Annotated in this window: 50 protein-coding genes (2 of these 50 cut by a window edge); 22 read left to right on the top strand and 28 right to left on the bottom strand. The window is 64.0% G+C overall.

The window, feature by feature from the left end; translation table 11 throughout:
• From LAN61_04290 to cofH, 6 genes are all read right to left on the bottom strand, one after another.
• A protein-coding gene (locus tag LAN61_04290; protein ID MBZ5539724.1) for a thiolase family protein crosses the window boundary here: on the bottom strand, positions 1 to 980 show its 5' portion. Its footprint begins 187 nt before the window's first position; only the first 980 of its 1167 coding nucleotides appear in the window; the start codon lies at positions 978 to 980; the stop codon falls past the left edge of the window.
• A 2-nt stretch (positions 981 to 982) separates the two neighbouring features.
• On the bottom strand, positions 983 to 1774 hold the full coding sequence (locus LAN61_04285) for an enoyl-CoA hydratase/isomerase family protein (GenBank protein ID MBZ5539723.1): 792 nt from the start codon (positions 1772 to 1774) through the stop codon (positions 983 to 985).
• 128 nt (positions 1775 to 1902) lie between these two features.
• The gene (locus LAN61_04280) at positions 1903 to 2757 is read right to left on the bottom strand and encodes an amidohydrolase family protein (GenBank protein MBZ5539722.1); all 855 of its coding nucleotides are present in this window, start codon (positions 2755 to 2757) and stop codon (positions 1903 to 1905) included.
• A gap of 36 nt (positions 2758 to 2793) precedes the next feature.
• Positions 2794 to 3210 (bottom strand): VOC family protein, encoded by a 417-nt coding sequence (locus LAN61_04275; protein MBZ5539721.1) that lies wholly within the window; start codon positions 3208 to 3210, stop codon positions 2794 to 2796.
• Between the two features lie 100 nt (positions 3211 to 3310).
• Positions 3311 to 3988, bottom strand: a complete 678-nt coding sequence (cofC, locus tag LAN61_04270; protein MBZ5539720.1) for a 2-phospho-L-lactate guanylyltransferase — start codon at positions 3986 to 3988, stop codon at positions 3311 to 3313.
• A gap of 45 nt (positions 3989 to 4033) precedes the next feature.
• Positions 4034 to 5302, bottom strand: a complete 1269-nt coding sequence (gene cofH, locus LAN61_04265) for a 5-amino-6-(D-ribitylamino)uracil--L-tyrosine 4-hydroxyphenyl transferase CofH (protein ID MBZ5539719.1) — start codon at positions 5300 to 5302, stop codon at positions 4034 to 4036.
• A 282-nt stretch (positions 5303 to 5584) separates the two neighbouring features.
• Between cofH and LAN61_04260 the strand changes: the two genes are divergently transcribed.
• The 12 genes from LAN61_04260 (at position 5585) to LAN61_04205 (ending at position 21152) form a co-directional block, all read left to right on the top strand.
• Positions 5585 to 6388, top strand: a complete 804-nt coding sequence (locus tag LAN61_04260) for an electron transfer flavoprotein subunit beta/FixA family protein (GenBank protein MBZ5539718.1) — start codon at positions 5585 to 5587, stop codon at positions 6386 to 6388.
• A gap of 31 nt (positions 6389 to 6419) precedes the next feature.
• A complete protein-coding gene (locus LAN61_04255) occupies positions 6420 to 7418 on the top strand; it encodes an electron transfer flavoprotein subunit alpha/FixB family protein (protein ID MBZ5539717.1) in 999 nt (332 codons plus the stop codon).
• Positions 7415 to 9430, top strand: a complete 2016-nt coding sequence (locus LAN61_04250; GenBank protein MBZ5539716.1) for a 4Fe-4S dicluster domain-containing protein — start codon at positions 7415 to 7417, stop codon at positions 9428 to 9430. The genes LAN61_04255 and LAN61_04250 overlap by 4 nt, the downstream gene beginning before the upstream one ends.
• 86 nt (positions 9431 to 9516) lie before the next feature.
• The gene (locus LAN61_04245) at positions 9517 to 10500 is read left to right on the top strand and encodes a hypothetical protein (GenBank protein MBZ5539715.1); all 984 of its coding nucleotides are present in this window, start codon (positions 9517 to 9519) and stop codon (positions 10498 to 10500) included.
• A 4-nt stretch (positions 10501 to 10504) separates the two neighbouring features.
• Positions 10505 to 11662 carry a hypothetical protein gene (locus LAN61_04240; protein MBZ5539714.1) on the top strand — a complete coding sequence of 386 codons (1158 nt, stop codon included), beginning with the start codon at positions 10505 to 10507 and terminating at the stop codon, positions 11660 to 11662.
• A gap of 3 nt (positions 11663 to 11665) precedes the next feature.
• A complete protein-coding gene (locus tag LAN61_04235) occupies positions 11666 to 12874 on the top strand; it encodes a hypothetical protein (GenBank protein ID MBZ5539713.1) in 1209 nt (402 codons plus the stop codon).
• A gap of 7 nt (positions 12875 to 12881) precedes the next feature.
• Complete coding sequence (locus LAN61_04230) at positions 12882 to 15053, top strand: hydantoinase/oxoprolinase family protein (GenBank protein ID MBZ5539712.1); 2172 nt, start codon at positions 12882 to 12884, stop codon at positions 15051 to 15053.
• Between the two features lie 18 nt (positions 15054 to 15071).
• Positions 15072 to 17366: a hydantoinase B/oxoprolinase family protein gene (locus LAN61_04225; GenBank protein MBZ5539711.1), complete on the top strand. Its 2295-nt coding sequence runs from the start codon at positions 15072 to 15074 to the stop codon at positions 17364 to 17366.
• The gene (locus LAN61_04220) at positions 17363 to 18937 is read left to right on the top strand and encodes a long-chain-fatty-acid--CoA ligase (GenBank protein ID MBZ5539710.1); all 1575 of its coding nucleotides are present in this window, start codon (positions 17363 to 17365) and stop codon (positions 18935 to 18937) included. Before LAN61_04225 ends, LAN61_04220 begins: the two co-directional genes overlap by 4 nt.
• A gap of 2 nt (positions 18938 to 18939) precedes the next feature.
• Positions 18940 to 19278, top strand: coding sequence for a hypothetical protein (locus tag LAN61_04215; GenBank protein MBZ5539709.1), 339 nt, complete (start codon positions 18940 to 18942; stop codon positions 19276 to 19278).
• A 13-nt stretch (positions 19279 to 19291) separates the two neighbouring features.
• Entirely contained in the window at positions 19292 to 20200 is a 909-nt protein-coding gene (locus tag LAN61_04210) for a hypothetical protein (GenBank protein ID MBZ5539708.1), read from the top strand.
• A 22-nt stretch (positions 20201 to 20222) separates the two neighbouring features.
• Entirely contained in the window at positions 20223 to 21152 is a 930-nt protein-coding gene (locus tag LAN61_04205) for a hypothetical protein (GenBank protein ID MBZ5539707.1), read from the top strand.
• 31 nt (positions 21153 to 21183) lie between these two features.
• On the opposite strand, the gene LAN61_04200 is transcribed toward LAN61_04205, so the two are convergent.
• The 16 genes from LAN61_04200 to LAN61_04125 form a co-directional block, all read right to left on the bottom strand.
• Positions 21184 to 22890: an AMP-binding protein gene (locus LAN61_04200; GenBank protein ID MBZ5539706.1), complete on the bottom strand. Its 1707-nt coding sequence runs from the start codon at positions 22888 to 22890 to the stop codon at positions 21184 to 21186.
• Positions 22891 to 22902: 12 nt separating this feature from the next.
• A complete protein-coding gene (locus LAN61_04195) occupies positions 22903 to 23295 on the bottom strand; it encodes a nuclear transport factor 2 family protein (GenBank protein ID MBZ5539705.1) in 393 nt (130 codons plus the stop codon).
• Positions 23296 to 23364: 69 nt separating this feature from the next.
• The gene (locus tag LAN61_04190) at positions 23365 to 24141 is read right to left on the bottom strand and encodes a glucose 1-dehydrogenase (GenBank protein MBZ5539704.1); all 777 of its coding nucleotides are present in this window, start codon (positions 24139 to 24141) and stop codon (positions 23365 to 23367) included.
• 42 nt (positions 24142 to 24183) lie between these two features.
• Positions 24184 to 25317, bottom strand: a complete 1134-nt coding sequence (locus LAN61_04185; protein ID MBZ5539703.1) for an LLM class flavin-dependent oxidoreductase — start codon at positions 25315 to 25317, stop codon at positions 24184 to 24186.
• A 134-nt stretch (positions 25318 to 25451) separates the two neighbouring features.
• Entirely contained in the window at positions 25452 to 26261 is an 810-nt protein-coding gene (locus LAN61_04180) for a 3-oxoacid CoA-transferase (protein ID MBZ5539702.1), read from the bottom strand.
• A 3-nt stretch (positions 26262 to 26264) separates the two neighbouring features.
• Positions 26265 to 27161 carry a CoA transferase subunit A gene (locus tag LAN61_04175; GenBank protein ID MBZ5539701.1) on the bottom strand — a complete coding sequence of 299 codons (897 nt, stop codon included), beginning with the start codon at positions 27159 to 27161 and terminating at the stop codon, positions 26265 to 26267.
• A gap of 10 nt (positions 27162 to 27171) precedes the next feature.
• Positions 27172 to 27720, bottom strand: coding sequence for a DUF2889 domain-containing protein (locus LAN61_04170; GenBank protein ID MBZ5539700.1), 549 nt, complete (start codon positions 27718 to 27720; stop codon positions 27172 to 27174).
• Positions 27721 to 27731: 11 nt separating this feature from the next.
• The gene (locus LAN61_04165; GenBank protein ID MBZ5539699.1) at positions 27732 to 28490 is read right to left on the bottom strand and encodes a glucose 1-dehydrogenase; all 759 of its coding nucleotides are present in this window, start codon (positions 28488 to 28490) and stop codon (positions 27732 to 27734) included.
• A gap of 14 nt (positions 28491 to 28504) precedes the next feature.
• Positions 28505 to 28747 (bottom strand): hypothetical protein, encoded by a 243-nt coding sequence (locus LAN61_04160; GenBank protein MBZ5539698.1) that lies wholly within the window; start codon positions 28745 to 28747, stop codon positions 28505 to 28507.
• Positions 28748 to 28798: 51 nt separating this feature from the next.
• A complete protein-coding gene (locus tag LAN61_04155; protein MBZ5539697.1) occupies positions 28799 to 29035 on the bottom strand; it encodes a hypothetical protein in 237 nt (78 codons plus the stop codon).
• A 54-nt stretch (positions 29036 to 29089) separates the two neighbouring features.
• Complete coding sequence (locus tag LAN61_04150; GenBank protein MBZ5539696.1) at positions 29090 to 30139, bottom strand: LLM class flavin-dependent oxidoreductase; 1050 nt, start codon at positions 30137 to 30139, stop codon at positions 29090 to 29092.
• A gap of 23 nt (positions 30140 to 30162) precedes the next feature.
• Positions 30163 to 31200, bottom strand: coding sequence for an LLM class flavin-dependent oxidoreductase (locus LAN61_04145; GenBank protein MBZ5539695.1), 1038 nt, complete (start codon positions 31198 to 31200; stop codon positions 30163 to 30165).
• 114 nt (positions 31201 to 31314) lie between these two features.
• Positions 31315 to 34683, bottom strand: a complete 3369-nt coding sequence (locus LAN61_04140; protein MBZ5539694.1) for a carboxypeptidase regulatory-like domain-containing protein — start codon at positions 34681 to 34683, stop codon at positions 31315 to 31317.
• A 520-nt stretch (positions 34684 to 35203) separates the two neighbouring features.
• A complete protein-coding gene (locus LAN61_04135; GenBank protein ID MBZ5539693.1) occupies positions 35204 to 35827 on the bottom strand; it encodes a hypothetical protein in 624 nt (207 codons plus the stop codon).
• Positions 35828 to 35887: 60 nt separating this feature from the next.
• On the bottom strand, positions 35888 to 36811 hold the full coding sequence (locus LAN61_04130; GenBank protein ID MBZ5539692.1) for a hypothetical protein: 924 nt from the start codon (positions 36809 to 36811) through the stop codon (positions 35888 to 35890).
• Between the two features lie 548 nt (positions 36812 to 37359).
• Positions 37360 to 38793, bottom strand: a complete 1434-nt coding sequence (locus LAN61_04125) for a nitronate monooxygenase (protein ID MBZ5539691.1) — start codon at positions 38791 to 38793, stop codon at positions 37360 to 37362.
• Between the two features lie 459 nt (positions 38794 to 39252).
• Between LAN61_04125 and LAN61_04120 the strand changes: the two genes are divergently transcribed.
• From LAN61_04120 to LAN61_04085, 8 genes are all read left to right on the top strand, one after another.
• The gene (locus LAN61_04120; protein MBZ5539690.1) at positions 39253 to 39741 is read left to right on the top strand and encodes an outer membrane beta-barrel protein; all 489 of its coding nucleotides are present in this window, start codon (positions 39253 to 39255) and stop codon (positions 39739 to 39741) included.
• A 107-nt stretch (positions 39742 to 39848) separates the two neighbouring features.
• On the top strand, positions 39849 to 40523 hold the full coding sequence (locus LAN61_04115; GenBank protein MBZ5539689.1) for a SagB/ThcOx family dehydrogenase: 675 nt from the start codon (positions 39849 to 39851) through the stop codon (positions 40521 to 40523).
• Positions 40524 to 40644: 121 nt separating this feature from the next.
• Positions 40645 to 41094 (top strand): metalloregulator ArsR/SmtB family transcription factor, encoded by a 450-nt coding sequence (locus LAN61_04110; GenBank protein ID MBZ5539688.1) that lies wholly within the window; start codon positions 40645 to 40647, stop codon positions 41092 to 41094.
• A 117-nt stretch (positions 41095 to 41211) separates the two neighbouring features.
• A complete protein-coding gene (gene arsB, locus LAN61_04105) occupies positions 41212 to 42300 on the top strand; it encodes an ACR3 family arsenite efflux transporter (protein ID MBZ5539687.1) in 1089 nt (362 codons plus the stop codon).
• Between the two features lie 154 nt (positions 42301 to 42454).
• Entirely contained in the window at positions 42455 to 43552 is a 1098-nt protein-coding gene (locus LAN61_04100; protein ID MBZ5539686.1) for an LTA synthase family protein, read from the top strand.
• A gap of 832 nt (positions 43553 to 44384) precedes the next feature.
• Positions 44385 to 47174, top strand: coding sequence for an ATP-dependent helicase (locus LAN61_04095; GenBank protein ID MBZ5539685.1), 2790 nt, complete (start codon positions 44385 to 44387; stop codon positions 47172 to 47174).
• Between the two features lie 584 nt (positions 47175 to 47758).
• Positions 47759 to 48361 carry a c-type cytochrome gene (locus LAN61_04090; protein MBZ5539684.1) on the top strand — a complete coding sequence of 201 codons (603 nt, stop codon included), beginning with the start codon at positions 47759 to 47761 and terminating at the stop codon, positions 48359 to 48361.
• A 64-nt stretch (positions 48362 to 48425) separates the two neighbouring features.
• A complete protein-coding gene (locus tag LAN61_04085; GenBank protein ID MBZ5539683.1) occupies positions 48426 to 48749 on the top strand; it encodes a DUF5666 domain-containing protein in 324 nt (107 codons plus the stop codon).
• Positions 48750 to 48780: 31 nt separating this feature from the next.
• Here the strand turns inward: LAN61_04085 and modC are convergent, their stop codons facing one another.
• The 5 genes from modC to LAN61_04060 form a co-directional block, all read right to left on the bottom strand.
• Complete coding sequence (gene modC, locus LAN61_04080; GenBank protein MBZ5539682.1) at positions 48781 to 49887, bottom strand: molybdenum ABC transporter ATP-binding protein; 1107 nt, start codon at positions 49885 to 49887, stop codon at positions 48781 to 48783.
• Complete coding sequence (gene modB, locus LAN61_04075) at positions 49884 to 50558, bottom strand: molybdate ABC transporter permease subunit (GenBank protein ID MBZ5539681.1); 675 nt, start codon at positions 50556 to 50558, stop codon at positions 49884 to 49886. Before modB ends, modC begins: the two co-directional genes overlap by 4 nt.
• Positions 50555 to 51436, bottom strand: a complete 882-nt coding sequence (modA, locus tag LAN61_04070; GenBank protein ID MBZ5539680.1) for a molybdate ABC transporter substrate-binding protein — start codon at positions 51434 to 51436, stop codon at positions 50555 to 50557. Before modA ends, modB begins: the two co-directional genes overlap by 4 nt.
• Before the next feature lie 40 nt (positions 51437 to 51476).
• A complete protein-coding gene (locus LAN61_04065) occupies positions 51477 to 51881 on the bottom strand; it encodes a helix-turn-helix transcriptional regulator (protein ID MBZ5539679.1) in 405 nt (134 codons plus the stop codon).
• A 330-nt stretch (positions 51882 to 52211) separates the two neighbouring features.
• On the bottom strand, positions 52212 to 54635 hold the full coding sequence (locus LAN61_04060) for an enoyl-CoA hydratase/isomerase family protein (GenBank protein ID MBZ5539678.1): 2424 nt from the start codon (positions 54633 to 54635) through the stop codon (positions 52212 to 52214).
• A gap of 109 nt (positions 54636 to 54744) precedes the next feature.
• On the opposite strand from LAN61_04060, the gene LAN61_04055 reads away from it, so the two are divergent.
• Positions 54745 to 55626, top strand: a complete 882-nt coding sequence (locus LAN61_04055; GenBank protein ID MBZ5539677.1) for a patatin-like phospholipase family protein — start codon at positions 54745 to 54747, stop codon at positions 55624 to 55626.
• Positions 55627 to 55781: 155 nt separating this feature from the next.
• Here the strand turns inward: LAN61_04055 and LAN61_04050 are convergent, their stop codons facing one another.
• On the bottom strand, positions 55782 to 56051 hold the full coding sequence (locus LAN61_04050) for a hypothetical protein (GenBank protein ID MBZ5539676.1): 270 nt from the start codon (positions 56049 to 56051) through the stop codon (positions 55782 to 55784).
• Between the two features lie 230 nt (positions 56052 to 56281).
• On the opposite strand from LAN61_04050, the gene LAN61_04045 reads away from it, so the two are divergent.
• A protein-coding gene (locus tag LAN61_04045) for a phosphoenolpyruvate carboxykinase (GTP) (protein ID MBZ5539675.1) crosses the window boundary here: on the top strand, positions 56282 to 57671 show its 5' portion. It continues 383 nt past the right edge of the window; only the first 1390 of its 1773 coding nucleotides appear in the window; its start codon is at positions 56282 to 56284; its stop codon lies off the right edge, out of view.

The following is a 57671-nucleotide window of genomic DNA, read 5'->3' as shown; positions in this document are numbered from 1 at the left end:
GTCAGCGCGCCACCCGACGGATTCACGGGGAGCTTGCCGCCGAGATCGAAATCGCCGGCGGCGAGACGCGCGTGGGCACGCTGGCCGCTGGCGAAGTGCAGCGCGTCCAGATAGAGCAACTCTTCGTGGGCATAGCGCGCGGAGAGTTCCGCGACGTGCAGCTCCTGTTGCGGGTTGCGGAGGCCGGCGGCGGCGAAGGCGCGCTGCGCGGCGCATTGCAGCGCGGCGGATTCGGCTAGCTCGCGGTCGGTCCAGTAGGCGTCGGTGGAGGTGCCCATGCCGGCGATCCAGCTCACCGGGCGCTTGGATTTTCTGGCGCGCGCGGGATTGCCGAGGAGGATGGCGCAGGCGCCGTCAGTGATGGGGCCGGCGAGAAGATCACGGAGCGGCGAAACGACCACGGGTGATTTCAGAATTTGCCCGGCGGAAAATTCGCCGCTGCGGCGGGCCAGCGGATTTTTCATGGCGTTGCGGTGGTTCTTGCGGGAAACCTGCGCCAAGTCGTTTTCACTGGCGCCGGAAACGGCCAGGAAGCGCTGCGCCTGCAGCGCGGCGGCAATGTGCTCGTCGAGGCCCAGCGGGCGCTCCACGTAAGGATCAAACATGCTGCTGGTGATCTGGTGGAACTGGCCTTCGGATTCCTTGCAGTGGGCGACGACGAGAGTGAGGTCGTAGGCGCCGGCGAGGATGCGCGCCGCGCCGTAGAGCAGCGCCTGGATGCCGTCGCCGGCGACCTTGCTTTCGGAATGGAGATAGCCGCCGACGACTTCGTTGATGGCCATGCCGGAGATGGTCCTGCCGTCGAAAAGGTCCTGGGAGGCGCTGACGATGCTTTCCATCTCCTGGAGAGCCACGCCGGTCTCGGTGAGGAGCTGGTCCACGACTTCGTGCACCAGCTCGTTGTAGGTCTGGTGCGTCTTGCGCGCCTCGTAGCGGGTCTGCACCGCGCCGAGGATGGCCACTTGTTCGGGGGCGCTCAAGGTCACTTCCCCGTCCATTTCGGCTTGCGCTTTTCGACGAAAGCGCCGATGCCTTCGCGGGCGTCGGCGCTGAGGACGGCCCGGAGGCAATGCTCGCGCTCGACGCGCAGACCTTCTTCGCGGCCCATGCCCAGGGATTTGCGCAGGGCCTGCTTGATAAGCGCGCAGGCCACGGGGGCCTGGCCGGCGAGCTGGCGGGCGAACTCCAGGGCTTCGGCGAGAGTTTTCTCCGGGTCGCAGGCGCGGGTGATCAGGCCGATGCGCTCGGCTTCGTCGGCGTCGAGGTGGCGGCCGGTCATCATCAGCTCGACGGCGCGTCCGTAGCCAACCACGCGCGGAAGACGTTGCGTGCCGCCGCCGCCGGGGATGATGCCGATATTCACCTCGGGGAGGCCGATGCGGGGCTTGCCGCGGGACATGAAGCGGAAGTCCATGGCGAGGGCGAATTCGCAGCCGCCGCCGAGGGCGTAGCCCTGAATGACGGCGAGGGTGGGCTTGGTGATGTCTTCGAGGCGGTTGAAGATGCCGTGGACGCGGGAGATCTTGCGGTCCACCCAGTCGTGCTCGAAGCGGTAGGTCTGCATGTCCTTGATGTCCGCGCCGGCGATGAAGATCTTGGGATTCCTGGTGGCGAAGACGACGGCGCGGGTCTGCGGGTCGTTGTCCAGCTCGTCGCAGAGCTTTTCGAACTCGACGTAGAGGGGCTCTTCGAGGGAGTTGACCGGAGGTTTTTCGAGAAAGACGGTGGTGACGCCGCCCGAGCGTTCGATCTGAAAGAATTTGTAGTCGGCCATAACGCGTGTCTTTCTGGCCGGCGCTCCTTCCGCGGAGGCGCCGCCGGATCCGCTCGACCCTGTCCTGCTTCGCGGCAATTGCGCGAAGAGTGCGAAACATTGCCGGCTGCAGATACCGCCGCAGGCCGCTAGAATTTGAAAATCTTGGCTGCGGTGTCGTGCAACAGCGCCTGTTTGGCATGCGGCTTCAGGTTGAGCGCGTCAATCTGCGTGAGGCTCTCCTCATGCAGAATAAGCGGGTAATCCGTGCCCCAGACGCACTTGCCGATACCGCGGCTGTTCAGGAAGTGCAGGACGGACTTGTCCCAGTATTTCGGAGCGTGGCCGCTCATGCAGATGTAGACGTTGGGATGCTTCCAGGCCATGGCGATCATCTCTTCGCACCAGGGCCAGCCGGTGTGCCCGCCGATGAGCTGCAGCTCGGGGAAATAAAGGGCGATGTCGTCGAGCAGGATGGGCTTGCCGCAGGCGCTGGGCATGAACTCGGCGGAATGGCCGACCTGGAAGACCACCGGAACGCCGAGTTCCGCGCACTTAGCGTAGAACGGGAACCATTCCGGGCCGTTGATGGGAATGCCGAAGCCGAAGGGGTGGACGTGCGCGCCCTTGAAACCGTACTCCTTCACGGCTTTCTCCAGGCGCTTGACGCCTTCCATGCGCTCGAAGGGGTTGATGCCGGCGAAGCCCACGATGCGGTCGGGAAATTTTTCGATGAGGCGGGCGATGTCCTCGTACTTGAAGTCCGCGCCCATCTTGTTCTTGCGGTAGAAAGCCTGCTTGAGCGCCGGGACGCAGACCTTCTCGATGCCCAGGCGGTCCATGTTGGCGACGAACTGTTCGGCGCTGTAGCCCTTCATGTTGGCGGTGCGGCCCCACTGCTTGCCCATCATGAAGTGGACTTCTTCGTTGTCGATGAAGAGATGCTGGATGCCTTCCGGGGTGAAGGGATTGCACCAGACGTCAATAGCTCCGGGTTTGCTCATGCGCTTCGTCCTTGTCTTCCTGGAATCGGAAATCGCTCAGCTCTTCTGTTTCGAGTCTTCTTCCACCATTTCGATGAGCACGCCGCTGGTTTCCCGCGGATCGACGAAGGCGATCTGGCGGCCGTGCATGCCCACACGCGGCGTTTCGTCGAGCAGCTTGACGCCGGCGGCCTGCAACTGGCCGAGCTGCGCCACCAGCCCGGCAACCTCGAACGAGAGGTGATGCAAGCCCTCGCCCTTCTCGCGCAGAATACGGCCGACCTTGGAGTCCGGCTCGCGCGAGCTGAGCAGCTCGAGGTGCACGCCGCCGAGTTCGACGACGGCCACGTCGGTGCGCGTCTCCGGCAGGAAGCCGCGTTCCAGGAGGCGCGCGCCGAAGAGCTGCTGGAAACGGCGGAGGGCGGCCTCCAGATCGTGCACCACGACGGCGATGTGACTCAGCTTGCCGAGCATGCCAGGCCCCCTGCCGGGGCGCTTTCCGAAATCAAACAACCGTTCGTTAGACAGGAATTTTTAGCAAATGGCGGGCCCGCTGTCAACTGCCGCGGCCCGCTCAAGCGCCCGCCGGGGCCCCCGCGGCCTGCACCCGCTCCCCTGCCCCGCTGGCGGCGAGCCAGCGGCCGGTGGCGGTGCCCGCGAGGTCGTGCTGTAGCAGCGTGCGCAAGTCTTCGGGATCGTCCACATCCATGCCCAGGCGCAGGTTGTGGCGCACGGTGCGGCGCGCGCCGGCTTGTTCGGCGGCGGCGAGGTGCTTGGCGAAGCTGCCGTGACCGAACTGCGAGGGAAAGAGCGTGGGGGGCGTGCGCAGGAGGGCGTTGGTGCCGGTGCCGTCGCGGGAAGGCACGATGAGCATGGCCGGCGCGGAGGATTCGAAGGCCAGCAGGTCGTCAATGTCGGCGGGCTGCAGCAGGGGCAGGTCCAGAGGCAGGCGCAGGAGGGCGGTGACGCCGCGCTGCTCGCAGCAGCGCGAGGCGTAATCGACCGAAGCGCTCTCGGAAAGCTGCTGCTCTTCGGCGAGGACTTCCCACCCGGCGGATTCGGCGATGCGCATGGCGGGCGCGAAGCTGGTGACGACAAAGATGCGCTCGGCGCGGCGAATGCCGCGCACGGCGGTAAGGACGTCTTCCATCATGGCGCGCGCCAGGCTCTGGCGCTCTTCAGGGGAAAGCAGGCCGGCGAGACGCTGCTTGGCATTCTTCTGGTCCTTGATGGGCAACAGCAGTGCGCGCATGTACTCCTCGTGTCCGGGCCAGACAAACGCCGGAGAAAACAGCTCTCAATAGCTGCCTTCGCCGTAAGGGACGTGCTTCTCCGCCGGGGCCAGCTGCAGCCGCGCCGGAATGCCGGCAGCGGCGCCGGGCTCCTGGTCGAAGCGCTGGCGAATGTCGTAGGTGGTGGTGCGCTCGGCGGGGATGCGGCCGATGGAACGGATCTGGGCGCGCAGCTCTTCCGGAGCGACGTATTCGCCGTGGGTGGCGCCGGCCGCTTTGGAGATGCTCTCTTCCATGAGCGTGCCGCTGAAATCATTGGCGCCGGCGGCGAAGCATGCGAGCGAAGTGGGAAAGCCCAGCTTCACCCAGGAGACCTGGACGTTGCGGATGGCGCCGTGGAGCAGGACGCGCGCCAGGGCATGCACGCGCAGATGCTCTTCGCGGCCCGCGCCGGGGCGCGCATCGCCGCGCTTGAAGAGCCGAGTCTTCTCGTGGATAAAGCCCAGGGGCACGAATTCGGTGAAGCCGCCGGTGCGCTTCTGAATGCCGCGCAGCAGCTGGATGTGACGGACCCAGTCGGCGGGCTCTTCCACGTGCCCGTACATCATGGTGGAGGTGGTGGGGATGCCGGCTTCATGCGCGGCGGTGATGATCTCGACCCAGAGTTTCACGGGGAGCTTGTTGGGGCTGAGCTCCTTGCGGACGCGGTCGTCGAGGATCTCCGCGGCGGTGCCGGGAATGCTCCCGAGGCCTTCGTCCTTGAGCATACGCAGGTAGTCGCGCAGGGGCATGCCGGTCTTTTCGATGCCGTAAGAGATCTCCATGGGGGAGAAGGCGTGGATGTGCATCCCGGGAAGGGCGCGCTTGATGGCGCGCAGGACGTCGCGGTAGAAGAAGCCATCGAGGTCCCGGGGCAGGCCACCCTGAATGCAGACTTCGGTGGCGCCGCGCTCCCAGGCTTCGCGCGCGCGGCGCACGATCTCCTCGGGAGAGTGCGAGTAGGCGTCCGGGGCGTTGGGACCGTGGCCGAAGCCGCAGAAGCTGCAGCCCACGAAACAGACGTTGGTGAAATTGATGTTGCGGTTGACGACGTAGGTGACGACGTCGCCCACGGTGGCGCGGCGGAACTGGTCGGCGACGGCGATGAGCGCCTGGAGGTCGGGGCCTTCGCTGGTGGCCAGGTGCAGGCCCTGGTCAAAGGAGAGCTCGCGGCCGGCGTTGGCTGCTTCTAGAGCTTCGCGAACTTCAGGACGGGCGGCGGCGAGGAGTTCTCCGGGAACCGTGGCGCCGGGCGCAGGATGCGAGGTGGCGGTGCGTGTTTCGAGGCTGGCCATGATCGTCTGAGCGCTCCCTCCCGGGCTTGCGCGAAAGCGGGCCCGGGGTCATCCTACCACACAGAGGTTGCGAGTCCGCGGCATCCGGAGCCGGCAAAATCCGGGGGCGGCGGGGCGCCCGGGGGCCATTGACAAGGGCCGGGCGGGCAGTTACTCTCCTCTGCGGAATTTCCTCTACCAAACAATTGTTTGGTAAGCTGGAGTCTAGCACAGGGACGCGCGGAGGGCCAAGAGCCAGCCGCGGGCGCCCGGCGCAAGCACCCGACTAACGAGAAGACTGCGATGCACCTCGTCGTTTGCCTCAAGCAGATCGTGGACCCGGAACTCCCCCCGGGAGACTTCCGCGTGGACGCCCAGAAGAAAGAGGCGGTGCGTGGCAGCGCCAGCCTGGTCATCAGCGTGTTCGACGAAAACGCGCTGGAAACGGCGCTGCAGCTGCGCGACGCGGCCGGCCAGGGCAAGATCACCGCGCTGTGCGCGGGCCCGGAAAGCGCGGTGGATGCGCTGCGCCGCGCCCTCTCTCTGCGCGTGGACGAAGCCATCCGCATCCGCGAGGAGGAGTTCCCCGCCCTGGACGGATTCGGAACGGCGCGGCTGCTGGCCGCGGCGGTACGCAAGCTGGAGCCGGCCGACCTGGTCTTCTGCGGGCGGGAAGCGGGCGACTGGCACGGGGCGATGGTGGGCGGGTTGCTGGCGGGCGAGCTGCAGCGGCCGTTCGTGAGCCTGGTGGCCGGGGCGCAGCGCGCAGGGGAGAAATACGTGCTGCGGCGGCAGACCGACGATGGCTGGGAGACCGTGGAGTGCCCGGCGCCGGCGGTCGTCTCCGTGACCAACGACGACGCCAACCAGCCGCGCATCCCCAAGGTGAAAGACAACATGATGGCCTTCCGGCGGCAGATCCCCGCGTGGGGCGCGGCGGAGCTGGGCGTGGCCGCAGCATCGCTGGCCGGGCCGAATGCGGCGCTGGAGTTTGCGAGCTTGTATGTGCCCAAGAGCGAACGGCAGTGCCAGGTGATCGGCGGGGAAAACGCCGAAGAGAAGGCCGCGCAAATGGTGAAAAAATGGGCGGAAATGCGGGTGCTATGAAGAGACGCCGCGGTATTTTCCGGAGAATGGCATGAAGAACGTGGTGGCGCTGATGATCGCGGTGCCCGGCAGTCTGCGGCGCACCGAAGTGGAAGTGCTGAGCGCGGCGCGGCGCCTGGCGGACGGGCTGGGCGGCACGGTGACGGCCGTGATTCTGGGAGCGGCGGACGCCTCGTGGAACGCGGACGCGGCGGCCTGCGGCGCGGAGCGCGTGGCGCGCGTGGAGCATGCGGCGCTGGGCAGCTACCAGGCGGAGCTGGCGGTGGAGGCGGCGCGGCAGGCATGCGTGGCGCTGCAGGCGGAAGTCTGCTTCGTGCCGAGCAGCACGTACGGGCTGGAGCTGGCCCCGGTGCTGGCGCAGAAGCTCGGCGCGGCGATGGTGGCGGACGTGACCGCAGTTTCCGGGAACGAGGCTACGGGAGCGGTGAAGATCACCAAACCGGTGTATGGCGGCAAGGCCAATTCGGAGTTGATCGCCAAGCAGGCGCCGCTGGTGCTGGCGATGCGCTCGCGCTCGGTGGCGCCGGTGGAAAAGAAGGCCGGGGCGGCGGCCGCGGTGACTAGACTTGATGTGCAGCTCGACGCGGCGCTGGCGAAGAGTACAATCGTCGAACGCAAGGCCGAGGCGGCGGGCGGAGCGCGGCTGGAAGATGCGCGCATCATCATCAGCGGCGGGCGGGGGCTCGGCGGACGGGAAGGTTTTGCGCTGCTGGAAGAACTGGCCGGGCTGCTGGGCGGCTCGGTGGGGGCGTCGCGCGCGGCGTGCGATCAGGGCTGGGTGCCGGCGTCGTGGCAGATCGGGCAGACCGGGAAGAAGGTGGCGCCGGAGCTGTACCTGGCCGTGGGCATCTCCGGAGCGAGCCAGCACCTGGTGGGCATCGGCGGGGCCAAGCACATCGTCGCGGTGAACAAAGACGAGAAGGCGCCCATTTTTCAGGCTGCCGAAGCCGGAGTGGTCGAGGATTTCAAGACGTTCATACCCGCGTTGATCCAGGCCGTGAAGAAACATAAAGCTGCCGAAGGAAAATGACGCCGACACGCGAAGTCTATTTCAACATCACCCACGTGTGGGTGATGTACGCGATGCTCGCCGCGGCGCTGGCGATCTTCGCGAAGGGCTGGTACGGGCTGTGGCGGCGGTGGCGCATGGGCCAGCCCGCGGCGCGCACCGCGCCGGTGCGCGCGCGGCTGCTGCGGGCGCTGCGGCAGGTCTTCTCGCAGCAGACGCTGCTGAAACGCTACCGCGCCGCGGGAATTTTCCACGCGCTGTTCTTCTGGGGCTTTGCCGTACTCTTCCTCGCCACCACCGTGGTGTTCATCCACGAAGATCTGAAGATTCCGATCATGCGCGGCTGGTTCTATCTGATTTTCCAGTCGCTGATCGTGGACCTCTTCGGGGCGTTCGCGATTCTCGGCATTCTGATGGCCTTCGCGCACCGCCACGTCTATCGGGCGAAACGGCTGAAGCCGGATACGCGCGACGACGCGCTGATGCTTTCGGTCATTCTGGTGATTCTGACGACGGGCTACGTGATCGAGGGATTGCGCATCGAGCTGACGCACGATCCCTGGGCGGCGTGGTCGCCGGTGGGCCGCGCGGCGGGAGCCCTGCTGGCGGGGTCGCTGAGTATGGAAGCGATGCGCGGGCTGCACCGCGCCACGTGGTGGTTTCACGCCGTGGTGGTTTTCGGCTTTATCGCCTGGATTCCCTATTCCAAGCTGCGGCACCTCTTTACCAGCCCGGCGAACATCTACTTTCAGAATCTCGGGCCTCAGGGCGTGCTGCAGCCGCTGGACATGGAGAAGGCGGAGCGGCTGGGCGTGAGCCGGCTGGAGCAGTTCACCTGGAAGGATCTTTTCGACCTGGACAGCTGCACGGAATGCGGGCGCTGCGAGGTGAACTGCCCGGCGTTTCTGACGACGAAGCCGCTCTCGCCGAAGGCGCTGATTCTCGATTTGCGGAAATACATGCATCGCATGAGCGCGGGCGGCGCCTCAGCGCCCGCAGCCACCACGCAGGGCGAAGAGGCTTCCCCGCTCGTGGGACCGGTGATTCACGAAGATACGCTGTGGTCGTGCACCACCTGCCGGGCATGCATGGAGCAATGCCCGGTGATGATCGAGCAGGTGCCCAAGATCATCGACATGCGCCGGCATCTGGTGATGGAGCGCGCGGAGTTCCCCGATGACCTGCAGGCAATGGTGCGCAGCCTGGAAGCGCGCGCGCATCCCTATCCCGGAGCGCAGGCCTCGCGCACGGATTGGATGCAGGGATTGCGGCTCACCGATCTCGCCGAGCAGCCAGACGCCGAGTTCGAAGTGCTCTTCTGGGTGGGCTGCGCGGGGGCGCTGAACAAGCGCAACCAGGAAGTGACGCGGGCGCTGGCGCTGGTGCTGACGCGCGCGGGGGTGAAGTTCGCGGTGTTGGGGCGCGAAGAGCGCTGCACGGGCGATCCGGCGCGGCGCATCGGCTACGAATTTCTCTTCCAGCAACTGGCGCAGCAGAATATCGCCACGCTGGACCGTTTCCAGGTGAAGACGGTGGTGGCGGCCTGCCCGCACTGCTTCCACACCCTGAAGAACGAATACCCGCAGCTGGGCGGCAACTACACGGTGCTGCACCACAGCGAATTCCTGGAGAAGCTGGTGGCCGAGGGGCGGCTGAAACCCGCGGCCAGCGAGGGCGGCGCGGTGAGCTATCACGATCCGTGTTACCTGGGGCGCTACAACGGCGTGTATGATGCGCCGCGCGAGCTGCTGGCCGCCGGCGGCGGCGCAGGCTGCGCCGAGCCCGAATGGAACCGGGGCAACGCGCTATGCTGCGGGGGCGGCGGCGGCTTCTCCTTCATGGAAGAAAAGAGCGGAACGCGGATGAACCAGAACCGCGCGAAGCAGCTGCTGGCCACCGGAGCGGAAACGGTCGGGGTGGCTTGCCCGTTCTGCATGATCATGCTGGAGGACGGGGTGAAGAGCGTGGCGGGCGAGAAAAGCGTGCAGGTGCTGGACATCGCCGAGGTGCTCGAGCGCAGAACGCGCGGCTGAAGACTTGCGGAATTTGCGCGGCGGCGCGCGGGCGCGCGCCGGTTTTTCGGCTCGACGGATTTTAGGCAACAGGAAGAGGTTTATTGATGGCTGAGTTCCCTCTCGTTGGCCTGGCTGCGGAGGACGACGGCTTGCATGTCGCCACCGGCGACCCGTGGTGGCGGGAAGCGTGGTATTTCGAATTTTACGATCCGCGCGTGAACGTGCAGTTTCAGGCCTACCAGGGCGTCTTCCCGAACCAGGAGACCGGCGATCTGTGCGCCGCCTTCTTTCACGCCGGGCACATGGTGCATTCCGAGCTGAAGATGGATTTCCACGTGCCCGCGGCGTCGCCGCCGGAGGAGCGGCTGTGCTTCGGCCCCATGCAGATGGAGATGCTGGAGCCGTACGCGCGCTGGCGCATCCGCTACGACACCTCCGACGTGCAGGCGGACCTGGAGTTCACGGCGGTGAAGCCGCCCTTCAGCTGGGCGGCGGCGCGCCTGTGGATGGAGACGGCGCAGGACCCGCAGCAGCGCAGCCAGCACTTCGACCAGTTCGGGCGCTACACGGGGCGGGTGTGGATCCGCAACCAGGAGCAGAAGATCGACGCCCTGGGGTTCCGCGACCGCATGTGGGGCTGGGGCGGGCGGCGGGCGTGGCGCAACTACGCCATTCTGTGGGCAGGCTTCAGCGAAGAGTTCGTGGCCAATATCGCGGTGCAGGAGTTCACCGGCGGGCGCATCGCGCTGACCGGCTACCTGGTGCGCGACGGCAAGCAGGAGCTGCTGCGCCGCGCCAGCATCGATTTTCACTGGGACGCGCACCGCTGGAAGACGCTGGCCGGCGTGCACGTCCAGGCCGAGGACCTGGCCGGACGCGCCGTGGAGTTCACCGGCAAGCCGCAAGGCATCCTGGACACGGCGCACCGCTGGCCGCACCGCAGCGACCACATGCTCTTCAGCGTGGGCGAATACCGCTGCGAAGGAAAGGTCGGCCACGGGGTGATGAACTGGGCGTTCGCCACGCTGGCGGGCCGCCCGGCGCGCTTCGAGGCGCAGATCGAAGATCTGCCCAAGGGAGGACGCTGAGGCGATGCGGCCCGAGACCCCGGCCGGGCAGGACCGCGTGGCGCGTGCAAACGCGCTGCTGCACCTTTACGGGGAGTCGATCCGCCATTTTTTCCGCGCGCAGCAGCGCTCGACGATGGCTTCGCCGATGTTCAACCTGCCGGGGCGGCTGATCCTGGGAAGCTACTGCTACTACGAACAGCTTCCGGCACTGCTGGCGGAGCTCGAGCGCATGACCACGGCGGAGGTGATCGGCAGGGGGATGCAGCGCATCGGGGCGCGGCCCAACGCCATTCACCTGCACTCGCTGCTGCTGGGCTATTTCAACGGACGGGAGCAGGCGCTGCTGCGCGGGAAGGCGCGCCCCGATAACCCCGAGGAGATCGCGCACCTGCTGGAGTTCTGGGAGCGCACGGCGCGGGCCTCGCGCACGGACGGCTGCTGCCTGCCGGACGAAGCGGACTGGAGCATGCCCTTGCTGCCGGCGAACGAAGTGGAAGCGCTGGCGGGGCAGCTCGGGGGAGTGCAGGATCACGCGGCGCACCAGAAATTCCGGCGGATGATGGCCACATTGGAGCTGTACACGTTCATCCTGAACGGCGAAGCGCGCGTCGGTGTCTTCCACCACGGCCCGTACCGGCTGGCGAACGGCGGCCTGCTGCTGGTGAAGGAGCTGACCGGATTCCGCGACGACTACTACCCGTGGCAGCGCGGCGCGCCGGCGCTGCCCGTGGATGGCGTGGTGCGCGTGCGGCAATACCGCGGGCTGAAGGCGCAGATTGTGCTCATGGGCAGCCTGACCACCGAGCCGCGGGACGAAGAGCAGTGCCTGGTGGCCGAGGGCGTCTTCGCGCTGCAGGGCCGGCAGATGCGGCCCATCGCGGCGGAGGAAGCGGCGGCGCTGGGCGCGCAGGCCGCGGATGCGCAGATGCAGCTCTACCGTATCATGATGGAGTGGGACGCGCGGTACCGGATCGCCTACGGCGCGGAGCTGTACGGCAATCTGCTGCGCTTCTTCGCCGAGCCCTGCGGCCGGCAGCAGGAATTCGCCGCGAGCATCCGGGAGAAGTTCCGGGCGTCCGTGGAACGGCACCTGGATGAACTGGCGGGCGGCGAGCCGCCGCTGGTGCTGCAGCACATTGCCAAGACCGCGGGGCCGATCTACACGCCCCTGCAGGGATAAGGGATGCGACGCCTGGGCGACATCACGATTGCGGAGCTGAACGAAGCGCTGCGGCTCTTCGGGGACAGCCAGAAGCGCTTCATGCGCCAGGAGAAACGCGCGGCGCTGCGCTCGATGCTGTTCGACGTGCCCCGGCGTTCCTCGATCGGCTGGCACTGCTTCTACCAGGAGGGCCCGCGCTTCCTGGAAGAACTGGCGCGGGAGATTTCGCCGGAAGAGATCGGGCGGCGGATGAAGCGGCTGTGCTCGCGGCCCTACTACCTGACGCTCTCCATCGTATTCTGCAGCTACTTTAACGCGCGGCAGCAACTGCTGCTGGATGCGGGGCTCGAGGCCGGCGAGCCCTTCGCCGGAGAAAGAGTGCAGGACGCGAAGATCATCGCGGACTTCTGGCGGCGCGCGGCCTCCGCCTACCGCAACGACGGCAGGTGGCTTCCCGCTCAGGCGGGCTACACGCAGGCCATCTTGGCGGAGGAGAGCGTGCGCGCCCTCGGCGCGCAACTCCGCGCGACCACGCTGGAAGAGCGCAAGATGCTGCGGCGGCTGGCGGCCACGCTGGAGCTGTACTGCTTCATTCTGCACGGGGAGCAGCGCGACGGCATCTTCGCGCACGGGCCGTACGACGCGGGGGACGGCGCGCAGATCGTGGTGCAGGAATTCACCGACCTGCAGAACGATTTCCTGCCGTGGGCGGTGACCCCGGCGCGCAACCGCTATCCGAATATCGCGCTGGCGCTGAAACTGCGCGGGATGCACACGCGCTTCGACGTATTCGGCAGCGTGCTCTTCGACCCGGCGGACATCCTGCCGTGCATCGAGGCCGAGGGAATTTTCACGTGCGGCCCAGACGGCGTGCCGCGGCCGATTCCGCTGGCGGAAGTCGCGGAGATCCAGCACTGCGCCGCGGAAGCGCAGAACGAGCTGTACCAGAAGGCCGCGGAGTGGACGCCGCGCTACAAAGCGGAATACGGCGCGCAGCTCTTCGCCAATCACCTGGTGAGTTTCTTCGAGCTGCTGCCCTGCGGGCAGCGCTATCGCGAGCCCATCCGCGCGGCCTTCGACGCCGCCGCGCAGCAGGTGCTGGACCGCTGGCTCGGCGATCCCGAGCCGCCCTCCATGTGGAAGTTCATGGGGACGACGGAAGGCGATTTTTTCTGGCCCGTAGCCGGGGCCGAAACGGCTGAATCCCTGCGAAAGGCGCGCGGAGACTGACCCACCCATGCCCACTCCAACCAGGAAGAAGACGGCAAAGCGCAAGAGCGGAGCGGCGGCGGCCGCCTCTTATTTCTGCGGGATCGACATCGGCGGCACGTTCACCGACTGCGTGGTGCGCGACCAGGCCGGGCGGCTGACCATCGCCAAGGCCCTCTCCACGCCGGACGACTCGGCGCGCGGCTTCTTCGACGCGCTGACGGTGGCCGCCGGAAAGATGGGGCTGACGCTGGACGAGCTGATGACGCGCACCGAGCTGCTGCTGCACGGCACGACGCTGGGCACCAACGCGCTGCTGGAGCGCAAGGGCGCGCGCGTCGGGCTGATCACCACCGCGGGCCACGCCGACGCGCTGATCATCATGCGCTCGGTGGGGCGCTCGGCCGGGCTGCCCATTCAGCAACTGCTGCACGTTTCCCGGCACCGCAAGCCGGAGCCGCTGATTCCCCGGCACCTGATCCGCGAGGTGAGCGAACGGGTGGACTGGAGCGGCGAAGTGGTGCTGCCGCTGAACGAAGAAGAGGCGCACAAGGCGATCCGTGAGCTGCTGGCGCAGAAAGTGGAAGCCATCGGCGTCTGCTTCCTGTGGGGCTTCCTGCATCCGGAGCACGAGCTGGCGCTGAAGCGCATGATCCAGAAGGAAGCGCCGGAGTTGTACGTCACCTGCGGGCACGAGCTGATCAACAAGCCCGGGGAATACGAGCGCAGCGCGGCGGTGGCCATCAACTGCTTCATCGGGCCGCTGATGTCGCGCTACGTGGGCAAGATCGAGGCGCGCGCGCGGGAGCTGGGCTACAAGCGGCGGCTGGTAATCATGCAGAGCTCGGGCGGCGTGGCCACGGCCGCGGAAGTGGCGGACAAGCCGGCGTTCACCATCGGTTCGGGCCCGGCGGGCGGGCTCACGGCCTGCAAATTCCTCGGTGATCTGCTGGGGCACAAGAACATCATCGCCTCCGACGTGGGCGGCACGAGCTTCGACGTGGGCCTGGTGCACGAAGGCCAGCCGCTTACCGGGAGCGAGACGACGCTGAACCAGTACACCTTCCTGGCGCCGCATCTCGACGTCATCTCCATCGGCAGCGGCGGCGGCTCGATCATCTGGGTGGATCCGATGAGCCGCACGCTGAAAGTCGGCCCGGAATCCTCGGGGGCCAATCCCGGTCCGGCCTGCTACGGACGCGGCGGGAAGCGGCCCACGGTCACGGACGCCAACCTGCTGCTGGGCTATCTCGATCCCGACTATTTCCTGGGCGGGACGCACAAGCTGGACCGCGAGCAGGCATTGGAAGCAATGAAGACGGTCGGCGACCAGCTAGGCATGAGCCCCATCGAGGCGGCCAGCGCGGCGGTGCAGATCGTGGAGTTCCAGATGGCCGAGCTGATGCGCCAGATGACCGTGCAGCGCGGCTTCGACCCGCGCGACTTCGTGGTCTACGCCTATGGCGGGGCGGCGGGAGCGCACTGCGTGACCTACACGCGGGAGCTGGGCTGCAAGACCGTGGTAGTGCCGCTGGGCTCGACGGCGTCCACGTGGTCGGCGCTGGGCGTGCAGTCCGCGGATCTCTTCCACGTTTACGAGAAGTCGGAGCTGTTCCTCGCGCCGTACAACGCGGAGCGCATCAACGAGATCTACGAGGAGCTGGAGCAACGCGGCATCGAACAGCTGAAGAAAGACGGCATGCGGACCGACGAGATGTCCCTGGAACGCTACGCGGAGATGAAGTTTCGGCTGCAGATTCACCTGGTGGAAGTGCCCGTGCCGGCGGGCAAGCTGACGGCCAAGTCGCTGGCGGCGCTGGAAAGGTCCTTCGTGGAAAAGTACGAACGGCTGCACGGCAAGGGCTCGGCGTTCACCAGCGCGGGCGTGGAGCTGGGGCTGCTGCGGGTGACCGCGCGCGGGCGCATCCGGCGGCCGTCGCTGCTGCAGCGCCCGGCGAGCCGGCAGAATCCGCGCTCCGGGCAGCGCGAGATCTACTGGAGCGGGCTGCGCAAGAAGGTCAAGACGCCGATCTACGACTGGACGCGCATGGGCGCGGGAGTGAAGCTGCGCGGCCCGGCCATCGTGCAGATGCCGGAAACGACGGTGGTGGTGCCGCCGGGCACGGAAGGGCGCGTGGACGCCTACGGCAATTTCATTCTGACCATCGTTGACCGCTTCGCGGTCACCATAAAAGGATAAGGGATAGGAGACGCGAGAATGGCAGCCAACACCATCGCCTGGGACGGCACGACCTATCCGTACATTCCGCCGCGCGAGCTGAAGATCCACCCCAAGCTGCACCTGCATTCCGCGGCGGCCAAGAAGGTGGAGCCGGTAACCTACGAGGTGCTGCGCCACGCCATGTGGAACGTCAACCTCGAGCACGGCAACACCATCATGAAGATTTCCGGATCGCCCATCTGCGCCTACGGCCACGACTTCAATCCCTGCCTGCTCGATGAACGCGGCGACTTCGTCTTCTTCGGGCCGTTCCTGCAGTATCTCTCCTCTGCGGCCAGCTCCGCGGTGAAGTGGACGCTGGAAAACCGCTCGGACAATCCGGGAATCGAAGACGGCGACATCTTCCTGACCAACGACCCGTGGATTGGGGCCACGCACCAGTCCGACGTGACGGTGATCGCTCCGGTTTTCTGGGAGGGCCGGCTCTTCTGCTGGGTGGGCAACACCCTGCACCAGTGGGATCTGGGAGGCACCGCGCCGGGCGGCTTCAACCCCATGGCCGCGGACGTCTTCTGGGAGGCCGGGTGCATCCCCCCGATCAAGATCGTGGAGAAAGGCGTGCTGCGGCGGGACCTGGAGGAGGAGTACATCCGCAGGTCGCGCATGCCGCAACTGGTGGCACTGGATCTGCGCGCGGAGATTTCCGGGTGCAACGTGTCGCGCGAGCGCATCCTGGGCCTGCTGAAGCGCTATGGCGCGCCGGCGTTCAAGGGCGTAATGCGCAAGCTGCAGGACGATTCCGAGACGGCCTTTGTGAAGCGGTTGCGCACGATTCCCGACGGCACCTGGCGGGAAGCGGCGTGGATCGAACTGGCCCACCCCGCCGACCGGCACATCTACCGCAACTCGCTCACGCTCACCAAGAAGGGCGACAAGCTGATCTTTTCCAACGAGGGCACCGACCCCCAGGCGGGCACGCTGAACTGCACCGCAGTGGCCTGGCGCGGGGCCATCGCCTCGATGATCTGCTCGCAGATGCTTTTCGATCAGATGTTCGTGGTGGAGGGCGCGTACCGGCACATGGAATTCGAGGCTACCCCGGGCACGATCACCTGCGCGACGTACCCCGCGGCCGTCAGCGCGGCGCCGGCGCTGACGCTGCTGCAGACCATTGCGCTGGCGGGGCTGGTGATTTCCAAGATGCTGGCCTGCTCCTCGGATGCCAGCCTGCGCACGGAAGTGCAGAGCGCGATGGGCTGCGCGATGTATCCCATCTCCGCCTTCAGCGGGATCGACCAGCGCGGCAATCCCTGCACGTCGTTCTTCCTCGATCCGGTGGGCGCGGCGCTGGCCGGGCTAAGCTGGCGCGACGGCGTGGACACCGGCGGCTGGCCGTGGGATCTGCAGAGCACCATGCCCAACGTCGAGGAGCAGGAGTGGTTCTACCCGATCCTGTATCTGTGGCGGCGGGAGGTGGCCAACGGCGGAGGCGCGGGAAAATTCCGCGGCGGGAACCCGGGAGAGTTTGCGTTCATCCCGCACAAGACCGGCCGGCTCACGCTGTTCACGGCCACGGGCCACGCGGCGGTGCCGCCGCCGGGGCTGTTCGGCGGGCTGCCGCCGTCCACGACGCGCTACACCTTGCGGCGCGGCGCGAACGCGCGGCAGTTGATGGCCGCGACGCACAAGCTGCCGGCGCGCCTTTCCGAATTGCAGGGCACGAGCGAATATCCGGCGCCGAAGGCCTTCAACATTCCGCAGACGCCGGACGACGCCTTTATCGTGGCGTGGGCCGGCGCGGGCGGCTACGGCGACCCGCTGGAACGCGATCCCCGGCTGGTCGAGAAGGACCTGCTGCAGGAAAGCGTGACCCAGGAGTGGGCCGAGGAGGCCTACGGGCTGGTCTTCGACAAGAAAGGCCGCGTCGACGCGCAAGCCACCGAGAACCGCCGTCACGAGCGGCGCCAGGAGCGCCTCGCGGGCGGCGAGCGGCGCCAGCTTCCGCCTCTGCAATCCACGCGCAAGCGCCAGGTGGCCGAGGGTCTGCTGCTCGGGGAAAATGACGGCGGCAACGTGCTGGCCTGCCGCCGCTGCCGCGGCGTTCTCTGCGACGCGGCGGAAAATTACAAGAAGCACTGCATCTCGCGCGGCAAGCCGGTTTCCGCGGCCAACCCGCACATTCTCGATCCGCAACAGTACATCGAGGAAGACGTCGTTTTCCTCGAATTTGTCTGCCCCGGATGCGGGCTCCTGCTGCAGACGGAAATTCTGCGGCGAAACGATGAGCCGCTCTGGGATCTGCAACTCGCTCAGGAGCCACAGGGGAAATGAACATCGGTCTCACGGTAACCCGCAACGCGCGGCGCTATCCGGACAAGGTGGCGCTGGTGGACGCGAACAACGGCCGGCGCATCACCTGGAAGGACCTGAACCGGCGCGTAAACCGGCTGGCGCACGCGCTGGTGGCCAGGGGCCTGAAGAAGGGCGAGCGCATTGCCATCTATTCGCGGAACTGCCTGGAGTACCTGGAGCTGTTCTACGCGGGAGCGAAAACGGGCATCGTCATCCAGCCGCTCAACTGGCGCTTCACGCCGGATGAGGTGGCCTTCACGCTGAAGGACGGCGCGCCGCGGGGCATCCTGGTCAGCCCGGAATATGCGCAGGCCTTCCGGGACAAGGCGGGCGAGCTGCCGTCGATCGAATTCGTGGTGGGCCTGGGCGCGGGCCACGGCTTTCCGCTGAGCTATGACGCATGGATCGCGGGGCAGCCGGACGCCGAGCCGGAGAGCGTCTACACGGTGGGCGACGACGACCTGTACTTCTTCTGCTACACGGGGGGTACCACGGGCATCGCCAAGGGCGTGATGATCACGCACCGCAACGCCTTCACCACCATCGTCAACATGACCGCCGCGGAAAAGATCTCGCCCGGCGACGTCTACCTCATCCTCGGGCAGATGTTTCACATCGCGGTGCTGCTGCCGCACAGCTACCTGTTTCACGGGGCGCGCGTGGTGATCCTGAATTTCGAGCCGCGCAAGACGCTGGAGGTGATCCAGGCCGAGGGGGTCACGTCGTTTCTGGGCATCACCACGATGCTCAACTACATGCTGGACGTGCCGGAATTCGCGCAGTTCGACACCAGTTGCCTGCGCCTGATCGGCTACGGCGGCGGGCCCATGTCCGTCACCACGCTGCGCCGCGCCATGGCCGCCTTTCCGAACGCCGGCTTCATCCAGTATATGGGGCAGACGGAGCTGAGCATTATCTCCGCAGTGCTCACCCCCGAAGATCATCGCCACGCGCTGGCCGACAAGCCGCACCTGCTGCTCTCCTGCGGGCGCGAGGCGCTGCTGTGCGACTGCCGGGTAGTGGACGACGACGACAACGACGTGCCGCGGGACGGCGAAACCGCCGGGGAGATGATCGTGCGCGGGGAAAACGTAATGAAGGGCTACTGGAACCTGCCCGAACTGACCGCGGAAACGCTGCGCGGCGGGTGGTGCCACACCGGGGACATGACCACGTGGGACAAGGAAGGCTATTTTTACGTGGTGGACCGCAAGAAGGACATGATCGTCTCCGGCGGCGAGAACATCTACCCCGCGGTGGTCGAGCAGGTCATCTACAAGCATCCGGCGGTGATGGAATGCGCGGTCATCGGCGTTCCGCACGAAACCTTCGGGGAAACGGTGCGCGCCGTCGTGGTGGTGCGGCCCGGGCATACGGTGACGCCCGAAGAGATCATTGAAACCTGCCGGCAGAATCTGGCTAGCTATATGAAGCCGACCGGCGTGGACTTCGTAAGCGAATTGCCGAAGGCCCCGACGGGGAAGATCCTGAAGCGCGTGCTGCGGGAAAAATACTGGAGCGGACGCAAGCGGCGCGTGGGAGGCGCTTAGGCATGCAGAAAATCGGACAGGGCACGCTGACTTCGGGACGCACCTGCAGCGGGACGCTGCGCGCGGTGGAAACGGTGCAGGACGTCCTGCGGCTGATGAAGATGGATCTTTCGGAGACCATCCTGCTGACCTCGTCGGCTTCGGCCACGGCGGTGATTCCGCTGTTTTCGAAAGTGAAAGGCGTAGTGTGCACGGCGGGCGGGGCCACCTCGCACCTGGCCATCGTGGCGCGGGAATTCGATCTGCCCTGCATGATGGGCAGCGAGATGAGTGGCGCGCCGGAGCTGGACGGCCGGGCCGTGCTCTTCAACGAACAGGGGGAAATCTTCCTGCAGGGCTGAGCTGACAAAGACCATGACCACGCGCCGCACCCAAGCCCGTATCCTGCTGAACCTCAGCTTCCCGGAGCTCGCCGCGAAGTACGCGACGCTGCCCTGCGACGGTGTGGGGCTGATGCGCGCGGAGTTTCTGGCGCTGTCCATCGGCACGCACCCGCGCAAGCTGATCGCCGAGGGCGGCACGGAAGCCTTCACCGGCTTCTTCGAAGAGAAAATCGCGCAGGTGGCGGCGGCCTTCGCGCCGCGGCCGGTGATCTACCGCACGCTGGACCTGAAATCGAATGAGTACGCGGGACTGGACGGCGGCGCGGCCTACGAACAGAAGGAGGAGAATCCGATGCTGGGCTACCGCGGCTGCAGCCGCTACGTCGCGGAGCCGGAATGCTTCCGGCTGGAGCTGCAGGCGGTGAACCGGGCGCGTGCCCAGGGCTTCGACAACATTAAGCTGATGCTGCCCTTCGTGCGGCTGCCGGAAGAGCTGCGGCAGTGCCGCGCCTGGATCGAAGAAGAGGGGCTGCTGAGCCAGCCCGGCTTCGAATTGTGGATGATGGCAGAACTGCCCTCCAACGTGCTGCTCATCGAGGAGTTTCTCCCCCACGTGCATGGCGTTTCGGTGGGCTCCAACGACCTGACCCAGCTCATCCTGGGCATCGACCGCGACAACCGCCGCCTCTCCGCGCAATTCGACGAGCGGCACCCGGCGGTACTCGCGGGCATGGAGCGCATCGCGCGCGCCGCCCGCGCGCGCAATCTTCCCGTTTCGATTTGCGGGAATGCGCCGTCGCGCTACCCCGAAATGCTGGAGACGCTGCTGCGCTTCGGCTTCACCAGCTTTTCCGTTGCGCCGGAATCGTTCGAAAGGACCGTCGCGGCGGTCGCCGCGGCGGAGCAGAAACTTGCCGCCGAAGCGCAGGGTGGCCGCTGAGATCCGCTGCAAAGGAGCCCCCGTGGCCGAATTGACTCCGCAGGACGAGTTCATCCACCCGACTGGATCGGAAAGCACCTGGCGGGAAGCGTTTTATTTTGATTTTTACGACCCGCAGACCAAGCTTGCCGCCTTCGGCTACTCCGGGGTGCACCCCAACCAGCAGATCGGCGACGTGATCTTCGCGCTGTGGCGCGGCGACGTGCTGCTGGCAAAATTCACGCGCTGGAACTTCAACATCCCGCAGGAGATCGGCGAGGAGCGCCTGGACTTCGGCCCGCTGGCCTTCCGCACCATCGAGCCGTTCAAGATTTGGCGGATGTTCTACGATGACGGGGCGTGCCAGGTGGACCTCACCTTCCGCGCCATCCACGCGCCCTACGACTGGGGGCAGTCGCACGGCGCGCTGGCGCAGACCAACAGCCACCACTACGAGCAGCAGGGCCGCTACACGGGCACGATCCGCGCCGGCGGCGAGCGCCACGAGGTCACCGGGCTCGGCGCGCGCGACCATGCCTGGGGCTGGGGCGCCCGCGCGGGGATCCGCCGCTGGGTGTGGGCCTCGGCGCAGTTCAGCGAGCGTTTCGCGTGGAACACGTTTCAGATCACGCTGGCCGACAACCGCGACATTCTCTACGGCTACATCTACCGCGGCGGCGAAAACAATTTGGTGCGTCGCTCGCACATCCGCATGGGCTACGCGGAGATGGGCAAAGCGCCCACGGAAGGCCACTTCGCGATCGAAGCGCAGAACGGCGACCGCGTGGAAGCCTCCTGCCGCGCGCTCAACGCCTTCAACACCTCGCACCAGGAGCGCAACAAGACCGGCTTCCACTACTTCTGCCATTCGCAATATCAGTGCGAGGGGCAGACGGGCTACGGGCAACTGAACGCGCACTGGCGGCTGGAGGCGGACCGCCCGAAGGACTGGTCCGTGATTCTGGCGGGGTAGCCGGGGCGCCGCGCTAGGCCGGCCCGGCGCTTTAGAATTCGCGCAGGATCTTCTCGCGCATCACGTATTTCTGGATTTTGCCGCTCCCGGTCATCTCGAACTGCTCGACGAAGCGCACGTGCCGTGGAACCTTGAATCCCGCGATGCGCTCCTTGCAGTACTCGATCAATTCCTTTTCCGTCAGCGTTGCCCCGCTCTTCAACTGCACGAACGCCAGCAGCACCTCGCGCAAACGCTCGTCGGGGACGCCGACAACCGCCGCCGCGCGGATCGCCGGATGCCCGCAGAGGAAATTCTCCACCTCCAGCGCCGAAACGTTTTCGCCCCCGACGCGGAACATGTCCTTCAGGCGCCCGGTCCAGATCACGAAGCCGTCGTCGTCGATGTAGCCGGCGTCACCGGTGTGCAGCCAGCCCTCGTTGTCGATGGCTGCCGCGGTTTCTTCCGGCTTTTTGTAATAGCCCTTCATCACGTTCCAGCCGCGGAAACAGATCTCTCCGCGCTCGCCGCGCGCCAGCGTCTTGCCCGTGGCTCCGTCGATGATTTTGATTTCCACGCCCGGTTCCGGGCGGCCCATGGTGTTGACGCGCTTTTCCTGCGGATCGTTCCAGCCGGTAATGGCCACGTTGGGGCTGCCTTCGGAGAGGCCATAGAGCGGGCAGAGGTGCTGGATCCCGATCTCCTCGACCACCATGCGCAGCACCGACGGCGTGCCCGCCGACCAGCCTTTGGAAAGGCTGGCCCGCGAGCGCTTCGCAAAATCCTGGTGATTGTGCATGGCGATAAACATGGACTCGAGCCCGATGTACGTGGTGATCTTCTCTTCCTCGATGAGCCGCAGCGTCTCCCCCGCATCGAACGCCGCCGAGGTGTACAGCGTGAAGCCCCGCGTCACCGCGCCCAGCAGCGCGCACACCGAGCCGCCCACGTGGAACATGGGCATGGCCGAGAGCACGCGGTCTTCCTCGCGCACGTTGGCCCGCTCTTCCATCTGGAAGGCGTTGCGCAGCACCTGGCCGTGTGAGAGCAGCACGGCCTTCGGAAACGCCGTGGTGCCCGAGGTGTACTGCAGGATCACCACGTCGTCCGGCTGCACCGCTTCTTCCTGCCGGCGCAAATCCCCCGTTCCGCCGCTCACCGCGCCCCGCCGCAGCACTTCTTCGTACGACAGCAGGCCCTCGGGCGCGCCGCCCACGACGATCACGCGCTGCAGCATGGGAAACGCGGCGCTGCGCACGCGCCCGTCCCTGGCCTGCGCCACTTCCGGGCAGACCTGCCGCAGCATCTTCAGAAAATCGATCTGCAGGAACTCGCGCGGCAGCACCAGGGTCGCCGCATCGGACTGCTTCAGCACGTATTCGAACTCGCTGATCCGGTAGCGGGTATTGATGAACATCGCCGCGCCGCCGAGCGCCGCGGTCGCCAGCTCGGCCACGCAGGTCTCCGCCAGATTGGGCAGGCAGACCGCGGTGTGCTCGCGCGGGCCGGCGCCCAGCGTGCGCAAGCCCATGGCAAACTGTTCCACTTCGCGGAGCAATCCCGCCGCTGTCAGCCGGCGCTCGGGAAAGACCAGCAGGGGCTTCTCGCCCCAGCGGCTGGCGCACTTGCGAAGGGCGTGCGGTAGCGTTTCGCGGCCCCAGGCCGCCCCTTCCGGCGAGTCCGTTTCCGGGCACGCGACGTACGCGAGCTTCTTTCCTGCGAGTTCGGTCTGCGAGGGGCTGGATTCGGGCGGCGTCATCCGGATGGATCCTTACCTTTTGGCCTCTCCGACCATTTCAAGCACTTTCTTGGCGTCGAAGAAAATTTTTAACTCCACGATGTGCCCGTTTTCCACCCGGAAGAGGTCCACGGCGTCGAAGACCACCGGGGCGCCCTGGGCCGTCTTGCCCTCAAAGTGGATCTCCGCGGCCACGCCGTTCCCGCCATCGGAAAAGAAGCGCGTCACACGGTCGTCGCGATCGCCGTACGAGCGGAAGACCCAAGCATAAAAATTCTTGATCGCTTCCCTGCCGACCAGGACGCCCACCTGCGGGTACTCCATGCGTGCGTCTTCGGCAAAGATCTGCGCGAGATCCTCCAGGCGGGTCTCATTGACCGCGGCAAAGTAGGCTTTAGCCACGGCCATGGCTTCGGTGTTCCCCATGCTGGCCAGTCTTCTCCCTTCCCGGTCACCCCCCAGGGTGACAACCATAAATCTTTTTTCCGCAGCCGGCTACGGATGGATGCGGAAGCCCCCGTCCACCAGCAGTTCCGCGCCGGTGATGAAGCTGGCTTCGTCGCTGGCCAGGAAAAGGATGGCGTTGGCGATCTCCCGCGGCTCGGCGGGGCGTTGAATGAACTGCCCGGCGCAATAGGCCTTGGCGACCGCTTCCCAGTCGCCGCCGGGGCCGGCCACTTCCTTGCACGCGTGCACCAGTAATGGCGTATTCACCACGCCGGGGTTCACGGAGTTGCAGCGGATGTTGCTGGCGGCGAAGTCCGCCACAATGTTGCGGGTGATCTGCACGACGCCACCCTTGGACGCACCGTAGGCCGCCAGATTCGAATAGCCGAGGAAGCCGGCGATGGAGCCGGTGTTGACAATCGCGCCGCCGCCGGCCTTGCTCATCTCCGGAATGGCAAATTTGCTCATGCGCTGGATGCTGGTGAGATTGACGGCGATCTGGCGCTCCCAATCCTCGTCGCTGATGGAGACCACCGTACCCTTCACGTCGATGCCGGCGTTGTTGATCAGAATGTCCAGGCCGCCGAGAAAGGCCACCGCCTCTTCCACCATGCGCTTGGCGTCCCCCGTTTTCGAAACGTCGCCGGACGTCGCGCCCACTTTATGCCCCGCCGCGCTCAGCCGTTTGGCCAAAGCGCGCACCCCCTCGGCGTTGATGTCCGCGGCGGCCACCGCCGCGCCTTCTTCCACAAAGCGCTCGGCCGCCGCCAAACCGATCCCGGAGGCTGCCCCGGTGATGAGCGCCCTTTTCCCTTTGAGCCGCATGAGAGAGTTCCTCCTCAGAATGAATCTGAAATCCTCCGCCGGTCAGGAGGCCGAAACGCCCGAGCCGTCCAGCAATTCCTTCACGCGGTCCAGGCCCTGGAACGAGGACTTGGCGCGCGCGGGATCGGCGAAGGCGGTGATGTTCCACAACACGATGTGCTGCAGCCCGGCCGCAGCCAGCTCGCGCACCTGCTGGGCCACGTCTTCCGGCGTGCCGTTCAGCGTGTAGTATTCGGTCACTTCCCGCGGCACGCGGTTCATGATGCGCTCGGCGTCCGCGCGCGGCACGCGGGAGGGAATGTAGTCGTGAAAGCCCGAGGACTCCTTGCCGAAGGGCGGCTCCGCGCCGAAGCGTTCGAAGAGTTCCGCGGGGAGCAGCAGGCACAGGCCCTTGACCAGGATGTGGTCCAGCAGCTTGCGCACGACGTTGCGGTCTTCGTCCACGATGACGTAGGCCAGCATGCCGGCTTCGAACGCGGCGGGATCGCGGCCTGCTGCGCGCGCGGCGGCGTGAATCACGTCCAGCTTGGTGCGATACTCCGCCGGGGTCATGCGCGTGGGCAGCCAGCCATCGGCCAGGCGCCCGGTGATGCCCAGCGCACGCGGCCCGTGCGAGGCGAGCCAGATGGGCGGGGTCTTGCCTTCGAAGGGCTCGAGGCCCAGCACGGCGTCCTTCAGCTTCCAGAACTGGCCGTCGAAATTGACGGGCTCGCTGCGCGATGCCCACAGCGCGCGGATGATCTGGATGCCCTCTTCGAGCTTGGAGACGGCCTTTTCGAAGGAAAGGCCGTAGGGGGTGACGTTGCAAGCCTCGCCCGCGCCCAGGCCGAGGATGAAGCGCCCGCCGGTGATGTGGTCGAGGGTGAGCGCGGACTGCGCCAGCATCGCCGGATTGCGGCGCACAATGTCCGTCACGCCAGTGCCCATGCGGATTTTTTTCGTGGCTGCACCGGCCGCGGCGATCGCCGGCACGGGATCGAAATAGACGTCGGCGCTCTTCTGGAAATTGGCCAGCGGGGTGATGTCCGGCGTCCAGATGGAGCGCGGGTGCCAGCCCATGAGGTGGCAGGGCCACCACGCGGAGTCGTAGCCGCGCGCTTCGGCGCGCTGCGCCTGCTGGATGACTTTATCGAAGGGCGGCATGATGCCGCCGGGTACTCCGAGACGAATTTTCATTCCTGGTTCCTTGCTTATACCTTTCTACGGAAGCGTGGCATCCTGAGGTGAATCAATCAGGTCCGCCGATCGAAGATTCCGGCCTTGCCGGAAAGGATCTCAACGTAAACTTTGCACCCAATGACTCGTTCGGCCTAGACCTTCGTTGCCGAGCCGCGGAATTCGATCTTGCGCATGGCCTTGGGGTCCACGACCTCTCGTAGCAGGCGCAGATATTCGGCCTCCGGCGCGGGCGTTTCCGGAACGCGGGCGGGCATGACCAGCTCGAACGCGGTCTGCTCCTGCACCTGCTTCGGAGTGATGCCACGGTGCACGCTGACCAGGCGCATGCGCTTCGAATTCGGCTCGAAATCCATCACGCACATGTCGGTGATGACCAGTTGCGGGCCGTTGCGCAGGCCGAGCTTGGCGCGCGAGTCGCCGCCGTTCAGCCAGCCGACGCAGGCGCGGAAATCCACCTTCTTCACGAAAGTGCGCGGGTTGTGCGTGGTGGACCAGATGAAGATGCGTTTGTCGAGCGAGCCCATGTCCCCCATCCCCGCCGAGCCGGGCAGGCGCACCTTGGGCTTGTGGTAGTCGCTGCCGATGATGCTGTTGTTGATGTTGCCGTACTGGTCGATCTGCGCGCCGCGAATGCAGAACGTCTCCAGCGTGCCGCGGTGCACGTACGACCACATGTCCTCGTACTGCGGCAGGTACATCACGCAGCCCTTCCACATGGTGGGGTCAAGAGTGTTGCCGATGACCGAGCCGGGCTGGGCGTCCACTCCGACAGCGCCGGCGACCCAGGTGAGGCCGGGGGCGTGCGTGGCACGCGCCAGCAGCACCGCCGATACCGGAATGAACGATACCGTGCCGTTCAGGATGATGTCGTCGCTGGTGAACGCCTTGGCCAGCGTCACCACCATCAGTTCGTCGATTGTGTATTCCCTGGCAGTTCCCATGGCCTAGTCCCAGCTCTCCAAACTCTTCAGCGCCGCCGCCCCGCCGAGTTTGGCGAGATATTGGTCGTGCGTCTTCAGTCCGTAGACAAATTCGTCGAGAAATGCCCGCGTGCCTTCCGGCGTGCGCGATTCGTCGGCGTAGCGCTGGAAGAGGGTGCGGTCGAAGTTGTACTTCGGGAAGAGCGAGCAGGGATGCGCGCCGAAGGGTACGTGCACCAGGGCGTCCACCTTGAAGTAGGGAATGCCGGTGTGGATCGGGGTGCGGCGGATCTCTTCGTTCTCCACAATCTCTTCCACGGTGACGATGACTTTTTTCGCGGCACGCGGGAAGACGTCCACGTCGGCCCAGATGGGCTTGGGAAAAAACTGCACGTTGCCGAAGCGGTCGGCGCGGTGCGCGTGCAGGATGGCCACGTCCGGCTCCAGGGCGCGGCAGGCGATCACCGGCTTGCCGGTGAACGGGCACTCGATGACCTTGGTGGTGTCCGGATGCAGGCTGAGCACGTCGCTGCCGAGACCGGAGCGGCTGACGCCGAAGGGCAGGCCCAGCGCGCCGGCGCCCAGGCGCGTCAGGATCTGGTGCTCGGTGTACTCTTCGATCTCGAGCTTCTGGGCTTCCGCGGCGCGGCGGAAATTATTGGCCATGCCAAACTCATCGAGATTGATGATGATGGCCATGGCCTTGCGCACGCAGCCTGCGGCGATCATCCAGTCCAGGCCAATGCCGCCGACGACCATGGCTACCTGCAGGTCGCGCTTGTCCGCCCGGATCAACTCGCGGACCAGGGCCAGAGGGCTCATCTGCGTGCCCATGCCCTGCATGGCGATGGTATCGCCGTCGCGCACCAGCGCGGCGGCCTGCTGCAAACTCACCAGCTTGTCTTCTTTTCGTGCGGTCATCGGATCGGTTTCATCCCCGGGTCTTTCCGCCGGGTGCCGTCGCGGGGGTGTCCTCGCGAAAGACCTGGCAGGAACCTTTCAAGACCGGGAACCACAAGTCCCGGTTTTCAATTTCGGTCCTCTTGGGATCGTCGCGCAAACCGGTGCGCCGCCCGATCAGAATGGTGGCGGTGAAACCCACCGCCGCCTGAAAAATCTCCACCAGGTGCACGCAGCCCTGCGTCTTGCCAACCAGGTCGACGATGCGGCGGTTGATGCCGCGGCCGATGATCTGGCCTTCGAGCTTCTGCACGGTGTCCAGGGCGTGCAGACACAGCGTTTCGTAGGGCCGCCGCGCCATCACCGCAATCGCCCGCTCGATGCGCCCGCTCGCCACGTCCACGATCATCTCCGCCTGAAAACTGTGCTCGATATCCTGCAGCGAGGCCATCACGTGAATCGCCTGCTCGCCGTGATCGATCAGCTTCACGCTGATGGTGCGCTCGTAGATGCGCGGCGCTTTCCCGTCCGTGCCCCTTGCCAGCAGCAGGGGCCGGCCAATCTTCGGGGCCTCCTCCACGTCGCACCTCCTCAGCAGCGCCGCCCGCCGTCCACCCGGAGAATCTGCCCGGTGAGGAACGACGCCGCATCCGAAACCAGATAGGCGACCGCCTCGGCCACTTCCTCCGGCTCCCCGGGCCGCCCCAGCGGCGTATCCGCCAGTGCCTGCCGGCGGTGCGCCTCGTCGCTGAACGTTTCGCGCATTGGTGTGCGGATCGAACCGGGCGCCACCGCGTTCACGCGGATCTTTTCCGGCCCCAGCACACGCGCCAGGCCCACGGTGAACGTTTCTACCGCGCCCTTCGCGGCCGCGTACGGCAGAGTCATGGGCGTCCCGCCGAGGCGCGCGCCGATCGAGGTGATGTTCACCACCGCGCCCCCGCCGCGCCGCCGCAGCAGCGGCAGCGCCGCCTGCGTGCACAGAAAGACGCTGCTCAGGTTCACCGCCAGGACCCGCTCCAGCTGCTCTGGCGTCCACTCCTCGAAGGGCTGGCGGTGCAGCGGGTCGCCCGCGTTATTCACCAGCGCTTCCAGCCCGCCCTCGCGCTCGTCCACGGCGCGCAGCATGGATTGCACCGCGCCGGCGTCGCTCACGTCCGCGCGGTGGATCCACGCGCTCCCGCCGGCCTGCTCCGCCAGGCGCGCCGTCTCCCGCGCGCCTTCTTCGTTGCGGTAATAATTGGCAACGACGGTGAAGCCGCGGCGGGCCAGCGTCACGGCGATGGCGCGGCCAATGCCGGAACTTGCGCCGGTCACCAGCGCGATGCGTGTTCTCGTTTCCTCGAGCAACTCGTGCGCCGCGTTTATCCTTCGCACCGGAACAGGATATTGAACGCGTTGTTGAAGCGCTGAAAGCCCGTGACCAGCGCGAAATACGTGCCCAGCTCGATCAAATCGGCTTCGCTGAAATGTTTGCGCAGCTCGGCCATCGTCGCGTCGTCAATGGCATCCGAGCGTCCGTGCGCCATGCATTCCGCCAGCGTCAGAATCGCTTTTTCCCGCGGCGTAAAGGCATCGGAATTCCGGAAATTGCCGACTTCCTGCACCTTGCGCTCCGGGATGTTGGCTCGTCTGGCCCAGACGAGATTCGCTTCCTTTCAATAATGACAGTCGTTCAGCTGCGCCAGGCGCAAGCGCGCCAGCTCCTTGGTCTCGGACTCCACGTTGCCGCCGAGCACCAAGCCGTAAAACTCGTAAAACTTCCGGAAGACCTCGGGATTGTTGGCCATCACGCGCGCGTACACCTTGTCCCCGATCCACTGATCGAACGTCTCGGTGAGCTGCCGGATATCGTCCGGCATCTTCGCGGGGTCCACCAGCTTCAGCAGCGGCATGATCTTCTCCTGTGCTCTCCCAACGGCCGAAGAGCGGTTCCTTCCGGGCTGCGGCTACTTCTTCTTTTTCCTGCTCTTCCGGGTGAACTCCGGCATCACTTCTTTGCCGAACATTTTCAGCGACTGCAGCACCTTGGGGCGCGGCGGCCCGCCGGGCAGGCGGAAGCGCAGCACGATTTCGTCCACGTCGTACTCGCGCTCGTACATCTTGATCTGGCTGATGCAATCCTCGGGCGTGCCGCAGACGAAATGCTTGAGCGCGCGGTCCAGCGTGAAGTCCGACTCCTTCTGGAATTCCGGATGGTGCGTCAGGATGCCCCAGCGGTAGTAGAACAGCCATTCCTCGACGGCCAACTTCAGGAAGGTCTGCTCCGCCTGCTTGCGCGTGGGCGCGACCCAGGCGTCGCGCATCAGCACCACCTTGGACTTGTGCCCGTGCTGCTTCGCCGAGTCGCGGTACAGCTTGACCTGCTCGTTCCAGACCTTCGGATCCAGCGGAAACGGATCGCTGCACCACGCGTCGCCCAGCCTGCCCGCGCGCGCGATGGTCTTCGGGAACATCCCGCCGACCCAGATCTCCGGGCGCGGCTTCTGATACACACCGGGAATGAGCTGCACATCCTTGAACTGGTAGTATTTTCCGTCGTACGAGAACTTTTGCCCCGTCCAGGCCTTCGTCACCACATCGAAGCCTTCTTCAAAGCGCGCGCCGCGCTCGTGGAACGGCACGTTGAACATCTGGTTGTAGCCCGTGTGATACCCGCTGGCGACGCCCATAATCACCCGTCCCCGCGAGAGATTGTCGATCATCGCGAACTGCTCCGCGATGTGCATCGGGTTGTATAGCGGCAGGATCAGGATGTACGTGCCCAGGCGGATGCGCGAGGTCCTCGCCGCCAGCGCCGACATCAGAATTAGCGGCGACGGAAACAGGCATTCCGTGCGCATGTGCCGTTCGGGAATCTGCAGCGATTCGAATCCCGCCGCCTCGGCCATCTCCGACTCGCGGAAAAGCTGGTCCGTGAACTCGGCAACCTCCTTCGGCGTGGGATACGGACGGTCGTAGGGTCCGCCGTGCGTGTCGGGCATGTAGTGCAGCTTCATCGGTCTACGCTCTCCGAGGCGCGCTATTGAAACTTCGGAAAAACCTTTTCCCCGAACATGCGGATGCACTTCATGGTTTCCTGGTGCCCCGGTCCGGTCGGATACCGCAGGTACAGAATCAGGTGATCGCAGCGCGTCTCGTCGCGGTAGCGGGCGATCTCATCGATCACCTGCGCGGGCGTGCCGGCAATCAGCCGGTTGGGCGCCACGCGGTCGAAGGTCCACTCCGCGTCGGCGATGGTGCGCACCCAGGGCTCCCATTCGGTGTTGAAACGCCCCGATTCAAAGAAGCCGAGATTCTTGTAGAACAGGTGCATGGCGCGAACGTGCGGCCAGAAGAGGTTTTCCACCTCGTGGCGCGTCTCGGCCACCCAGGCGGTGCGCAGCAGCGCCGTCTCTGCCTTCGGATTCTTGCTCTCGGCGCAGGACTGCCGGTAAATCTCGCCCCAGGATTTCATCACGTTGATGTGGTGCAGCGGATCGGTGATCCAGCCGCAGCCCAGCCGCCCGGCGCGCTTCAGCGCGCCCTCGCTCATCGCCCCGATCCACAGCGGCGGGCCGTCCTTCTGCACCGGACGCGGGGTGATGGTCACATTTTCCAGGTTGTAATATTTTCCCGGGAAGCTGAAGCCGCGCTCCCGCCAGCATTTCTGCAGGATCTGGATCTGCTCGGTGAAGCGGTCCACCGCGCCCTTCAGTTCGATCCCGAACAGCTTGAACTCCGGCTCGACCAGCCCCAGTCCCACGCCGAGAATCGCGCGCCCCCGCGAGATATTGTCCAGCACGCACCATTCTTCCGCGACGTGCACGGGATGCCATTCGGGAAGCTGCAGGATGGAAGTGCCCAGACGGATCTTCTTGGTGCGCGCGGCGATGGCCGAGAGCAGCACCGCCGGCGCGGGCAGATAGCCGTCCGGCATCATGTGGTGCTCGGGAACGAAGACGGAGTCGAAGCCGGCGGATTCGGCCAACTCCGCTTCGCTCAGGATTTCTTCATAGAGCCGGGGAATGTTCCGCCCGTCCGGCGGGTCCTGACTGTTGATGAGCATCCCGAACTTCAAGCTGGTGACTCCTGTGGCCCGGGGTGGGCGGCCCTGATGATAACTGAAGTTGCCAGGAAAAGCGGGAGCCGGCCTTTGCGGACCGGCTCCCCGAAGAGACTGCTGTGCGTCCGCTTAGAACGTCAGCTTCAGGCTGAACTGAATCTGGCGCGGCGTGCCGACCGTAGTACGGATGACACCCGCCGACGGATTCGGAACACCCGGTCCGGAGAACAACTGGATCGATCCCGGCAAACCGAAGTTCGGATGGTTCAGGACGTTGAACATGTCGGTCCGGAACTTCAGGCCGATCTGCTCCGTGATCGTGAAGTCCTTGCCGATCCCGAAGTCCAGATTGCTGAAGCCCGGCCCCTTGGCGGAGTTACGCGCGGAGTTGCCAAGGTGTCCCGGAGCCTGCTCGACATAAGCCGCCGTGTTGATCCAGTTGTTGATGTCCCCTGTGGTGGTATTCGCGGAGATCTGGTTCAAACGATCGGGGAAGTCGATGGCGTCGCCCACGCCGGTGATGCCGTACCCCGCCAGAACGGAGAAGGGCATTCCGCTCTGGAACGTACCCAGCGAGGTAAGCTGCCAGCCGCCCAGGAGTGCCTGTTGGACGCCGGCCGCATCGCTCATGTACTTGCGGCCCTTGCCGAACGGCAGGTTGATGATGACGTTTTCCGTGAAGCGGTGCCGGATGCTGAAGAGCGATTCGGAGCGATCCCAACCCTTCATGGCCGGATACTGCGACGCCGCTGCAATCCCGGTCATGACGTTGCCCGAGTTCACGGAGTCGGACTCGGAGATCGCCTTGGCGAAGGTGTAGCTGCTGGAGAAGGTGATGACCGAAGAGATCTTCCGGCTGACTTGCGCCGTGACCGCGTTGTAGTTGGCCGTGGCGTCAAACCGCTTCGAATAGAGAGAGAAGCCGATTGCCGCAACGCCAGGTGCCGCCGTTCCCACCGACGCACACGTGGTGACGGGGTTGGAGGTGGGGAAGATCGGCAGGCCATTGGCATCCGTGCCGCACGGCAGGTTGTAGTTGGACTCCATCTTCCGCGGGATGTGCGTGGAGTTCGATCCCGAATAGTTCAGCGTCACATTGAAGTTCCCGGGCAGCTGCCGCTCGATCTCCGCGTGCCACTGGATCGATGTCGGTGAATTCATCGGCGTCAGAATTCCCGTCACCAAGCCAATAAACGGCCCCGGCACGGTACAGGTCGAGCAGGTCGGGAACTCGGTCGGGGGCAGGAAGCCCGGAGCGAACGGGTTGCCAAAGTAGGTGTTCAAGACTGGCTGGGGCGCATTCCACTGCAGCTGGCCTTGCGCATTGCCGGCATAATCCACGAAGTCATTGAAGATGCCGAAGCCTGCACGCATCACCGTCTTTCCGTTATTGAACGGATCGTAGGCGATGCCGATACGCGGCTGGAACTGCGTCAGCGTGTAGTTGTTGTACGGAGTGCCCACGGTGACTTGCGTATCCGAAGGGCTCTGCCAGTTGCCGAGACGCCCATTCGCGTCGGTCAGAACTGGCACCTGGAAATCGTGCCGAATACCATAGGTAATTGTCAGGTTCGGCCGAACACGGAACGCATCCTCGACGTACCAGCCCAGCAGGGTAGTACGGATTCCGAAGATCGAATCCGGCCCGTCGCGGTGGATCAGCGTGACTGCCGGGTTGGCCGCCAGGAAGTCATTCACGCTCAAGAAAGTATAGCTTCCCCCGGTCAGCGTGGCCGACTTCCAGTTCCACTGGAAGCGGTTGACCATCCCGCCGAACTTGATGGTGTGTTTGCCGACCGAGAAGACCGCATCGTCGGAGACCGGGAAATTGTTCTTCGCCAGACGGAAGGGGCTGGCATCGTCATTCCCCAGAAAGGTTAGCGTGCCCGAAGCCGTGCCCGCGCTGCCGCCGCCGATGGTGATGGCGCCGATGGTTTCGCGCAGCGCATTTCCGGTGTACTGGCTGGGCAGAAGCGCGCTCGTGGTATCGGTGCTGGCATCAATGAAATTGCGCAGGAAGCTGACGCTGACCGTGTTGATCAGCCGGGAGCTGAAGGAGTGATTCCACTTCAGCATCAGGTTCTGGTTGCGGTCCTTGCGGAGGAAAATGAAGCCCGGAAGATGGAAGTCCTGGGTGGCATCGGCGTCGGTAATGGAATAGCGCGCTGAGAGCGAATCACCATTGGACAGGGTGTGCGTGAGATTCACGATACCAAAGTCCTGCCGCGTGGGCTTCCTGTTCGCAAAAACGGACTGGCCAACCCAATCACAACTCGCCGTCCCGCTGGGACATAGCAGCGAGTTAGGTTCCGCTGCCGGATAAAGGCTCAGAATGGACAGCATGGCCGGCGATATCGGAACGTTTTGCCAAACGTAGAACGGCGGCGTAGCCGAACCAGTTGCAACCGGACCCATAACCGGATACGGCACGCCTCCCGGGCAGCCCACTCCGCTGCCTCCCAGGCCGCTGTTCAGCGCGCACTCCGTCGGGACGAAGGCCGTCTCCGTTTCGTTCAGGCGCTGGCGCAGGCCTTCGTAGTTCACAAAAAAGAAGGTCTTGTCCTTCCTGATGGGACCGCCGAGCGCTCCGCCGAACTGGTTGCGCTTGAAGGGCGGCTTCTCCTGAACTGGCACGCCAAGGAATCGGAAGTTGCGCGCATCGAATTTGTCGTTGCGCAGGTATTCATAGACGCTGCCGTGCAGTTTGTTGGTGCCGGTCTTGGTGGCGAAGCTCACGATCGAGCCGGAGGCCCCGCCGAAGGCCGCGCTGTAGTTGTGTGTCAGCACCTGGAATTCGCTGATGGCTTCCACACCGGGCATGTCGCCGGCCGAGGCCGTTCCCGGGGCGGTGAACGTGCCGTTGGTGATGTTGATGCCGTCCACCAGGTAGCCCACCGAGGTGCCCATCAGGCCGTTGCCGCTGATGTACGAGCCGGAGTTGGTGGACGCACCGAGAACCGTCGCACCCGCTGTGTTGGTCATCACCACCAGACCCGGCTGCTGGGTCACCAGGGCCGTAAAGCTGCGCTGGTTCAGCGGGAGGTCCGATACCTGCAGCGGCGAGATCGAGTCGCCCACCACCGATTCGCTAGTGCTGATCTGCAGCTCTTCACCCTTCACTTCCACGACCTGCTGAACGTTGCCGATGGACATGGCGATCTTGATGCTCTCTTCGCGCCCCGCCGCCAGGGTCACGTTCTTGGCCTCCCACTTCTTAAAGGCGGCGGATTCCACGAGGACGTCGTAACTGCCCGCGGGCAGCCGCTGAAAACCGAAATGGCCCGACGAATCAGTCTGCGCCGACGAGGAGATGCCCGTGCCGGTGTTGGTCACGGTGACCGTGGCGCCCGCCAGCGCGCCGCCGTTCTGGTCGGTTACGTCGCCAACCAGCGAGGAGAAGGTCGCGGCGCCCTGCCCGAAGGCCGGCGCGGACGGCAGCGCCAGCAGAACGGCGAGCCCCAGAATCACTGCGGTGCAAAACCAAAACCGACGATTCAAGAATCGCGTCATCATGGAGTTCCTACCCCCTATAAGTGAGTGCCAATTCCCTAAACGATGCAACACCCGGTTTACCAAACAAACGTTTAGTTTGTCGGCGATGCTACGCCGCCCCTCCGGGCCTGTCAAGCGGATTTTCCCCCGGCCCCCGGCGAAGCTTTCGCGAAGGGGCCTGCGAGCCGCCGAGGCGCTTCCCCGCGGGCCTCTTGGCCGCCCGTTCTCTCTTCTTGCTCCTGGAAAACAAGCGCCCTGCCACGGTTTCCGCTCGCTTGCGCCGCGCCATCCACGCTCCGCAAACCGCCAGCCAGAGACCGCACGGAAAACGCGCGGGCTGCGCTATGAGGACGTCTTAAGGACCTCTTGGGGGGGAGAAACAGTTGACCGCTTTGCGGTCACGCGTGCAGTTGACCGCTTCGCGGTCACACATCTAGAAGAACGCAGGAATCCGTCAGGGCCCGGTAGTAGCCGGGCCCTGACGGCCTGGAAATGCGGAGACGACTAGGCGCTCCGCGATCAGCAGCTACGAGCCGGAGCCGGTATCCGTGTCGGATTCCTTGATGTCGGCGTTCGCTGCCTTGCTCGCCTGCTTCGCTTCCGACTTGGCGTTAGCCTGGGGGTCCAGCGTCTGGATGGCCTTGCCCAGGTTCATCTTGCTCGAGCCGGTGCCCGCCGGACAGGTCGAGCCCGCAGCCGGAGCCTGCCCGGTCATGTCGGCCTTCAGGCAATCGAAGGAGATGTTGCGGTTGTGGCTGACGTGAATGGCCGCAACGCACTGGCCGAGGTTCTTGAAGCCGGAGCAAGCGTCTTTCAGGTCCGTGCCCTTGGGCAGCAGGCCCTTGGACTGCAAGTTCGCGGTCAAAGTGCTGTCCAGCTTGCTGTTGCGGCTCAGCACCGTGTCCGGTGAGCTGGCGGCCGCATGGCTGCTGCCGTGGTTGGCCGGGACGCCGGCGTCACGGCCCATGGAGCCGTTTGACCCGCCACCCATGCCACCCATACCGGCGCCCGGGCCACCCATGCCACCGCCCGGGTGACTCATGCCACCGCCTGGACTTCCAGCCGGACGGCCGCCCTGAGCCAGTGCGGGTGTGGTGCCGAACCACAGAGCGGCGACCAGAGTGATTGCTATTGCGATCGAACGTTTCATGCTGCTTTCCTCCTTGTCGGATTTACCCGAGGGAACCGAAATCATCGAAATCGCGCAACGCTAGCGGCGTCTGCCTCCGTGGAACAACGGGCTGAGATTGAAGGCCACGCCGAAAGAGAACGTGTCGAGACTCAGGTGGACGCTGCGGCTATAGGCGACTCCCAGGTCCAGATACTTCATCGGACTGAAGTCCAGCCCCGCGTTGAAGCCGTTATCGCGCACCAGGTCGGCGCCCCCCGAAGTCACCGGGCTGGTCTGGTAGGCGCGGCCATGCGCGCCGGCGCCCGTGGGCACGGGTGCGGATCGTGTCACCATGCGGCTGTACATCTTCTGCGTGCCCCAGGGCGCGACGTCATAGAGCGAAGCGCTGACGCTGAAGGAGTGCCCGAGGTCCAGCGAGGTGCCGGCCTCGAAGTGCGCCACTTTGCCGAGGGTCAGGTACGGCCGGTGAAAGGCCCCCGTATTGAGGAGCGAGTTGCCCGCGCCGGCGATGAGAAAGGGCGTCCAGCGGCCGAAGTCGCGCGAGAAGGTGTTGCTCCAGTCGAACGTGGCGCGCCCCGTGCTCAGGCCTTTGCTGCTGTCGCCGGTCGGCACCGTGGCCGTGAGCGTGGAGCCGTAGTTCACCACCGGATTCTTGAAGCTGAAATGCACAGCGGTGAAGGCATCGCCAAGGCCTGTGCTGGTCGTCGTTGTGGTGCCGGTTAGAGTGGTCGTCTGCACGCGGTCAAAATCGACCGGGATTCCCAAGTCCACTGCGAAATGCTTGTTGAACATATAGCCCGCGGCGGAAGTGAAACTCATGATCTGCCCGTCGGCGTTCGAACTGCCCTCGAACGATTCCACGAGTGTGAAGCCGTGGTCCTGCTTTTCTTTTGCCGTTGGCCCGCTGGCTGCCGGGGCCTGTGCCCGCAGCCGCGGCGTCCACAGCAGCGGCATCCCCAGAATCACCAGAGCAAAAGCAAGGGACTTCTTCCTTTTCTTCATTGCTGTCTCGTTCTCCCCGTTTGGATGGTCTGGGTACACCCATGATTTTCCGCATCATCTACAAAGAATCGGCTGGGCAGCTGATCCTGCGATCCGGCAACTGCTGTTTCGCGTTTTGATGAGCCCGGGGCGCCCGCCGGTTGCCTGTGCGCCGCGCCGCGTGAGCCCTACGCGTAACAGATCAAGCCTCATGGTCCCGCCAAGGCAGGAATCTTCTGGCTGCTACTATGCACTTCTCCCGCCTTTCGGTTCTCTATGTATAACCCGTGTAAGTTCCGAAAGTTAGCTGTACTGAAGGGCAGGGTGCAGGGGGTCTGTACTGCTATTTATTACCGGACTGATCTCTTTTTTTCCTATTCTTCGGTTCCTCATCGAGACCGCCCGGGCCTTCGGCGGAACGCACTAGCCACACCACACCACGCGACGAACGGGCGCACGTCGGCGCACGATTTGTCTAAGATGGGAAAATTGCGCGAGGCTTTTGTCGCGGGGCTGGCTACCAGGCGAACTTTCCGCGCAGCGCCGCGGGGCGCGGACGCCCGGCCGAATCAGACTTCGGCCGCGGTCTTGATCAGGTTGGATTCCGCCGGCACGCCGCTCTGCAGCAGTTCCGCCAGCACATCCGCGGCGGTGTAGGAGCTCCTGCCGGGCCGCAGGAAGCGCGCGACATCCGTAAGGTCGTTGCCGCTGGTCACCACGCCGATTTCGATGTGCTTGCCGGCGCGCACCTGCGGCTGCCCGATGGTGGCCATCAGCGCGTTGCAGAGGCACTTCTTGCCCACCGTATTTTCCTGCTTGCCGCCCTTCGAAACATAGATGCTCACCGGCTCGGCCGAGCAGCGGTAGTCGATCGCGCCCGCCTCGGTCCGGTAGGCCTCGCGCAGATAGCCCAGGTCGCAGATGCGCGCCCGCGCCGCGTAGACGTCCGGTTCGGAGATCGTGCCTTGCAGGCGCGCCACTTTGAATGGGAATCCCGTCGGCGAGGCCACCGAATCGGTGACCACGCGCGCCTGCCCGGCCTTGGCCTTTTCCAGCAGGGCGTACTTGAATTCATCCTTCAGCCCGGACTCCTCGCAAAAGGCAAATGCCGTGCCCACCTGAATGCCCGCGGCGCCTTCCGCCAGCGCGCTGCGCAGCCCCTCCGCCGTTCCGTAACCCCCGGCCAGCCAGAAAGGCAGGCCCAGCTCGCGGATCCTCGCCAAATCCACCTTGTCGCGCTCGCCGTAAATCGCTTCGCCCTCGGCGTCCAGCTGCAGCTTGCCGCGCGGCGGCGCGTTGTGCCCGCCGGCCGTCGGCCCTTCGATGACGAATCCGTCCACGCGGCCGTTGGCCTTTTTCACCATGGTCGTCGCCAGGGTGTTCGAGGCGATGATGGCCAGAAACTTCGGACGCGGCAGCGGCGGCAGATCGCGCTCCATGAACTCCCGCGGCACGAAAGTCATTATCGTGTCGTCGCCCTCCTGCGCTCCGGCCACATGCAGGGAGTAGCTGGCCGGCTCGTGGTTCGCCAGGCGGTCGAGCACTCCGGGAATCTTCAGCGGCATGCCTGCCCCCATCAGCACGTAACCCACACACGCCAGCATCGCGCCATAGAGCGAGGGCAGGTGCGGCATCTGAATTTTTTCCAGGTAGTTGATGCCTACGGGATTGTCGTGGCCTTCCTTCGCCAAAAAAACTTCGACAAAATTGGCTACGATGCACAGTTCCCTGGCCTCGCGCGGGCCGTCCTTCACGTGCATGGGCACGGCCTGGTACGGCGCTTTCTCGTCCTTGCCGCCGGAAATAAAATATTTCTTCCAGATGCGCTCGGCCATCTCCGGGAAAGGAAACTGATCGAGGCTGCGGCGGATGTTCCCGCCGGGATCGCCGTCCTGCAGGCGCCGCGCCAGGATCTGATCCAGCGCCGTTCCGGAAACCACGCCCAGTTGTCCGAGTTTGGATACGGCGCGGGCCAGCCGCCAGCTGGATACGCCGGCTCCCATCCCGCCTTGAATGATTTGTGGATTTTCGCTCACAACTAATTATCTCATGCCCGCGTCCCCGGGCGGCGCAGTATTTTACACTCGCTTGCCTCGCGCGACGCTCAGCACTCCGCGATTAAGTGCCGTAGTGGTATGTCTTTTTCGGAGAGCAACGCTATAAGGAAAAAATCCGAACAAACGAGTCTAATACCAGGATGCGCCATATCCCACAAGACTACGGTTTTTTACACAGTTGTACGCCATTCCACATATTTTTTACTTGCGTCAATTGACTCACCCTTCATATTTCATTCCATCCTAGGGAGATGCGTTTGGCCTGGCTATGGCAATCATCTTGCTCCTAAAAAAGGGGCGTGTGCGGTCATCTTCAGCTTCAACCGCTACTCAGCGCGGTACTTGCTTTACCAAATGCGAAGCGTTCCACCGTAACGCCTCATTCGAGATTTGAGGAGAATAACAATGCACAAGTTCATGCTATCTGTGGTTTTTGCGGGGCTCTTCTGCCTGCCGGCGGTCGCGCAAGACCACCCCAAAGTAGAACTTTTTGGCGGCTATCAGTACACGCATCTGGAACCAACCCTCAATGCCCATGGCTGGAACGCCTCGATCACGGGCAACATGAACCACTGGTTTGGCCTGACGGCTGATTTCAGCGGCGCTTACAAGTCGGGCCTCAAGTTCCACACCTATATGTTCGGTCCCGTCCTCACCGCACGCCAGTCCGAAAGAGTGACTCCTTTCGTGCACGCTCTGTTTGGAGGGGCCCACGCTTCAGACGGTGTCAGTTTCAATGGGTTTTCTATGGCCCTGGGTGGTGGCCTGGACGTGAAGGTCAACAACAACATGGCCGTGCGGTTTGTTCAAGCCGACTGGCTGCTGACACGCTTCGAGGGCATAACGGACAAGAAGAACGCACGCGTCTCAACGGGCATCGTCTTTCGGTTTTAGAAACCAAAAGCTCGGCAATGGTTGCAACCGCGGAAAACTGCGGGGGCGGGAAACCTCCCGGAAAAGATGCCGGGAAGGAATAAGCTGTGTTCCACAAGCCATATCGGATGGCAGCCGGGTTGGCGGTCACCCTGGCCTGTCTCCTGCCGGCCGGAAATGGAGGCCAAGTGCCACGCAGCAAGACTCTGGTTGAATCTGCGAGCGAGATCGCTCTGCCCGCACCCGCGCGCACCGGGCGCATCTCCCTGGAAGAAGCGCTGGCGCGGCGCCGTTCCGTGCGCGAGTTTTCCACCACGCCGCTCACCGCGCAGGAACTTTCCCAGCTTCTCTGGGCCGCGCAGGGCATCACGCATCCCGAGGGCTTGCGCACCGCCCCCTCCGCCGGAGCCTTGTATCCCCTCGAGCTCTACGTGGCCACCGCCGCGGGCTTCTATCACTACGATCCGCAGCTCCACCGCCTGCGCAAGCACGCCGAGGGCGACTTGCGCCCCGCCCTGTACCGCGCCGCACTCGAGCAGCCGCCCGTCCTGCAGGCCCCCGCCGTTTTCCTCATCGCCGCCGTCTACGAGCGCACCGCCAAAAAGTACGGCAAAGAACGCGCGGTCCGCTATGTGCACATCGAAGCCGGCCACGCCGCCGAAAATCTTCTGTTGCAGGCCGTGACCCTCAACCTCGGCGCTGTCCCCGTCGGCGCCTTCGACGACGCCCAGCTCCAAAAAGCCGCCTCCCTCCCCGCCGGCCAGCGCCCTCTCTACCTCATCCCCGCCGGCCATCCGCGCTAGCCGCGCCACCGCCTTCCGCTTCCCTTCCCCAAAATGTCGCCCGCCGCCGCCAGAACATATTCGCCTATCCACATAATTTGCAAATGCTCTTGACAGATACATCTGTACAGGCATATATGTTATGCGGCCGGGTAAGCCGGTGGCCAAAAAGCAAAGATCTCTGACCATGGAAAACCTGTTCCGCGTCCTGGCGGACCGCACGCGCCTGCGCCTGTTGCACCTCATGAACGGCCAGGAAATCTGCGTCTGCTATCTCGTCGAGGTGCTGAAGACCAGCCAGCCCAAGATCTCCCGCCACCTTGCGTACTTGCGCAATTCCGGAATCGTCGCGGCGCGCCGCGAGGGCCGCTGGATGCACTACCGCATCGTCCCTCCCAGCGACCCGGCAGCAGCCCGGATTCTGGAAGAAGTCCAGCGGCGGCTTGCCGAGGACCGTGCCATGCAGCAGGACCGCGCCCGCCTGGTCAAGGCTTGCTGCATGCCTCAGAAGTTCGTGCGCTTGAGCAAGGCGCCTCCGCCAGCGGCTTTGCCCCGAATGGATTTGCGACCCGCCTCTGCGGGTTCGGCGTGAGAAAGGCCATATTGAGGTTTCGGTGGAGCCTGAACTGTCCGGAATAGCCCGCGGCGCCCGTATCGGCGGAGATGTGGCGAGCCAGATAGAATCGTAAGGAGAATTGGCCAAAACAAGATGGCAAATGCTCAGAGTACTTCCCGGCTTTCTTTCCTGGACCGATTTCTGACGCTATGGATCTTCGCGGCGATGGTCGGAGGCGTCGCGGCGGGTTACTTGGTGGCCGGAATCGTTCCCTTTCTAAACCGTTTCAGCGTGGGAACGACCTCCATCCCGATCGCCATCGGACTCATCCTCATGATGTATCCGCCACTCGCCAAAGTGAAGTATGAAGAGATGGGACGGGTGTTCAGCCACCGGAAGGTGTTGGCCCTCTCGCTGATTCAGAATTGGGTCATCGGGCCGCTGCTCATGTTCACGCTGGCAATTCTTTTTCTCCGCGACAAGCCGGAGTACATGACGGGGCTGATATTGATAGGCCTCGCGCGGTGCATTGCCATGGTAATCGTATGGAACGACCTGGCCCGGGGCGATCGTGAGTACGCTGCCGGCCTGGTGGCCTTCAACTCCATTTTTCAAGTTCTGTTCTTCTCCGCCTATGCGTATTTCTTCCTCGCCGTGTTGCCGCGGTGGTTGGGGATGAGCGCAATCCGGGTGAACATCTCCATTCGCGACATCGCATCGAGCGTTTTCATTTATCTTGGCATTCCCTTCCTCGCGGGTTTTCTAACGCGGTTTGTGCTCACTCGCGTGAAGGACAAGGAGTGGTATCACTCCCGCTTCATTCCAAAGATCAGCCCGCTTACCCTCATCGCCCTGCTTTTTACCATCGTGGTGATGTTCTCGCTCAAGGGGCAAATGATCGTTCGCTTGCCGCTCGACGTCGTTCGCATCGCCCTCCCGCTGACCATTTACTTCGTCGTGATGTTTTTCGTTTCTTTTTGGATGAGCGCGCGCGTGGGTGCAACCTACGCCGAATCCACGACGCTCTCCTTTACTGCGGCGTCGAACAACTTTGAACTGGCGATCGCGGTGGCCATCGCGACTTTCGGAATCAACAGCGGAGCGGCCTTCGCGGCCGTGATCGGACCGCTCGTGGAGGTACCCGTCCTGATCTCTCTGGTCAACGTCGCCCTGTGGATCAATCGGCGGTACTTCGGCGACCGCTTCGAGACCGTGACAGCTTGCCCTAAACAGGGAGCTTGATGGGGACGACACTCGGACCGCCCGATTTTGGTGCCATCCCCTCTCCCACCCGCCCCGGAAAAAAGCGCCAATACTGGGATTCTCTTGTAAAGTGTGTGGTGGCTTCCGGTTTGCGAGAGCCTTGAGGAATCCTTCTGTGAATTCTTCTCTCCGTATGGTTCTGGCCATTCTTTGTGCGCTCTTCTGCGCCGCCTCGCCGCTCTGCGCCCAGGTTCCGGCCGGTCACAAGACCCAGCACATCATCTTTGTAATGACGGACGGCTTGCGCTGGCAGGAAGTGTTCTCGGGCTCGGAAAAATCCCTGATGAACAAGAAAAACGGCCAGGTTGCCGGCGAAGCCGCGCTGCGGAAAGCCTACTGGAGAGAGACTCCCGAAGCGCGCCGCGAAGCGCTCTTGCCATTTGTCTGGGGAGTGATGGCCAAGCAGGGTCAAATCTTCGGGAATCGCGGGAAAGGCTCTGACGCCTACGTCACCAATGGCTTGTGGTTCTCCTATCCGGGCTACAGCGAAACCCTCTGCGGTTTTGCCGATCCCCGTATCGACACCAACGATAAGGTTCCCAATCCCAACATCACGGTTCTGGAATGGCTGAAAAATCGCCCTTCCTTTCAAGGCGATATCGCAGCCTTCGGCGCGTGGGATGTGATCGCTTTGGTATTCAATCCCCAACGCTCCAAACTCACCGTCGATGCTGGCTTTGATCCCTTCACCTCCATCCCTAGTACGCCCAAACTCGAACTCTTGAATAGCCTCAAGGCCGAGATACCCCATGTGTGGGACGATGAGCCTTTCGATGCCCTCCCCTTTTACACCGCGGAAGAATATCTGAAGGCGCAAAAGCCGCGCATCTTGTATCTCTCGCTTGGCGAAACGGACGATTGGGCGCACGCGGGAAGATACGCGGATTATCTGGATTCTGCCCGCCGGGTAGACTCCTACTTGCAATCCCTCTGGGAGCTGGTGCAATCCATGCCCGAATACCGCGGCAATACCACTCTCATTTTTTCTCCCGACCATGGCCGGGGAAAGGCTCCTCATCAATGGCGCGACCATGGCCGGAAAATCCCGGATTCCAAATACATCTGGATGGCTTTTCTTGGTCCGGACACACCCGCTCTCGGCGAACGTTCCCAAATTGCGCCGGTCACCCAGAATCAGATTGCCGCCACGCTGGCGGCCCTCTTGGGGGAAGATTACGCGGCCGCTGTTCCCCAGGCGGGAAAGCCCATCACCGATGTGCTCCCACACTGAGTGCCACTCGGCCGCCTGTCGGAATAGAAAAATGATTCACTAGCAGGGTGCTGAAAAAGTCCTTTTACGGTCATCCCGAGCGCAGCGAGGGATCTGCTTTTTGCAAAAAAACCAAGAAAAAAGCAGATTCCTCGTCGCCTGCGGCTCCTCGGAATGACACGATTGGGGGTTTTTCAGCAGCCTGCTAGTGGACCCCGCTTGCGAGCCAGAGTCCAACGATCAGAAGAGCGCCCAGAAGTGCTTGAACTCGCGAAGCCCCTCTCAATGCCAAAGCGAGAGGTATTCCCGCTACTGACAGACGCAGCATTATGCCTGCCCGATCGCTTGTAATGAAATTGGTGTGGAAACCCATCGGATAAAGGGCGACGGGAATAACGAGAGCCAGCCAGCTTAGGGACGTGGTTACAATCGCCAAAATACCCACAACGCTGCGCCAGCGCGCCAACTCTTTTCGGGCGTGCTTCGCCCAACCCCGGTAAGCCAGAACGCTGAGCGCGGGACTCGTCAGGGCGCCTGCAATCGACATGACCTGGTACACCATGGCTTCTCCAGCACTACCTATAACAGGTTGCGAAAAAACACATTTTCTTCCCGATTATGTAGATGCCGGCGGAATTTATCCCGACCTGGTTGGGAGCTCGGCCAGTGACAACCCCTTGATGAGTCGGCAGGCACCCCGTCTCCTGTCTGCAAAACGCCTTGCTCGACTGATATACTCCGCCCGTGCCCACCAAGCAATCCATTCCGCAGCGTGCATCCTCTGCCCCACCCAAGCAAACGCTGACTGCGGATCAGGCGCTGAGAAGACGAGTATCGAGCTAGGGGTTGAGACATGGAATTCACGCGATCGCAGCTTCGGGCGATTGGCCACAAAGATGGCAATTTACAGATCATTGCATGCGCCGGGTCTGGGAAGACGGAGGTTGTGGCCCGGCGCATCGCCAACCTGTTGAAAGCGGGCGCCCAGACAGGGCTAGCACCGAGGAATGTTGTTGCATTTACTTTCACGGACAAAGCGGCGGCGGAGCTGAAGGACCGAATCGATGCGAGGTGCCGCGAAGAATTGGGCAATATACTCGCCATGGCAGAAATGTTTGTCGGAACCATCCATTCGTTCTGTCTGGATTTGCTCATGACCGAGGTCCCCAAATATCTCAAGTACGATGTACTCAATGAGGTTCAACAATCGCTCTTCGTGGACCGTCACAGCAGAAGGAGCGGGCTCACTACCTCCACTGATTTGGCATCCCGGACGTTGGCTCGTTACAAGGACACGCCCCTGTATATCAGCGCATTGGGCATCCTGCGGGAGGATGAAACCAATCCAAGACAGCTTTCGACATGTTCGGTCGTCCAGGGATTGCAGTCATATGCAAACCTACTCGACGAGACGCACTTCTTTGACTACTCGTCGATCATGTCTACGGCGGTGGAAATACTTAGAAGAGATCGAGCGATTCGTGAGCGCCTTTCACAAAGAATTAAGCACGTTATTGTCGATGAGTATCAAGACGTGAATCCAGTGCAGGAAGCCATCGTCAGGAATCTCCATGACCTAGGCGCTACAGTCTGCGTTGTCGGAGATGACGATCAGACTGTCTACCAATGGCGCGGCAGCGATGTGGGAAACATTCTTACATTTAGCAAGCGTTACCCAAAGGCCAAGCAGATCCGTCTCGAAGATAATTTCCGTTCGAGCCCCGGAATCGTGGAAACCGCTCGGGCTTTCATAGAGCAAAACAAAGACCGCCTGCCAAAGAAAATGCAGCCAACTCCTGCACAGACATGCCAGCGTGGCGACATTATTGCCATGTCTTTTAATAGTCCGGAGTCCGAGGCCGCATATATTGCCCGCACGATGCACGAACTACGCGGCGTGGTTATCAAAGAAGACGGGAAAGAACGCGGCATCGCATGGTCCGATATGGCCGTTCTCCTTCGAAGCGTGGGAGCAAATGGAGAGCCCATCACGCGTTCCCTGAGTCAAGCGAAAATACCGTACCTGGTCGTCGGCATGAATAATCTATTCGGTACGGCGGAGGCGCAGGCTGCGCGAGCGCTTTTTTATTTCATGGCTGGCCGCTTGGATGCTTCCCAACTAGAAGATTCATGGACGGCTGCAGGATTGGGAATATCAGCGGGGGATCTCCGACACGCCATCGAAAACGTGCAGACATTTCGCGAGTCCTTTGATAACCCGACTGAGCGCTTCAGCTTCTACTCGATCCAGCGAACATTTCAGACATTCCTCGACGAGGCTGGAATTCGCGAAGAGCGCGTGCCTAATGGTCGAGGAGAAGTTGTGTTTTACAACTTGGGCAAGTTCAGTCAACTCATCTCGGATTTCGAGACGATCCATTATCACTCGCAGCCGAAAGAGAAATACGCGACGTTTGCAAACTTCCTCCAATACCGTGCGCAAACCGCCTACTCGGAGGGATGGCAAGAAAACCAATATGCGAATCCCGACGCTGTCAGGATTATGACCATCCATCAGGCAAAGGGGATGCAATGGCCGGCAGTTTTCATTCCAGCACTATTGAGAAACCGCTTTCCATCGGCTGCACACGGCGGTCGAAACGTATGGCATCTGATTCCTAAACCTGGAATCAAATGCCAGTCACGTTATGACGGAAGCATTGAGGACGAAAGGCGTCTCTTCTATGTAGCCATGACAAGGAGCCAAAAATTCCTTCACATGACCTGGGCTCCCATCTCCGGAAAGAACAACCGATATCGCATTGCCTCCGAGTTTTGGAACGACATTCTGGTTTCCAAATATGTGAAGCGCCGCCTACCGGACTATTCGAGTCGCAAGCGGCTTGCTCCCACGCCGCGAAGAGGCGTTGAGAACGTGGTCTTTTCTTTCTCGGATATCAAGTATTTCTTCGAGTGTCCGTACCAGTTCAAGCTCCGGATCCTGTATGGGTTCAATGCTCCGATTCACGAGGCGCTCGGCTATGGGCGGTCTCTCCACAATGTGCTGGCTGAAATCCACTCCCGCGCGCTGCGTGGCGAGTTTGTCAAAGAGAAAGAGGTTGGTACGCTGGTTGACCGGCATTTGCACACGCCATACGCTTATCAGTCCCTCAAAGACAATCTCGAAGCCGCAGCAAAGAAAGTGGTCCAAAGCTATATCCGCGACAACAAGGCCGATTTTAAGAATATTGAGTTCTCCGAAAAACAGATCGAAATTGGCCTGGAAGACGGGGTTAGCGTCGTTGGCCGAATCGATCTGGTCCGCAGAATCGATACTGGCGAAACAACGATAGTCGACTTGAAATCCAGCGGCCGGGCCCAGGCGGAGGAAGTCACGGAGACGCAGCTTCATATCTATGCGCTCGGGTACCAAGAGCTGACCGGAAGGCCGGCTGACTACGTCGAGATATACGAGCTGGACGAAGGGAAACGCAAGCCGCGGTCGGTTGATGCCGAGTTCATTGACGACGTGAAGAAAAAGATGACCCATGCTGCCCACGCTCTTCGCGTGGGTGATCTACCGGCGCAGTCTTCTATAGTCAAATGCAAGACTTGCGATTACAAAGGGATGTGCAGCGCTGGCGTTGAAGCGTTGAATCAAGGGGCCAGTTCGCAGAAGCCCGGTCGACAGCGTAAGCGATAGGACCTTCTGTCGCTGAGCATATCGGTTTAGGTGAGCGCCCCCCATGGGACGCTATGTTTTTCTGCGCGTCCCCGGCTGACCTGGCGGGTGGCAATCCCTTGACGAGTCGGCAGGAACTGGGTGCCGCACCCTTTTCGTCCGCGAAAAGGGTGCGGTTTTTTCTGCACCTGGCAATGCCGCGCACAATCTCATTCGAATGCCCCGCCTCCCCCCGGCCAATTCCGCCCAATCACCTCTTGAAGTGCATGTACTACTGTGCTAACATGTAGTGTGATTACGCAGCAGCCACTTCGCGCGCCGCACCCCTCGCCCGCTAACCCTTGCAGAATCCGCACTTCCGCAAAACCACTCCGCAACCTCTTCAGAATCATCACTTGCAAACTCCTCTGCAAGAATATGCAAACAAACATCTTCAAGTCTTTTCGTTTGATACTCTTTCCCACCTGTCTACCGCAACTCTTTTTGTTTGATATTCTTACAAAAACAACGGGGGTGGGGGGAGGGTCCACCCTGTTACTTTTTCACCCCTGCCCCTTCCCCGGTGGCGCACTCCGCACCACCTCGGCTAAGATGAGGCACACATCATGACTCGCCGACGTCTCATCCTTATCCTCTTGCTAGTGCTCCTGGCCGCGGCTGCGTGGACGGCCCGGCAGATCCTCCACCACGGCCTGAGCGCCCGCGCCACGCCCACGCGCCTGGAAACCGCCCTGGCGCGCAACGTCCGCCATCTTGCCTTCCCTGCGAATGCCCGGACTTTGGCGAATCCCGTCCCGGTCTCGCCGGAAGCCATGCGCGAAGGCCTGCTGCACTTTGCCGACCACTGCGCCGCCTGCCACGCCAACGACGGCAGCGGCGACACGCCTTACGGCCAGGGCCTCTACCCCAAGCCGCCGGACCTGCGCAGCGCCGCCACGCAGAACCTCTCCGACGGCGAGCTCTTCTGGATCATCGAAAACGGCGTGCGCTTCACCGGCATGCCCGCGTTTTCGGAGCCCGGCGAGCAGCAAGAGAGTTGGCAGCTCGTGCGCTTCCTCCGCCATCTGCCGCAACTCACCCCCGCGGAACGCGCCGAGATGGAGCGCAACAATCCCAAGACCGCGGAAGACCGCGCCGAAGAACAGGAAGAGGAAGATTTCCTGAAGGGCGCAAGCCCTTCACCCGAAATGGAGATGCACCATCATTAGATAGAATGCAGGGGCGGGCTTGTTTGCGCCGGGCATGCCGCAGGGCGCCGCCGGGAGAGGTCCTATGAAACGCACCACTCTGCTCTTGATCGCAATTTCTCTCGCGTGCGCATCTCTTGCGCTGGCGCACGACACCAAAAAACACATCCTGGGAACCGTGGTGAAGATCAGCGCCGACTCCCTCGTGGTCGAAGCCAAGAACGGCAAAACCTTCGAGGTCACTATCGGCCCCGCTACCGTCTTTCTGAAGGACGGCCAACCCGCCAAGCTGCAGGATCTGGCGCTGGGCGACCGCGTGGTGGTTCACGCCACGCCCAAGGGCCTGGCGCTGGTGGCCGAAGAAGTGCGTTTCGCCACCGTGCCGCCCAAGGCCAAGCCGAAATCGTGAACAGCCGCGTTTCCTTCCGGGAGAGGCGCGCTCACTCCTCGACGAGATGGCAGGAGTGCGTCTTCACCACGACCCACACCGGCAGCTCCACGGCCAGCCGCAGGCTGCGCACCGCGCCCGGCGTGACGTGCACCAGGAAGCGCGCGCCGCAATCCACCTGCACGCGCACCAGCGCGCCGCGCTCCTCCAGCGCGGCGATGCGCCCGGGCAGCACGTTGCGCGCGCTCAGCCCCGCGGGGCGTTGCGTGGCCAGCAGGATATCCCCCGCGCGGATGGCCAGTTGCACGCGGTCACCCGGCGTGGCATGGGCCAGGGGCACCTCGAACTCCACCGCCGTGCCCTCCAGGCGCACGCGCATCACGCCGTCCGTTTCGCGCAGATCCAGCACCGTGGCCGCGAGGAAATTCTCGAAGCCCGCGGCCTGCGCCAGGCGCTTCCGCCGCGGCGCTTCCAGCACTTCGCGGGGCGGGCCCTGGGCCACCACGCGGCCCTCCTCCAGCACGATCATGCGCTCGCCGAGAACGTCCACTTCTTCGCGGTTGTGCGTGACGTACAGAATCGGCAGGCGCCGCTGCGCATTCCAGGCCCGCAGGTCGGCGAGGATTTCTGCTTTCACCGCGGCGTCCAGCGCGGAGAGCGGCTCATCCAGCAGCAGCACGCGCGGCGAGGTCACCAGCGAGCGCGCCAGGGCCACGCGCTGGCGCTCGCCGCCGGAAATTTCCCCGGGCTTGTGCGCGGCCAGCCCGGCGACCCGGAAGCTTTCCAGAATTTCGCCCACCCGCGCGCGGCGCTGCTCTTCCGGCAGATGCGCGAGGCCGTAGCCGGCGTTTTCTTCCACCGTGAGATGCGGAAAGAGCGCCAGGGTCTGGAAGACGTAGGCGAGTTGCCGCTGCTGCGGCGGCAGATTCGTGCGCGTCTCGGAATCGAAGAGCAGCAGATCGCCCGCGGCGATGCGGCCCTGGTCCGGGCGCGCGAGTCCGGCGATGCAGTCCAGCAGCGTGGACTTCCCCGCCCCCGACGGCCCGAAAAGAATCGTGAAGCCGGGCTCGATCCGCAGCGAGACCTCCAGAACGAAGGGGTTCGCGCCGCGGCGGCGCTGCGCGCGGCGGACGCGGGCGCTGAGCGCAGCAGAGCTCATCGCGGGCTCCACGGCGACCACACCCGGCGGTTCACCGCATACACCACGGACAAAGAGGAAAAGGACAGCAGGAGGAGGAGCAGGGCCAGGCGGTTGGCTGCGCCGTAGTCCAGCGCCTGCGCCGAATCGTAGATGGCGATGGACACCGTCCGGGTAATGCCCGGGAGATTGCCGCCCACCATGAGCACCACGCCGAATTCGCCGAGGGTATGCGCGAAGCTCAAGACGAGCGCGGTCAGCAGGCCGGAAAAGGAGAGCGGCAGGATCACGCGGCGAAAGGTGCGCAGGCGCGAGGCGCCGAGGACGAACGAGGCATCGAGCAGCGCGCGGTCCACGCCGCGAAACGCGCTGACCAGCGGCTGCACGGCAAACGGCAGGCTGTAGAGCAGCGATCCGACGACGAGCCCCTGGAAGGTGAAGGCCAGGCCGTGCCCGAACAACGCCTGCCAGAGCCGGCCGAACGGCGTCCGCGGCCCCATGATCACCAGCAGATAAAAGCCGAGCACGGTCGGGGGGAGAACCAGGGGCAGGGCCACCAGCGCTTCCAGGAGAAAACGGCCGCGCCAGCGTCCAAAGGCCAGCCAGGCCGCGAGCGGCAGGCCGATGCCCAGCAGGAGGACGGAAACAACCGCCGCCAGGCGCAGCGAGAGCAGGAGCGCTTGCAGATTCATGGCGTTTTTGCGGGCGGGACAGCCTGCGCAAGAAACGAGAAACCGTGTTTCTCGAGCAGCGCGCGGCCTGCCGGGCTCTTCACGAATTCCAGAAAGGCCCGGGCCGCCTCTTTATTGGGGGAAGACTTGAGTACGACGGCAGCCTGCTTGAGCGGGGGATGCGCGCCGGCAGGAACGCTCCAGAATTTTCCGGCTTGCTGCAGGTGCGGAGAGAGCGCCAGGGCCAGGGCAAGGAGCCCGGCATCGGCGTTGCCGGACTCCACAAACTGCGCCGCCTGCGAAATATTTTCGCCGTAGACCAGCTTGGCTGCGACTTGGTCATAGATGCCGGCGCTCATCAGCGCCGCGACCGCGGCCTGGCCGTAGGGCGCATGCCTGGGGTTGGCGATGGCGATTTTGCGGATGGCGGGATCAAGAAGCGCATCCCAGCCGCGCCGGGCCACATCCACCGGAGAATTTGCGGGGACCCAGAGGACCAGGCGGCCGACGCCGTATTGGTAGAGTGTGCCGGGCTCGGCCAGGCCGGCGGCCTCGAGCTGGCGCGGGTAGTCCATGTCCGCGGAGAAGAACAGATCGAAGGGCGCGCCGTTCTGAATCTGCGCATAGAAATTTCCGGAGGAGCCATAGGTGATGCTGACCTGGTTGCCGGTTTGTTCCTCGTACTTGGCCGCGACTTCCGGCAGCGCGAACTTCAGGTCGGAGGCGGCGGCGACGGTGATGCCGGCGGCGCGGAGGACGCTCGCTGCCAGGAAGAAAGACAGGCCAGCGGTGATGAGGCGAAAAGAGAGAGCTCGGCTGCGCCCGGAATGACAAGGGAATGGCGCCAGGAGCCGAGAAGGAGTTGCCGCTGCAGGCTGACGGTGCGTTGACGATTTCATAAAACTCCCCAGGCTCGGTGGATTTATTCTCCGGAAAAAGTCAGGTGCGCAGGATCATGACTTCGGTGGCTTTGACCAGGGCGGCGGCGCGCTCGCCGGGCTTGAGGCGCAATTCGCGGGCGGCGTCGGCGGTGATGATGGCGGTGATGCGCTGTTCGCCGATAGCCAGGGTGACCTGGGCCAGCAGGCCGTCGTATTTCACTTCGAGAACGCGTCCGCTGAGCTGGTTGCGGCCGCTGATGCGGCGAAACGCGCCGCGGCGATGCCGCAGGCCGCCGCGCTCCAGTTTTTTCGGGAGCAGGCGGTCGATTTCGCTTTCCGGGACGCGGTGGTGCCCGCCGGGGGTCCTGGCGGTGCGGATCTTTTTCTTGTAGATCCACTGCTTGAGCGTGGGATAGCTGACACCCAGGATGCGCGCCGCGTCGCGCGGCGAAAGCAGGTTCATGGCACTCTCCGGTCCGCCAGAAAGCACATATTACGACATATTGAGTCGTATACTCAATACGTTTTTATATGTCTCAGAGCCTGTGCCCAGGAAAGAAGAAGATAACGCAGAGAAGCAGAGAACGCAGAGGGTACGCGGAGAAGAAGGGAGAGATAGTTTCAATGGGCGTGCGAGAAGGATGGATTGCAACTTTTCGGGGATAACTGCAGAGCGGGCGGGGCCCCGACTGCTGTCGGGGGGCAAGGCCAGCCCCGCCCCTACAGCGACTTCCTAAGCCATGCGAGCAATTCCAGGCTGGGAACTATTGCCAGGTATCTGCGCAACACAACATTAGTTGCGGAGGGGCTTGCCGGTTTTCAGGGTGTGGGCGATGCGTTCCTGGGTCTTTTTCTCGCCGCAGAGGGAGACGAAGGCTTCGCGCTCGAGATCCAGGACGTACTGTTCGCTGACGAGTTGCGGAACGCTCAAGGCGCCGCCGGCGAGAATGTGCGCGAGCTTGCGGGCCACGTGGGCGTCGTACTCGCTGGCGTAGCCGCCGCGCAGAAGCATGTGAATGGCGAGCTTGGCGCCGGAGAGGAACTGTTCGCCGAGGACGCGAATCTGCGTTGCGGCGGCGCCTTCGGCGGGGGTGGCCGCAGCGGGGCGATAGCCGGTGCGGACGAGGGCCAGCGCGGCTTCCTTGGCGTCGGCCACGAGGCGGTCGCGGTTCAGGGAGACGCCGTCGGCGGGGCGCAAAAAGCCGAGCGAGCGGCACTCCTCGGCGCTGGTGCCGACCTTGGCCATGGCAATGGTTTCGAAGACGGGCTTGAGGGCGTGGAAGAGGTCGAGGTCCTCGCCACCCGCGGCGTGTTCGTTGGCGCGGATCAGCATTTCCTTGGTGCCGCCGCCGCCGGGGATGAGGCCGACGCCGGCCTCGACGAGGCCGATGTAGGCTTCCGCGGCGGCCTGGATCTTTGCGCCGTGCAGGCTGATCTCGCAGCCGCCGCCGAGGGCCATGCCCTGGGGAGCGGCGACGACGGGCTTGGGAGCGTACTTGAGGGCCAGATTGACGTTCTGAAACTGGCGGACGGCGAGGTGCAGGTCGTCCCACTCCTGCTCCTGGGCGGCGACGAGAACCAGCATGAGATTGGCGCCCACGGAAAAATTGATGGCCTGGTTGGCGATGACCATGGCGTCGAAATCGGTTTCCAGGCGTTTCACGCCCTTGTGCAACATGGCCACCAGGTCGCCGCCAATGGCGTTCATCTTGGCGTGGAATTCGCAGCAGACAACGCCGTCGCCGAGGTCGATGAGGCTGGCACCGGCGTTGCGGTCCACTTCGCGGCTGGCGTCTTTCAGTGATTTCAGGATGAGGATGCCCGGCGGCTCTGCGACGGGCCTGGCGGCGGCGCTGGCGAGATCGAAGCAGGCCGTTTTGCCCTTCTCCGTCGTGTAGAAGGAGTCGCGGCCGGAGGCGAGCAGTTTGCTGAGGAGCGGGGGGAGCGAGCGGCCTTCCTTTTCGATTTGCCCGGCGAAGGCGCGCACGCCGATGGCGTCCATCAGCTCGAAGGGGCCGAGTTCCCAGCCGAAGCCCCAGCGCATGGCGCGGTCCACGTCGGCGAGGCTGTCGGAAATTTCCGGGACGCGGCGCGCCGCGTAGAGGCACATCTCGGAAAGTCCGCCCCAGATGAATTTCTGGGCCTTGTCGGCGGGCTGCGCGGCGAGGATGGGGGTCACCAGCGCGCGCAGACGCTCGCGGGTGTCCTCGATGGACTTGCCCAGTTCGAGAGAGGCGAATCTGGCCTTCTGCTTGGGGCGGTACTCGAGGGTGTTGACGTCGAGGGTGAGGATTTCGCTGGAGCCGTCTTTTTTGACGCGCTGGTAGAAACCCTTGCCGGTTTTGTCGCCAAGCATGCCGCGGCGGGCCATCTCTTCGAGGAGCGCGGGAACGCGGTAGCTCTCGCGAGATTCGTCGTGGGGAATGTTTTCGTAGATGTTTTTGACGACGTGGAGAAGGACATCGAGGCCGACGATGTCCGCGGTGCGGAAGGTGGCGGACTTGGGCCAGCCGACGGCCGGGCCGGTGCAGGCGTCCACTTCCTCGACGGTCAGGCCCAGCGCGGCCATGAGGCGCAGGGCGTTGAGCATGGAAAAGGTGCCGATGCGGTTGGCGATGAAGTTGGGGGTGTCCTTGGCGACGACGACGCCCTTGCCGAGGCGGCGGTCGCAGAAATCGCCGAGGGTTTCGAGGACGGCGGGGAGCGTTTTGGGGCCGGGGATGAGCTCGACGAGCTTGAGGTAGCGCGGAGGATTGAAGAAGTGCGTGCCGGCCCAATGCTGCTGAAACTCCTCGGGAAGGCCTTCGGCGATGAGGTGGATGGGCAGGCCGGAGGTGTTGGTGGAGACGATGGCGCCGGGCTTGCGGTGCTGGGCGACGCGGGCGAGGAGCTGGCGCTTGATCTCCAGATTTTCCGCGACGACTTCGATGATCCAATCGGCTTCGGCGCAGCGGGCGAGATCGTCATCGAAATTGCCGATGGCAATGCGCTCGGCGAAAGAGGGATGGAAGAAGGCGGCGGGGCGCGATTTCCTGGCGGCGTCGAGGCCGGCGCGGACGATGCGGTTGCGCTCGGCGGGCGGCGCGCCGGGAGCGAGATCCGGGGGCACGATATCGAGGAGGATGCAGGGCAATCCGGCGTTGGCCAGATGCGCGGCGATGCGCGAACCCATGGTGCCCGCGCCCAGAACTACGGCCTTCTCGATGCGACGTTTCATGGCAGGGTTTCTCCCGGGATCTGCGTGACAGGGCAGGTTACAAAACCGATATCCCCGGGTCAAACGATACCTCGCTTCAGGGCCCGCGTCACGATAGAGTTTAGGGAGGATGCTGGCACGCAAAGTGAATACGGCAATCGGCTGGCTGCGCGGGGCGGCGGACAGGGTGCGCACGTTCGGCACTCCCGAGGAGGAGCCGGAACGCGCGCGCCCGCGCATCGGCCTGGCGCTTTCCGGGGGATTTGCGCGGGGGATCGCGCACATCGGGGTGCTGCGGGTGCTGCGCGCCGCGAATATTCCGATCGACTGCGTGGCCGGGACCAGCGTGGGCTCGCTGCTCGGTGCGGTGTACTGCGCGGGAACGCCGCTGGAGGAGATGGAACGGATCGCCCGCGAGACGACGTTTGCGGATTTCGGGCGCTGGACACCCTCGTGGCTGGGCCTGGCCACCAACAAACGCATGGAAACGTATCTGGAGCGGCTGACGTCGGTGCGCACGTTCGAGGAGATGGTCACCCCGTTTGCGATCGCGGCGACGGATCTGAACGCCGGAGTGGCGGCGTATTACACGCGCGGCCCGGTCGGGCCGCCGATGCGCGGCTCCTGCGCCTACCCCGGGCTGTTCGTGCCGGTGCAGTACGAAGGCCGCACGCTGGTGGACGGATTCCTCGCAGCGCCGGTACCGGTGGAAGGCGCGCTGCTGCTCGGCGCGGACATTGTCATCGCGGTGTATCTGGAAGCCGGCAACGTGGCAAATGCACGGACGGTGGGCGACGTCATCAGCCGGTCGTTCAATATCATCCAGGGGCATGCGGACCTGGTGTGGCGGCAGCAGGCGGACGTGCTGATCGAGCCGGACGTGAGCCCATTCGTGTGGGATGACTTCACGCAAACGCCGGAACTGGTGGCCGCCGGCGAAGCCGCGGCCATGCGCGCGCTGCCGCAGATCCGGGCAAAAATAGCGGCGTTCCGGAAGGAAGCGGCGGGATAGGGCGCGGGAAGGCGGAACCGGTGGCGGAAAGCGAAGAGAGATTTCCCGCTCCGTAAGAGCATTCGAAGCGCCCCGGTACAAACCACCGGGATGCAAAATGCGCACAAGAATCGCGCTTCGCTCGAAATGACGGCGCTTACTGAATTTTTTCCAATTTAGGAGGCAGCTTGCAGGGTGGCGAGGACCTCGACGGGCTGGCCATGGCCCTTGCCGCGCTGCGTGAGCCATGCCGAGAAGGCCGCGGCAAAGCGCTCCGGTGTAGTGCGGAAGCTGATTTCCACGCGGCCTTCGGCGGTGGGGAGCGTGTCATCGAACTCGGCGGCATTGGTGAAGTTGCGCATGCAGAATTGATCCAGCCACTCGAGCGGGCAGGGGCGCCGCTTCCCTGCAATGACGACATCCACGGCCAGTTTCTGCGCGTACATGAGTAGATGATACCACCCAGGGCGAAACCGCCGGAAAATGGCGGGGAGTTTGCCGCTTCGCCACAGCCCGGACGAGGCGTTGCACCATTCCCGAAAAAGAGAGATGGAATTCTTGCCATCGGGCGAAGGGCTACCGTACACTGGTGCGTTAAAATGAACGCACTGCCCGCCAGGCTAATCTAGCAACCACACCACCATCGCGTGCGTGAAGCCTGGCGAGGCCGCATCCCATGGCCAGGGAGGCCCCCGTGAGCACCCCTCTTGAAAGCTGGGTAGAGGAAACCGCGCGACTGACAAAGCCGGAACACATCGTTTTCTGCGACGGTTCGGGGGAGGAGAACGAGCGCATGCTCGCGGAGATGGTGCGCGAGGGGGACACGCTGGAGCTGAACCCCAAGACTTACCCGCATTGCTACCTGCACCGCAGCAACCCCAACGACGTGGCGCGCACCGAGCAGGTGACGTTTATCTGCTCGCGGAAGCGGGAAGACGCCGGACCGACCAATAACTGGATGGCGCCGGAAGAAGCGAAGCAGAAGATGATTGCGCTGTGCGACGGGTCGATGCGCGGGCGCACGATGTACGTGGTGCCGTACATCATGGGGCCGGCGCGCTCGCCGATCAGCAAGGTGGGCGTGGAGATCACGGACAGCGCATACGTGGTGGCCAGCATGCGCATCATGTCGCGCATGGGCAAGGTGGCCATGGAGCGGCTGGGGAGCTCCCCGGAATTCGTGCCGGGACTGCACGCGCTGCTGGACGTGAACCCCGAGCGGCGCTTCGTCATGCACTTCCCCGAGGAAAAGCTGATCTGGAGCGTGGGATCGGGCTACGGGGGGAATGCGCTGCTGGGGAAGAAATGCCTGGCGCTGCGCATCGCCAGCGTGATGGCGCGGGAGCAGGGCTGGATGGCGGAGCACATGCTCATCCTGGGGCTGGAAGCGCCCAACGGAAAAGTGACGTACATGGCCGCGGCGTTTCCGAGCGCGTGCGGGAAGACGAACCTGGCGATGATGGTCTCGGCGCTGGAAGGCCAGGGCTACCGGGTGTGGACGGTGGGCGACGACATCAGCTGGATGCAGATCGGAGCGGACGGCTACCTGCGGGCCATCAACCCGGAAGCGGGATTTTTCGGGGTGGCGCCGGGAACGGGGAAGCACACCAATCCCAACGTGATGGATGCGATCCGCAAGAATGCGCTGTTCACCAACGTGGCGTTGACGCCGGAGCGCGAGCCGTGGTGGGAAGGCATCGAAAGCGAGCCGCCGGCGGGAATGATCGACTGGAAGGGAAAGAAGTGGGATCCGTCGCAGGGCCCGGCGGCGCATCCAAATTCACGCTATACCGTGCCGGCGCAGCAATCGCCCTGCATCTCGCCGAACTGGGAATCGCCGGAAGGCGTGCCGATCTCGGCGTTCATTTTCGGGGGGCGGCGCGCGCGGATGGCGCCGCTGGTGTACGAATCGTTTGACTGGCAGCACGGGGTGTTCGTGGGCGCGACGATGGCTTCGGAAACGACGGCGGCGGCAACGGGCGCGGTGGGCGTGGTGCGGCGTGACCCCATGGCCATGCTGCCCTTCTGCGGCTACAACATGGCGGATTATTTCGGGCACTGGCTGG

The sequence above is a fragment of the Terriglobia bacterium genome (genome assembly GCA_020072785.1).
Lineage (GTDB): Bacteria > Acidobacteriota > Terriglobia > Acidiferrales > UBA7541 > Acidiferrum.
This window is presented reverse-complemented; position numbering and strand designations above follow the sequence as displayed.

What these genes read in the sequence shown, in the direction of transcription:
- LAN61_04285 (MBZ5539723.1), bottom strand. Translation starts at nt 1,774, where the DNA reads ATGGCCGACTACAAATTCTTTCAGATCGAACGCTCGGGCGGCGTCACC.
- LAN61_04280 (MBZ5539722.1), bottom strand. Translation starts at nt 2,757, where the DNA reads ATGAGCAAACCCGGAGCTATTGACGTCTGGTGCAATCCCTTCACCCCG.
- LAN61_04275 (MBZ5539721.1), bottom strand. Translation starts at nt 3,210, where the DNA reads ATGCTCGGCAAGCTGAGTCACATCGCCGTCGTGGTGCACGATCTGGAG.
- cofC (MBZ5539720.1), bottom strand. Translation starts at nt 3,988, where the DNA reads ATGCGCGCACTGCTGTTGCCCATCAAGGACCAGAAGAATGCCAAGCAG.
- cofH (MBZ5539719.1), bottom strand. Translation starts at nt 5,302, where the DNA reads ATGGCCAGCCTCGAAACACGCACCGCCACCTCGCATCCTGCGCCCGGC.
- LAN61_04260 (MBZ5539718.1), top strand. Translation starts at nt 5,585, where the DNA reads ATGCACCTCGTCGTTTGCCTCAAGCAGATCGTGGACCCGGAACTCCCC.
- LAN61_04255 (MBZ5539717.1), top strand. Translation starts at nt 6,420, where the DNA reads ATGAAGAACGTGGTGGCGCTGATGATCGCGGTGCCCGGCAGTCTGCGG.
- LAN61_04250 (MBZ5539716.1), top strand. Translation starts at nt 7,415, where the DNA reads ATGACGCCGACACGCGAAGTCTATTTCAACATCACCCACGTGTGGGTG.
- LAN61_04245 (MBZ5539715.1), top strand. Translation starts at nt 9,517, where the DNA reads ATGGCTGAGTTCCCTCTCGTTGGCCTGGCTGCGGAGGACGACGGCTTG.
- LAN61_04240 (MBZ5539714.1), top strand. Translation starts at nt 10,505, where the DNA reads ATGCGGCCCGAGACCCCGGCCGGGCAGGACCGCGTGGCGCGTGCAAAC.
- LAN61_04235 (MBZ5539713.1), top strand. Translation starts at nt 11,666, where the DNA reads ATGCGACGCCTGGGCGACATCACGATTGCGGAGCTGAACGAAGCGCTG.
- LAN61_04230 (MBZ5539712.1), top strand. Translation starts at nt 12,882, where the DNA reads ATGCCCACTCCAACCAGGAAGAAGACGGCAAAGCGCAAGAGCGGAGCG.
- LAN61_04225 (MBZ5539711.1), top strand. Translation starts at nt 15,072, where the DNA reads ATGGCAGCCAACACCATCGCCTGGGACGGCACGACCTATCCGTACATT.
- LAN61_04220 (MBZ5539710.1), top strand. Translation starts at nt 17,363, where the DNA reads ATGAACATCGGTCTCACGGTAACCCGCAACGCGCGGCGCTATCCGGAC.
- LAN61_04215 (MBZ5539709.1), top strand. Translation starts at nt 18,940, where the DNA reads ATGCAGAAAATCGGACAGGGCACGCTGACTTCGGGACGCACCTGCAGC.
- LAN61_04210 (MBZ5539708.1), top strand. Translation starts at nt 19,292, where the DNA reads ATGACCACGCGCCGCACCCAAGCCCGTATCCTGCTGAACCTCAGCTTC.
- LAN61_04200 (MBZ5539706.1), bottom strand. Translation starts at nt 22,890, where the DNA reads ATGACGCCGCCCGAATCCAGCCCCTCGCAGACCGAACTCGCAGGAAAG.
- LAN61_04195 (MBZ5539705.1), bottom strand. Translation starts at nt 23,295, where the DNA reads ATGGGGAACACCGAAGCCATGGCCGTGGCTAAAGCCTACTTTGCCGCG.
- LAN61_04190 (MBZ5539704.1), bottom strand. Translation starts at nt 24,141, where the DNA reads ATGCGGCTCAAAGGGAAAAGGGCGCTCATCACCGGGGCAGCCTCCGGG.
- LAN61_04185 (MBZ5539703.1), bottom strand. Translation starts at nt 25,317, where the DNA reads ATGAAAATTCGTCTCGGAGTACCCGGCGGCATCATGCCGCCCTTCGAT.
- LAN61_04180 (MBZ5539702.1), bottom strand. Translation starts at nt 26,261, where the DNA reads ATGGGAACTGCCAGGGAATACACAATCGACGAACTGATGGTGGTGACG.
- LAN61_04175 (MBZ5539701.1), bottom strand. Translation starts at nt 27,161, where the DNA reads ATGACCGCACGAAAAGAAGACAAGCTGGTGAGTTTGCAGCAGGCCGCC.
- LAN61_04155 (MBZ5539697.1), bottom strand. Translation starts at nt 29,035, where the DNA reads ATGCCGCTGCTGAAGCTGGTGGACCCCGCGAAGATGCCGGACGATATC.
- LAN61_04150 (MBZ5539696.1), bottom strand. Translation starts at nt 30,139, where the DNA reads ATGAAGCTGCACTACATGCCCGACACGCACGGCGGACCCTACGACCGT.
- LAN61_04135 (MBZ5539693.1), bottom strand. Translation starts at nt 35,827, where the DNA reads ATGAAACGTTCGATCGCAATAGCAATCACTCTGGTCGCCGCTCTGTGG.
- LAN61_04130 (MBZ5539692.1), bottom strand. Translation starts at nt 36,811, where the DNA reads ATGAAGAAAAGGAAGAAGTCCCTTGCTTTTGCTCTGGTGATTCTGGGG.
- LAN61_04125 (MBZ5539691.1), bottom strand. Translation starts at nt 38,793, where the DNA reads ATGGGAGCCGGCGTATCCAGCTGGCGGCTGGCCCGCGCCGTATCCAAA.
- LAN61_04120 (MBZ5539690.1), top strand. Translation starts at nt 39,253, where the DNA reads ATGCACAAGTTCATGCTATCTGTGGTTTTTGCGGGGCTCTTCTGCCTG.
- LAN61_04115 (MBZ5539689.1), top strand. Translation starts at nt 39,849, where the DNA reads ATGGCAGCCGGGTTGGCGGTCACCCTGGCCTGTCTCCTGCCGGCCGGA.
- LAN61_04110 (MBZ5539688.1), top strand. Translation starts at nt 40,645, where the DNA reads ATGCGGCCGGGTAAGCCGGTGGCCAAAAAGCAAAGATCTCTGACCATG.
- arsB (MBZ5539687.1), top strand. Translation starts at nt 41,212, where the DNA reads ATGGCAAATGCTCAGAGTACTTCCCGGCTTTCTTTCCTGGACCGATTT.
- LAN61_04100 (MBZ5539686.1), top strand. Translation starts at nt 42,455, where the DNA reads ATGGTTCTGGCCATTCTTTGTGCGCTCTTCTGCGCCGCCTCGCCGCTC.
- LAN61_04095 (MBZ5539685.1), top strand. Translation starts at nt 44,385, where the DNA reads ATGGAATTCACGCGATCGCAGCTTCGGGCGATTGGCCACAAAGATGGC.
- LAN61_04090 (MBZ5539684.1), top strand. Translation starts at nt 47,759, where the DNA reads ATGACTCGCCGACGTCTCATCCTTATCCTCTTGCTAGTGCTCCTGGCC.
- LAN61_04085 (MBZ5539683.1), top strand. Translation starts at nt 48,426, where the DNA reads ATGAAACGCACCACTCTGCTCTTGATCGCAATTTCTCTCGCGTGCGCA.
- modC (MBZ5539682.1), bottom strand. Translation starts at nt 49,887, where the DNA reads ATGAGCTCTGCTGCGCTCAGCGCCCGCGTCCGCCGCGCGCAGCGCCGC.
- modB (MBZ5539681.1), bottom strand. Translation starts at nt 50,558, where the DNA reads ATGAATCTGCAAGCGCTCCTGCTCTCGCTGCGCCTGGCGGCGGTTGTT.
- modA (MBZ5539680.1), bottom strand. Translation starts at nt 51,436, where the DNA reads ATGAAATCGTCAACGCACCGTCAGCCTGCAGCGGCAACTCCTTCTCGG.
- LAN61_04065 (MBZ5539679.1), bottom strand. Translation starts at nt 51,881, where the DNA reads ATGAACCTGCTTTCGCCGCGCGACGCGGCGCGCATCCTGGGTGTCAGC.
- LAN61_04060 (MBZ5539678.1), bottom strand. Translation starts at nt 54,635, where the DNA reads ATGAAACGTCGCATCGAGAAGGCCGTAGTTCTGGGCGCGGGCACCATG.
- LAN61_04055 (MBZ5539677.1), top strand. Translation starts at nt 54,745, where the DNA reads ATGCTGGCACGCAAAGTGAATACGGCAATCGGCTGGCTGCGCGGGGCG.
- LAN61_04050 (MBZ5539676.1), bottom strand. Translation starts at nt 56,051, where the DNA reads ATGTACGCGCAGAAACTGGCCGTGGATGTCGTCATTGCAGGGAAGCGG.